Origin of the sequence: Stieleria tagensis, from assembly GCF_024129865.1 — a bacterium.
Lineage (GTDB): Bacteria > Planctomycetota > Planctomycetia > Pirellulales > Pirellulaceae > Stieleria > Stieleria tagensis.
On sequence record NZ_JAMYFE010000035.1, the window covers coordinates 276 to 40,730 of the forward strand.

The 40,455-nt window shown below is 55.2% G+C and carries 32 protein-coding genes; 15 read left to right on the forward strand and 17 right to left on the reverse strand.

The window, feature by feature from the left end; all coding sequences use genetic code 11:
• The first annotated feature begins 388 nt into the window (after positions 1–388).
• The 3 genes from NHH03_RS07500 to NHH03_RS07510 are packed head-to-tail and all read left to right on the forward strand — an operon-like array spanning position 389 to position 2,228.
• Entirely contained in the window at positions 389–1,318 is a 930-nt protein-coding gene (locus NHH03_RS07500) for a MotA/TolQ/ExbB proton channel family protein (RefSeq protein WP_390895533.1), read from the forward strand.
• Positions 1,315–1,752: an ExbD/TolR family protein gene (locus tag NHH03_RS07505; protein ID WP_253155147.1), complete on the forward strand. Its 438-nt coding sequence runs from the start codon at positions 1,315–1,317 to the stop codon at positions 1,750–1,752. Before NHH03_RS07500 ends, NHH03_RS07505 begins: the two co-directional genes overlap by 4 nt.
• A complete protein-coding gene (locus tag NHH03_RS07510) occupies positions 1,749–2,228 on the forward strand; it encodes an ExbD/TolR family protein (RefSeq protein ID WP_253155148.1) in 480 nt (159 codons plus the stop codon). The genes NHH03_RS07505 and NHH03_RS07510 overlap by 4 nt, the downstream gene beginning before the upstream one ends.
• A gap of 108 nt (positions 2,229–2,336) precedes the next feature.
• Here NHH03_RS07510 and NHH03_RS07515 read toward each other — a convergent pair whose 3' ends face one another.
• The 4 genes from NHH03_RS07515 to NHH03_RS07530 form a co-directional block, all read right to left on the reverse strand.
• Complete coding sequence (locus tag NHH03_RS07515) at positions 2,337–4,625, reverse strand: SulP family inorganic anion transporter (RefSeq protein WP_253155149.1); 2,289 nt, start codon at positions 4,623–4,625, stop codon at positions 2,337–2,339.
• A gap of 176 nt (positions 4,626–4,801) precedes the next feature.
• Entirely contained in the window at positions 4,802–5,092 is a 291-nt protein-coding gene (locus tag NHH03_RS07520) for a hypothetical protein (RefSeq protein ID WP_253155150.1), read from the reverse strand.
• 145 nt (positions 5,093–5,237) lie between these two features.
• A complete protein-coding gene (gene msrB / locus NHH03_RS28495) occupies positions 5,238–6,470 on the reverse strand; it encodes a peptide-methionine (R)-S-oxide reductase MsrB (protein WP_253155151.1) in 1,233 nt (410 codons plus the stop codon).
• 131 nt (positions 6,471–6,601) lie between these two features.
• Positions 6,602–6,820 (reverse strand): acetyltransferase, encoded by a 219-nt coding sequence (locus NHH03_RS07530; protein WP_253155152.1) that lies wholly within the window; start codon positions 6,818–6,820, stop codon positions 6,602–6,604.
• Positions 6,821–7,168: 348 nt separating this feature from the next.
• On the opposite strand from NHH03_RS07530, the gene NHH03_RS07535 reads away from it, so the two are divergent.
• The 4 genes from NHH03_RS07535 (at position 7,169) to NHH03_RS07550 (ending at position 13,142) form a co-directional block, all read left to right on the forward strand.
• A complete protein-coding gene (locus tag NHH03_RS07535; protein ID WP_253155153.1) occupies positions 7,169–9,736 on the forward strand; it encodes a right-handed parallel beta-helix repeat-containing protein in 2,568 nt (855 codons plus the stop codon).
• A 238-nt stretch (positions 9,737–9,974) separates the two neighbouring features.
• Positions 9,975–11,249, forward strand: a complete 1,275-nt coding sequence (locus tag NHH03_RS07540) for a polysaccharide pyruvyl transferase family protein (protein ID WP_253155154.1) — start codon at positions 9,975–9,977, stop codon at positions 11,247–11,249.
• 430 nt (positions 11,250–11,679) lie between these two features.
• On the forward strand, positions 11,680–12,348 hold the full coding sequence (locus tag NHH03_RS07545; RefSeq protein WP_253155155.1) for a DUF3179 domain-containing (seleno)protein: 669 nt from the start codon (positions 11,680–11,682) through the stop codon (positions 12,346–12,348).
• Between the two features lie 146 nt (positions 12,349–12,494).
• Positions 12,495–13,142 (forward strand): hypothetical protein, encoded by a 648-nt coding sequence (locus NHH03_RS07550; protein WP_253155156.1) that lies wholly within the window; start codon positions 12,495–12,497, stop codon positions 13,140–13,142.
• Here NHH03_RS07550 and NHH03_RS07555 read toward each other — a convergent pair.
• The 11 genes from NHH03_RS07555 to NHH03_RS07600 form a co-directional block, all read right to left on the reverse strand.
• The gene (locus NHH03_RS07555) at positions 13,114–13,851 is read right to left on the reverse strand and encodes a cysteine hydrolase family protein (RefSeq protein ID WP_253155157.1); all 738 of its coding nucleotides are present in this window, start codon (positions 13,849–13,851) and stop codon (positions 13,114–13,116) included. The genes NHH03_RS07550 and NHH03_RS07555 overlap by 29 nt on opposite strands.
• A 34-nt stretch (positions 13,852–13,885) precedes the next feature.
• Entirely contained in the window at positions 13,886–15,124 is a 1,239-nt protein-coding gene (locus tag NHH03_RS07560; protein ID WP_253155158.1) for a Zn-dependent hydrolase, read from the reverse strand.
• A gap of 8 nt (positions 15,125–15,132) precedes the next feature.
• On the reverse strand, positions 15,133–17,052 hold the full coding sequence (gene asnB, locus NHH03_RS07565; RefSeq protein WP_253155159.1) for an asparagine synthase (glutamine-hydrolyzing): 1,920 nt from the start codon (positions 17,050–17,052) through the stop codon (positions 15,133–15,135).
• Between the two features lie 20 nt (positions 17,053–17,072).
• Positions 17,073–18,149 (reverse strand): aspartate/ornithine carbamoyltransferase family protein, encoded by a 1,077-nt coding sequence (locus NHH03_RS07570; RefSeq protein ID WP_253155160.1) that lies wholly within the window; start codon positions 18,147–18,149, stop codon positions 17,073–17,075.
• Positions 18,150–18,160: 11 nt separating this feature from the next.
• The gene (locus tag NHH03_RS27870; RefSeq protein ID WP_261364140.1) at positions 18,161–18,286 is read right to left on the reverse strand and encodes a hypothetical protein; all 126 of its coding nucleotides are present in this window, start codon (positions 18,284–18,286) and stop codon (positions 18,161–18,163) included.
• Complete coding sequence (locus NHH03_RS07575) at positions 18,286–19,776, reverse strand: sodium:solute symporter family transporter (RefSeq protein WP_253155161.1); 1,491 nt, start codon at positions 19,774–19,776, stop codon at positions 18,286–18,288. Before NHH03_RS07575 ends, NHH03_RS27870 begins: the two co-directional genes overlap by 1 nt.
• Positions 19,773–20,183, reverse strand: a complete 411-nt coding sequence (locus NHH03_RS07580; RefSeq protein WP_253155162.1) for a hypothetical protein — start codon at positions 20,181–20,183, stop codon at positions 19,773–19,775. Before NHH03_RS07580 ends, NHH03_RS07575 begins: the two co-directional genes overlap by 4 nt.
• Before the next feature lie 113 nt (positions 20,184–20,296).
• Positions 20,297–20,524 (reverse strand): hypothetical protein, encoded by a 228-nt coding sequence (locus NHH03_RS07585; protein ID WP_253155163.1) that lies wholly within the window; start codon positions 20,522–20,524, stop codon positions 20,297–20,299.
• 26 nt (positions 20,525–20,550) lie between these two features.
• On the reverse strand, positions 20,551–22,323 hold the full coding sequence (locus NHH03_RS07590) for a BCCT family transporter (RefSeq protein ID WP_253155164.1): 1,773 nt from the start codon (positions 22,321–22,323) through the stop codon (positions 20,551–20,553).
• A gap of 17 nt (positions 22,324–22,340) precedes the next feature.
• Positions 22,341–23,243, reverse strand: coding sequence for a class I SAM-dependent methyltransferase (locus tag NHH03_RS07595; RefSeq protein ID WP_253155165.1), 903 nt, complete (start codon positions 23,241–23,243; stop codon positions 22,341–22,343).
• On the reverse strand, positions 23,240–24,109 hold the full coding sequence (locus NHH03_RS07600; RefSeq protein ID WP_253155166.1) for a glycine/sarcosine N-methyltransferase: 870 nt from the start codon (positions 24,107–24,109) through the stop codon (positions 23,240–23,242). The genes NHH03_RS07595 and NHH03_RS07600 overlap by 4 nt, the downstream gene beginning before the upstream one ends.
• Before the next feature lie 227 nt (positions 24,110–24,336).
• Here NHH03_RS07600 and NHH03_RS07605 point away from each other — a divergent pair, with 227 nt between their 5' ends.
• On the forward strand, positions 24,337–24,924 hold the full coding sequence (locus NHH03_RS07605; RefSeq protein ID WP_253155167.1) for a MarR family winged helix-turn-helix transcriptional regulator: 588 nt from the start codon (positions 24,337–24,339) through the stop codon (positions 24,922–24,924).
• A 37-nt stretch (positions 24,925–24,961) separates the two neighbouring features.
• Here NHH03_RS07605 and NHH03_RS07610 read toward each other — a convergent pair whose 3' ends face one another.
• On the reverse strand, positions 24,962–25,579 hold the full coding sequence (locus NHH03_RS07610; protein ID WP_253155168.1) for a TetR/AcrR family transcriptional regulator: 618 nt from the start codon (positions 25,577–25,579) through the stop codon (positions 24,962–24,964).
• Positions 25,580–25,687: 108 nt separating this feature from the next.
• Between NHH03_RS07610 and NHH03_RS07615 the strand changes: the two genes are divergently transcribed.
• A complete protein-coding gene (locus NHH03_RS07615; protein WP_253155169.1) occupies positions 25,688–27,358 on the forward strand; it encodes an efflux RND transporter periplasmic adaptor subunit in 1,671 nt (556 codons plus the stop codon).
• Positions 27,355–30,696 (forward strand): efflux RND transporter permease subunit, encoded by a 3,342-nt coding sequence (locus NHH03_RS07620; protein ID WP_253155170.1) that lies wholly within the window; start codon positions 27,355–27,357, stop codon positions 30,694–30,696. The genes NHH03_RS07615 and NHH03_RS07620 overlap by 4 nt, the downstream gene beginning before the upstream one ends.
• Positions 30,697–30,759: 63 nt before the next feature.
• Here NHH03_RS07620 and NHH03_RS07625 read toward each other — a convergent pair whose 3' ends face one another.
• Entirely contained in the window at positions 30,760–31,491 is a 732-nt protein-coding gene (locus NHH03_RS07625; RefSeq protein WP_253155171.1) for a hypothetical protein, read from the reverse strand.
• Between the two features lie 215 nt (positions 31,492–31,706).
• Between NHH03_RS07625 and NHH03_RS07630 the strand changes: the two genes are divergently transcribed.
• The 5 genes from NHH03_RS07630 to NHH03_RS07650 all read left to right on the forward strand — a co-directional run bounded on the left by NHH03_RS07630 (position 31,707) and on the right by NHH03_RS07650 (position 40,305).
• The gene (locus NHH03_RS07630; RefSeq protein WP_253155172.1) at positions 31,707–32,252 is read left to right on the forward strand and encodes a sigma-70 family RNA polymerase sigma factor; all 546 of its coding nucleotides are present in this window, start codon (positions 31,707–31,709) and stop codon (positions 32,250–32,252) included.
• Positions 32,249–33,985 carry a LamG-like jellyroll fold domain-containing protein gene (locus NHH03_RS07635; protein ID WP_253155173.1) on the forward strand — a complete coding sequence of 579 codons (1,737 nt, stop codon included), beginning with the start codon at positions 32,249–32,251 and terminating at the stop codon, positions 33,983–33,985. Before NHH03_RS07630 ends, NHH03_RS07635 begins: the two co-directional genes overlap by 4 nt.
• 302 nt (positions 33,986–34,287) lie before the next feature.
• A complete protein-coding gene (locus NHH03_RS07640; protein WP_253155174.1) occupies positions 34,288–35,922 on the forward strand; it encodes a sulfatase in 1,635 nt (544 codons plus the stop codon).
• Positions 35,923–35,977: 55 nt separating this feature from the next.
• Positions 35,978–38,785 (forward strand): PSD1 and planctomycete cytochrome C domain-containing protein, encoded by a 2,808-nt coding sequence (locus tag NHH03_RS07645; protein ID WP_253155175.1) that lies wholly within the window; start codon positions 35,978–35,980, stop codon positions 38,783–38,785.
• Positions 38,782–40,305 (forward strand): DUF1501 domain-containing protein, encoded by a 1,524-nt coding sequence (locus tag NHH03_RS07650; RefSeq protein WP_253155176.1) that lies wholly within the window; start codon positions 38,782–38,784, stop codon positions 40,303–40,305. The genes NHH03_RS07645 and NHH03_RS07650 overlap by 4 nt, the downstream gene beginning before the upstream one ends.
• Positions 40,306–40,455 lie beyond the last annotated feature (150 nt).

The window sequence follows — 40,455 nt, forward strand, 5'->3', positions numbered from 1 at the left end:
AAAACGTGAGGCGATTGTTCAGCCTCACCCTGTTGAGCCGTGAGCAAAGCTGCACAACCTCGGGGTGGGCGAGTGAATCGCAAAAGCGCTGGCTTCATAACGGACGCGTCGCGGTTGCGATCAAACGCAACTGCGAAACGCGCGCGTCGAGCTTGTATTTCCCAAAGTGCCTCTCGTATCTGTTTTGCCTGATCTGATGGTTAGGGCAATCGATCGGACCGGTTTCCCGGTCTTTCCGAGCAGTTGCTTTCAGCTTACTGAGCACGTCTGATAGACTATTCTGTTCTAATCAAACAGAGTCGCGATACGGGCTCGCTTTTCCGTCTCGTCGATGGCTCTCTCACTTAGACGTCCTGAGACTTCGTAAACCTTGATCTTCTCGTGGAGAATGTCGTTGATGACCAACGCGAATGGCCCACAGCAACTATTCGGGCTCCCCATCCGTTTCCAATTCATTCTCCAAGCCGTGCTCTTGGTGGCCGCCGCACTCTTCTGTCTGGCTGGCCCTGTTGGGTCGGTCGTGGCACAGAATGATGCCGCCGGAGAATTTGGCGATGTCGACGATCCGTTCGACGCCCCGGCCGATCCCCCCGCCGATGCGGGAGCCGAAGCACCGGCCGCCCCAGCCGGCGGCGCACCTGCCGCGGGTGGTGGTGGTGCTGAAAGCCCACCGGACTCGGATTCGCTGCTTAGCTGGGTCCTTAAATCGCTCGGCTACGGATACACGATTATCTTTCTGGTGCTTTCAGTGACTTTGGTGTCACTGTTTGTCATGAACATGTTGGCCGCCCGCCGCGATACCCTCTGCCCACAAGAATTGGTGGAGGGTTTTGAAGAAAAACTCAATGCCAAACAATTCCAGGAAGCCTATGACATGGCCCGGACCGACGAATCGGTGCTCGGCCAAGTCCTCTCCGCTGGCCTGGCAAAAATCTCACGAGGCTACAACAAAGCGCTCGAGGGCATGCAGGAAGTCGGCGAAGAGGAGAGCATGAAACTAGAGCATCGTCTTAGTTACATGGCGTTGATCGGTAACCTGAGTCCGATGATTGGTTTGTTTGGAACCGTTCAAGGGATGATCGCATCGTTCCGAGTGATCGCGACCAGTCCCAACACACCCAAGCCATCCGAGTTGGCCGAAGGGATTTCGACCGCGTTGTTCACGACCTTGGTCGGACTGGCCGTCGCTATTCCCGCCATCGCTGCCTACAACATTTTGCGCAACCGAGTCGCCCGCCTGCTGTTGGAAGTGGGCGTGCAGAGCGAGAATTTGATGAGCCGGTTTGAAGACATTCAGCCCGGAGGTGGCCCCCAGTGAGAGTCAAATCGAAGAAGCCGGATCTCGCCGAAGGCGACCTGACTCCGATGATCGATATGACATTCCAGTTGATCGCATTTTTTATGGTGCTGATCAACTTCTCGCAGACCGAAGCCAACGACCGAGTGGTTTTGCCCAGCAGCCAATTGGTCAAACCGCCCACTGCGCCGCTGGAATTCCCGATCATCCTGCATGTCGCCCAAGACGGTGAAATCATTTTGGGTGGCGATACCTACACGACCGAAACATTGACGACTGGTTTGCGTCGCGAGCTGGCGGTGTTGCGTGCCGAAAAGAAAAAGCCGGCGGATGCGAACATCATCATCCGTGGGCATCAGAACGTCGCGGCGGGTCAGATCCAGGAGATCATTCGAGTCGCTCAAGAGAATGAACTGGAGCGGTTTGCCTTGCGGGCGAAGGAGGATCTGTCGTGAAAATTCGACGCGAAGTGGAGCAAGAAAAGCACGAATTGAACATGACCAGCATGATCGACATCGTGTTTCTATTGCTGGTGTTCTTTGTCATGACCTTCAAAATCGTAGAGATGGAAGGCGACTTCAGCATCCGCATGCCGCTGGCTGGCAACGGCGGTCAGACGTCCGATGTCACCGATCTGCCATTGAAATTGCGGTTGCGATCCGACAACGACGGTAACCTGACGTCGATGTCGCTGAACGAAATCAATCTGGGCACCGATTTCACCAAACTGCGGGCCAACATCATTTCCTTGGTCGGCAGTGATGAACCGGCTGAAGGTGACGATGGCCCGGAAATCGAAATCGATACCGACTACAACGTTCGCTATGCCTACATTATCCAAGCGATCACGGCGGTAAGCGGTTACAAAGACGACACCAATCAAGTCGTCAAACTAATCGAACGAATTAAGTTCGCCAAACCACGCCGCTAACTTCCGGTCACCGCTGGCGCGGCGGATTGATCCGACCGGCCTGATAGCCGTACTGTGCTCGGTGTGTGGCCGGATGAATCCACCATACCCACGTTAGACGTCAAACGCCTACAACGTTTTTGTACCGTTTGGTTGAGCGTCCTGCTCCGTCTGCAAGAAATCGATTCGCCCCGATTTGACATCGTAGAGCGCTCCGACCACTTCGACACGGCCAGATTCAACCGCCTGGCGGATGATGTCGCTGCGAGAAATGATTTGCTGTGCCGTGTGAAGCACATTGTATTTGGCGACTTCATCGACCAGGTATTCGGCTTCCTCTGTGGGCAGCTGTTCAATGGACTGGACTCCCGTTCCCTCGATACTCGGCGCGATTTCATCAACGATCGCTTGCAGGTGCTGACATCCAGTCGCCGCCTGCGCATTTTGCCCGCCGGTCACCCACTTCACCGCCGCCGTCACTGCGCCACAGCGAGTGTGGCCGAGCACCACGACCAATTTTACACCAGCAACGCCGACCGCATATTCTAGCGAGCCCAGGGATTTTGTCCCGATCACGTTGCCGGCCACGCGAACACTAAAAATATCGCCGACTCCCAGGTCGAATACCAGTTCGGCCGGAACGCGCGAGTCAATGCAACTTAGGATTGCGGCCATGGGATTCTGGCCGGCCGCGGTCGCATTGACCTGGAGTGCGAGGTCGCGGTTCAGTCGATTGCCGCTGACAAATCGTTGATTTCCATCCTGAAGCATCTCGACGACTTCGCCGGCGGTGATTCGCTCCTGCAGTTCTCGCGTCGTGTAGCCAGCAAACTGAGTCGTGTCATCCACGTCGCAGGTCGATTCAAAACCGACCAGGTTCACTAAAACGTTTCGGGCGGGAGCCGTACTGGTCTTGAACTCTCGAATCAAACTCAACACATCCGGGTCAATGTAATCCGAATGAGACGCATCAATCACCAGTCTTGTCCCCGACGGGGCCTCGTCTAGAGTTCGTTCGATTGCGGCTCGATTCAAAAAGCTGACTTGATTGGCTAGCTCCACATGCGTGATGTCGCCCTCCACATGGCTTTCTACGATCTTGCGTATTGGGCGGCGCAGATTACTGTTCAAAATGAATAACACGGCGATTGCCAGACCAATCAAGATTCCGATCAACAGGTCCGTTACGACGATCGCGACCACTGTCACGATAAAAGGAATGAACTGATAGCGGCCCTCCTTCCACATTTGTCGGAACAGTTTTGGGCTTGCCAATTTGAACCCGGTCACCAACAGGATTGCCGCCAATGCCGAAAGCGGGATCATATTCATGTACTTTGGCAGAATCGCCACGCTTGTGAGCAACAACACGCCGTGGAAAATGGCAGACAGTTTTGTTTTGGCACCGGCGTTCACGTTGACGCTGCCGCGAACAATCACCGATGTCACCGGCAACCCACCAATCAATCCACAAACCACGTTTCCACAACCCTGTGCAATCAACTCGCGACTGGGAGGCGAATTGCGTTTGGAGGAGTCGATCTTGTCCACAGCTTCCAAGTTCAAAAGGGTTTCCAGCGACGCCACGACGGCAATCGTGATCGCGCCGATGTAGATCGCTGGACGTGTAAACTGAGTGAAATCGGGAAGTTTCAAAAATCCGATGAACTCCGATGCGCTGGCCGGGATCGGGATCTGAACCAAGTGCGTGGTGCCGATCGCCCATCCCTGGCCCCAGGTTTCAAACCAAACCGCCAAAGCAACACCCATCAAGACGACCAACAACGGGGCCGGAACGAGCGATTTTTTCAATCGAGGGATTCGATCCCACAGCACTAAGAACGCGACCGACAGCAATCCGATCACCATCGCCCCGACATGAATATCTCCCGTGATGATGGTCCACAATTCCGAAAACGTGTTCAGGTCGTCAGGCTGCTGAAACGACATTTCGCCTTCCGGATCGGTGTCATGTCCGAACACGTGGGGAATCTGTTTCAAAATCAGAATCACCCCGATCGCGACCAATAACCCTTTGATCACACTCGAGGGAAAGAACGCCGACAGCGCACCACCCTTGGCGATGCCAAATCCGATCTGAATCAGCCCCGCAATCAAGACGGCCAACAAGAACGCGTCGAACGATCCTAGCGTGGCGATTTGAGCGGCCACAATTGCCGTCAATCCCGCCGCCGGTCCACTGACACTGGTGTGCGAACCACTGACAACCCCGACGACAAGACCGCCCACAATGCCAGCCAAAAGTCCAGAAAAAAGATTCGCGCCAGACGCAAGTGCGATCCCCAGGCACAGCGGCACTGCGACTAGAAAGACAACCAATCCGGCGACTAAGTCATTGACAATAGAAGCGGGATTGAACAATGAAACCGGTGTTGGATTTGAGTTTTGATTCGACATCAGCGCTTATCCTGAACAATGCAGGTGGAGGATCGGGAACGAAGGGACCAAAGAAGCAGCCGAGACCTGCAAAACGTGACTTCCGCCAACCGTCAGCGCAGCAGCACTTTCGGAAGAAGTCCAATCAGCTTGTGAGTCCGGATTCTGGCCGGGGAGCCACAGAAAAGCGAAATTCGCTAACACCGAAGCGGAGCAAGATTTCCGTTGGCTAGACGATGCCCGACAATCACGCGCGGAGAGATTCTGATACGAATCGAGGATTTCACCGCGGCGAAGTGCGCTGCGAAATACGGCGACTCTTCCGGCGAGCGTCGTATGCGTTCGCGGCGTTGTGACGAGCAGGGGACCCGTTCTTCGAGCTCTTCCGCTTGGGACTGGTTTTCACTGCCCGGCGAGATGCGGGAGAGGGTTGTCGTGATGCCCAAGCTAGGCAGCGCGAACAACACCAGCATAAAAAAAGACATCATCCAATGCGGCTCGGAACGTCGATTTCGAGTTGGCATTGAAGTGAGATTCCAACATCAGATGTTGCGGTGGCTGGTAGACAAGAGTGCCAAAGGAAATTGTAGAGTCTCCCCACCCTGTGGCAAGATGGATTGCGTATACCGTTGTTCAATCGATCGACGGCAGGAAATCGGCATAGCCTCGACCTTCCATCTCGGCCCGGGGGATGAATTCGAGCGCCGCGGAATTCATGCAATAGCGTTTTCCACCTCGTGCCGGCGGGCCATCCTCAAAGACATGGCCTAGGTGTGAGTCAGCGAATTTTGATCGAACTTCGGTCCGTGTCGAAAACAGTCCTCGATCCAGTCGCAGTTCAAGAAACTGGTTGTCGATCGGTTTCACAAACGAGGGCCAGCCCGTGCCTGATTTGTATTTGTCGGCCGATAAAAACAGTGGCTCGCCTGACAGAATATCCACGTAGATCCCTGCGGATGTGTTGTCCCAATAACGGTTCTTGAACGCGGGCTCGGTACCGTCTTGCTGTGTCACTTGATATTGGATCTCGCTCAACTTGCGTTTCAATTCCGGTGTCGAGGGCTTGGAGAAATGCTGCCAGGGGTGCGAGCTTTCGATCGCGCGCGCGGCTCTGGAAGCAGTGGGTTTTTCGGCAGGTGTTGATTCCGGAACCGACCCCGGCAATTCCAGCGTTCCGGCCCTCTTGCCCCAGTGTTTTTTGATGAACGCGTCGCGTCCCGATTGATAGCGGTAGTAGTCATACTTCACCAGACTCTTGGTGTGATAATTCTGATGGTATTCCTCAGCCGGCCAGAATTTTTCCACCGGGAGAACTTTCAATGACAACGGGTCCGCAAACACCTGTTCCTCGTCAACCGCCGTGATCACACGCTGGGCGTCACGCTTCTGTTGATCATTTTCATAATAAACAACAGGCGCGTATTGTGGTCCGCGATCTTTGAACGAACCGTTGCCATCGGTTGGGTCACTGTGCTTGATCAACCATTCGACCAAACCCGCGTACGTGACTCGCGTCGGGTCATAGGTCACTTTGACAACTTCGACGTGCCCGCCGTCGGCGTAATTGTCGTAGTTCGGATCTTCAGTTGACCCGCCGCTGTAACCAGAAACAACGTTGGTGACGCCAGGCAATTTGTCAAAATCCGCTTCGACGCACCAAAAACACCCACCAGCCAAAATCGCGTGCTTCGGCCCAGGGGATGATTCGTCGGATGATTCGTCGCTAGCGGTTGAAACGACCGTTGTCGCGGGTAAATCAGCAGTCGGTCGATCTGGCTGCTGGCCGTTTGGAGAATCACATCCAGTCAATCCAATTGCCAAAGATGCGAGTACGACCACCACAGCGGCGTCGAGTGAATTCAACATGGGGACTCTCCCGTTAGGATTCTAGCGGCGTTTCAAAACTAAGTCCGCGACAATCGACCTTTCCTAAGGATGTCGATCCAGTTCCATGTTCCGCCGCCTTGCTGGCGATCCTTCGCCGGTACCGCTGCATTTCATCCTGTTTTCGTGACGGTCAATTGATAGGCCTTGTCTTTCCACGCCCGCGGCAACGCTTCACCAGACGGAAACGACAGATCTGATTTGCAATACGGTTCGCTCTCCTGTTCTTCCTCACCCGCTTGCCGTCGTCCGCTGACAGTCTCCGTCATTGGACTACAGAGTTGTTCAATGTCGTCGACTCGGATCAAGTCGCCGGTCGAGATTTCTTTCATAAACATCGTTTTGGTTCCGCAAGAGAGGGTTCGAGTGATTCAAGGCGTTCGGAAGCGCATTCAAAATTGATCGCTGCAATTGGTATTCCAAAGTTCAAAGTTGGCTGGGAGAGTGTGTCGAGTGTGGTCAATCCGCTGCCAACCTGATCGCAAATCTTTCTAAGCGATCCACCCAGTAAGACGTTTTGCATCGGCTAACAACACTGGCGCCGACTTGATTATGATTGCCGATCCCTCCGCTTTCCGATCCCGCCTCAAATTCTTCCCGCCGCTGCAATGTCGTTTGCCCAGCTTTCGCTGATCCCAGCATCTCGCCAAAATCGACTCCAAACCAACGGCATTCCAGTGATGCTGAAATCCCTGATTTGGCTGACCATGATCTGTGGGCTGGAATCGGTGGTGGCCGCGGAGTCAGCGGAAACCGTTTTGCATGTTTCACCACAGGGGCCTTTGCGATCGATCAGTGATGCTCGTGATGAAATTCGGCGTCTGAGATCCGATTCGCCCGAAACCCGGTTTCGTGTTCTGATTGCATCGGGCCGATACCCGATTGATCACCCAATTGAATTTGGACCGCAGGACGGACAGGTGATCTATCAAGCGGCCGAAGGGGCGGCGCCGGTCGTCAGCGCAGGCCAATTGATCACCGGGTCCTGGACAGTGGATGACGTGGGCATCTGGGGCACTCAAGTCGATCCCAGCTGGAAATTTGACTCGCTATGGATCGATGGGCGACGCGGCATCCGCGCCCGAGAGCCAGATCGATTTTTTCACTATATGTTGCGTGTAAAAGAGGTCTTGATCGACAACGCCACACGCGCACGGCAAACCATTTCCGTCCGTCCCGAAGACATCGCGCAGCTAGGCGAACTGGATGAAAGCCAGCTGAAACAAGTTCAGCTACTGGCGTTTCATAATTGGGACACGACGCGTCGATTTCTCGATCAGGCGGATGTTGAATCCGGGCAATTGATCACCACCGGCCAAGGCATGAAGACTTGGAATCCGTTGACGTTAAACAGCGGCTACCGGATAGAGAACTTTCGCGCGGCGATCGATGAACCGGGCGAATGGTATCTGGATCCGACAGGTCGATTGAGCTATCTGCCACGTCCAGGGCAGGTCATCAATCAAGTCCAGTTCGTTGCGCCTCGCAGCGAGAAGCTGTTGTTGATCCAAGGTGACTTCGATGGCAACAAGCCTGTGCAGAACTTGCAGTTTCAGGGATTGCGATTCGAGCATGCCGGAATCATTACACCGCCTCAGGGATTTGAGCCCTCTCAAGCGGCGTCGCCGATTGAAGCGGCTGTACAAATTGACGGCGGACATGAAGTCATTTTTTCAGATTGTGAAATCGGTCACGTCGATGGCTACGGGATCTGGTTTCGTGAAGGCTGTCGCGACGGTCGTGTGGAGCGCTGTTTAATCCATGATTTGGGAGCGGGCGGAGTTCGAATCGGCGAAACAAGAATCGCAGCGGAAGATTTTCGCCGCACGCACCGGATCGTTGTCGACAATAACATCGTCACCCGTGGTGGTCGTGTTTTTCCATGTGCCGTTGGTATTTGGATCGGTCACAGCGGACACAACCAAGTCACCCACAACGAAATCGCCGATCTGTTCTACACCGGGATTTCTGTTGGCTGGCGTTGGGGATATGGTCCCAGTTTGGCGGTTTCCAATCGCATCGAATACAACCACATTCATCACATCGGCCAAGGGCAGTTGAGTGATATGGGTGGGATTTACACGCTCGGTCCGTCCCCGGGAACGGTCGTCAATGGCAATCGAATTCATGACATTGAATCTTGGGGCTACGGCGGCTGGGGGCTGTACAACGACGAAGGAAGTTCGGACATCGTGATGGAGAATAACTTGGTGTACCGCACCAAGTCGGGCGGATATCACCAGCATTACGGGCGAAACAACCTGATTCAAAACAACCTGTTTGCCCTCGGACGCGAGTACCAGGTCCGTCGCAGTCGGATTGAGCCACACCTGTCGTTTACCTACCAACAAAACATCGTCTATTGGAATTCAACGCAGCTATTCAATGGGCACTGGGGTGACGATGGAGTGATCGTTCGCCGCAATTTGTATTGGCGTCCGGACGGGAACGTTGACCTTCAACAGGGGGACACAAGTAACCAGTCGATCATCGCCGATCCGCTATTCGTTGATCCCGAACAGGATGATTTTCGATTTCAAAATTTGAGCGCAGCCAAACAAATTGGGTTCCAAGCATTCGACACAACTGCGGCCGGTGTGTACGGGAACATCGATTGGATTGACAAAGCCCGTTCATTGCCGATGCCGATAATGGAAACCGCGCCGGAACCACCACCACTAGCATTTGCCGAGGATTTCGAGACGGGGCAGTTTCCCGTCGGCAGCTCGGTTGCGGTTGATCCAGAACGTGGTGGTATCGAAGTGGTCGAGAATCTAAATTCTCCCAGCGGCACAAAGGTGTTGAAGTTCACCGACACGCCCGGCCAAGCACAGCGGTACTATCCGATGCTGACACTTGCGCCGGTCCATCAGGAGGGCATCACAAGTTGCAGCTTTGCAATACGACTTGGACCTGACGCGGTTTTCCAACATGAATGGAGAGATGCAAACAATCCCTATCGCATCGGACCCAGTTTGTGGTTTGAACAGGGACAGCTAAGAACGCCAGGGAAATTCCTGATGCAGGTGCCGGTTGATCAATGGTTCAATGTTCAAATCACTGCCGGTCTCGGTGCAAAGGCTGGAAAATATGATGTCGCAGTCAAATTGGTTGGGCAAGACATCGTGTCGTTCAACGAATTGCCGATCGAGAATCCCGATTGGGAATCATTGGACTGGATCGGATTTGTCAGCCAAGCCGACGCCGATGCCGTGGTCTTGATTGACGACGTTCGACTGGAGCATTGAACACAGATCAAACCCTGGCTTTGAAGTTGCGTTTTTGTGCGAGGCATTGGTTTTTGGTAACCCGAAGCGTGAGCGAGGGATCCCGCTAAGACCCTAAATCCCTCGCTGACGCCCTGAGAGCCCGACCCTCCTTTGCAAGGAGGGTGAAATCTGTCAACCACTAGATCGACGTCCCCAAAGGTCAGCTACAGTGCTGGTCCGATTTTCGATTTCATAGCGCAAACCACAGAACTGAACCATGCCACTGAACCGACGTCAATGTCTTGCCCAAACAGGAATCGCCGCCCTGTCGGCTTCCCAGCTGCTGGCCAACCTGCCGCAGAACACGCGTCGAATTTTGCTGCGTTCATCGTGGCAAACTGTCAACATCGGTGACATCGCACACACGCCCGGGATCTTACGGATTTTGGAAACCTATCTGCCCGACGTCGAAATCTACCTGTATCCCAGCAATCTGGACAACGGAGTCGACTCGCTGTTGTTGTCCCGATTTCCGAAACTGAAGATTGCCAAGAAAGGATCCAAGCTGTTGGACGAGGCATTTGAGACCTGCGATTTTCTGTTGCACGGTTCTGGCGCTTCGTTGGTTGCCGAGCGACAGGTCGTCCAGTGGCGTGAGCAGACCGGGAAACCCTATGGGATCTATGGAATCACTCTGCCGGAAAAAAGATCGTCATCCACCACGGCCACGCCGGAGGATGTGATGGCGAAGACGGTGCAGGTGTTGAGTGGCGCCAAATTTGTATTCTTCCGTGATTCAAAGTCACTTGAGCTGGCGAAAAAGCTGGGCGTCGACAGTCCCGTGATGGAATTCGGACCGGACGCAGCGTTCGCCTGTGACCTGCGGGATGACGCCAAAGCGGACGCCTTTTTAAAGCAGCACCAACTCGAAACCGGCAAATTCTTGTGCTGTATCCCGCGACTGCGTTACACGCCTTATTGGACGATCAAAGAGAATGCGGCGTTTGATCCCGAAAAGAATCGTCGCAATGAACAGATGAAGGAACACGATCATGCGCCGCTGCGTCAGGCGATCATTGATGTGGTGAAACACACCGATTTAAAGGTACTGGTTTGTCCCGAAGATCGAACGCAAATGAAAGTCGGTAAAGAGATGATCTACGACAAACTGCCGAGCAACCTATTAGAACGGGTCGTTTGGAAGCCGAATTACTGGTTGACTGGTGAAGCGGTCAGCACGTTCGTCCGTAGTGCAGGTTTGTTCGGGAACGAAATGCACTCGCCGATCATGTGTATCGGTCATGGGATACCGGCCATTGTTTGTCGGTTCGCAGAACAGACCACTAAAGGTTTCATGTGGGACGATATCGGTCTCGGTGAGTGGCTGTTCGATTTAGACGACGAATCGAGTGTCCAGCGAATTGCGCCAACGGTTTTAGCCATGGCGACCGATCCGCAAGGTGCCAAAGCCAAAGCGGAACAGGCGCGTCGATTTGTCGTGCAACGTCAACGCGAAACCATGGATCAACTGAAATCGGATTTGGGTGATTGAGGGATTCATGACCAGCGCGTTTTGAAGCCAGCGTTTTTCATCATAACCCGACGCGTGAGTGAGGGATTTTGGGTGTTAACGGGGGCCCTCGCTGACGCTTCGGGTTACCAAAAACCAGTGCCCCACGCAAAGGCGCTGGCTTCAAATCTCACGCGTCGGATTGCCATGAAAACGCAACTTTCAACTTTTCACTCTGCTGCTGGGAGAATGGCTCGCAGATTCGAAATTTTAATACGAGCGAACGGGGCATGAAATTTCCTGTTTTTCCGTAGAGCGTTCGGAAATTCTCGCTCCTCCCCCCCAATTCACCAAGCCTGTACCAATTTGTAGTCAGCGCACTTTTTTACGTCACCAACGGCGCTGCGGTGGGGTTAAGAACACAGTGCAGGCATGTTCAAGTAACGAGATGATTCCCAAAAAACTTTTATCTATGGATTCTGACCGAGCTAGCAGTCAATTTTTGCGGTCGATTGTGATTGCCGGTGGTGCCGCGATTGTGGCTTGTGGATCGTTTTCCGTTTGGAATGCCGGTTGGATTGATTGGACACCGCAATCCGTGCAATTGCGTGTCAAACCGTCGACAGCGGCAGAGATCGCTGCCGAGAGAGCGGACATTGCGCGGATCAAGCAGTTGAAGGTTGCCAATGCAAATCACAAAGCATTGCAAATGGTCGCGGAATTTTCTGGCGTCCAGAATCCGCAACTGATTGATGCAAACAAAGCTGATTTGGACGATGCCACTGCTGTCATCGGGATTAGCAGCGGGGAATTGGATTGTGCCTTTGTTTTGAAAGACATGACCAGTCCCAAGACACACATTTTAAATCTGGTGATGGGCGGTCAGCCCGTCTCAGTGACGTATTGCAATTTGGTCGATTGTGTGCGAGTCGTGACCGAGGACTCCGATGACGCAATCCCTTTGAACGTAGGCGGGCTGGATGTCGATGATCAACTGGTTTTTGAGCTTCGCGGGACACACTATGGCCAATCTTCTGAAACCCTGCCGTTAGACGATCTGCCGTTCACGCGCACGCGTTGGGGCGCGTGGAAACGGGAGCATCCAAGCACCAAAGTTTGGATGCAACCCACGAAAACATAATGCACCCTTTCCCTGAGTGCAGTCTCGACGCGTCGAATCTCGATTGAGGCGCAGTGTCGATTGGGACGCAGTGTCGATTGAGGCGCAGTGTCAATCAGATGCAGTGTCGATGGGGCATAGTAGCGACCGATAAAGGAGTGGAACGTATGAAATTGTCTGTTGCTGCCAATCTATTGTTCGTTGTGCTCTGCAGCTTTCGGCTCGCTCAGGCCACCGAACCCTTTGCCGGCGAGGAATTGAAACAGATCGATTTCCAAGGCCACTCATGGGTCGGACGTGATGTGGCTGCTTTGGAGAAAACAAGTTATTTAGGTGATGACGCCCTGCGGATGACGTCAGCCTCGATGACCTCGTTTGCATACGTCGACGAGTTGGATTTTCGATCTGGAAGCGTCGAAATGGACCTGGCATCCGTGGGACGTTCTGTCGCGTCAATTGGCTTTTTTGGCAGTGCCGACGGGAAACAGTTTGATCGATTGATCATCAACCGATTGAGACGTTTCGATGAAAACGGATCCCACCGGCTGCGTCAGGCGGTGGTGACAATGAACAAAGAAATCTCCATCGTTTTGAATGTCTATGCAACACGCAATCAAGATGGCGATGAAGGCGATCTACAGAACTGGATTCATGTGCGATTGGAACTGAATCAGAACCGATTGAAGGTGTTTATCGACGATGATGACACGCCCGCGTTCGAAACCGGAGGCGTATTTGACCAGGCGCGCAGCGGTCGAATTGGTATTTGTGGGTCACCGTGCCTGATCAAGAACTTTCGTGCGATGCCACATTGATCAGCGGAGCAACCAAGCGCGCAACATCTTCGAACTTCAGAATGCGTGCGTAACGATCTCGCAGCGTGGACAATGACGCTTCGTGTAATTCGGGCGTCACCGTTGCGCAGCAATCCTCGATGACGGTCACCAGGTATCCCAGGTCACAGGCGTCGCGGACGGTGGTTTCGACGCATTCATTCGTGTAGACACCGACCACAAACAACGACTCAATCCCCATGTTCTTCAGAACGTAGTGAATGTTGGTCGATGAAAATACGCCGCTCGCGGTTTTGTTGATCACGATTTCGTCGCGCCCTTTGTCCGGCGCAATGATTTCCAGGAAATCGGCTTCGCGGGAACCCGGTGCAGCCAACAATCCCAGTCGCCGGTGACCTTTGCTGCGGTCGCGTCCGTCTCGGGTCAACGCTTGAATGCGTGTGTGAATGACTTCGATTTGATGGGTCCGAAAGATGTCTTGCAATGCACGAACGTTGGGCAACACCAATCGCTCCAAGCGATCGAAATAGTATTCCTGGGCCTCCAATGGAACGCCGCTGTTCTCTGCGTCTTTGAAGACGCCATGGCCGCGTGATGCGTCCAAGTACTGCAAGTCGATGCACAATAGGGCCGCGTGGCCTTCGAGTAGGAACTCGCGATGTGCCGGATTTTCGACGAACGATTCGTGATAGACTTCCTTTAACGGATCAACATGCTCGGAAGGTGTCATGCGCTGCTGCTAAGTGGTGTGTTGGCGGTTGGCGTTATTCAGATGCCATCTCAATCAATGTCTGTAACATTAGGTTAGCACCGGCACCGATGTCCGACCATGCGGTCCATTCGGCGGGGGAGTGGCTTTGCCCATTCTTACTGGGGACAAAAATCATTCCAACCGGAACCATGCCGCCCATGATCTGGGCGTCATGCGCTGCACCGCTGGGCATGCGTAGGTGATCCAGTCCCAGGCGACCCGCTTGGCGTAGCAATCGATCGACGATCTCCTGATGGCATGCCACCGGTGTCAGATGACTCTTTTGTTCGAACTCGAACATTAAATTGCGGCGTCGGGCGATTGCCGACAATGCCTTGCGCATCGCCACGCCCAATTCATCTAAAATTGTGTCACTGGTGTCTCGAACATCGAGCGAAAATTCCACCAAACCAGGAACGGTGTTGGTCGCACCGGGAGTGATCTGCGCCTTGCCGATGGTCGCTCGACTGCGGTCGCTGCCATTTTCTTCCAGGATGCGCGGCAACTCGTGAGCAAAATCGGCCAATCCCATGAAGGCATCGTAGCGCATGTCCATCGGGGTCGTACCGGCATGGTTTGCTTCGCCGCGCAACGTGATCGCCCACGTGAACAAACCGGTGATCTCATCAACAATGCCGACCGTCTTTTTGGTCCGTTCCAAAACGGGGCCTTGTTCAATGTGTAGCTCTAGATAGCTGGCAATGGAGTCGGGATCGCGAGCCGCATCCAGAGCAGCCATCGGTTCACAACCGTGTCGTAGCAATTCATCGTGCAGTGTCACGCCGCTCAGATCACTCATCGTTGCCAACATCTGCGGATTGATCTGACCGCACAGTGACTGGGAACCGAACATTCCGCCAAAGCGTCCTTCTTCATCGCTGAATGCGATCAGTTCCACCGTCCGCAGTGGCTGGACGCCGCTGGCTTTCATACAGCGTAAGCATTCCAAGGCGACCACCACGCCCAATGTTCCGTCCAATGCACCGGCGCAGGGAACGGTGTCGATGTGTGAACCGACCAAAACGCGAGGCAGATCGGTTGTACCATGCAAGATTCCGGAAACGTTTAACGCACCGTCGCGATTTGATTCCAGGCCGGCCGCTTCGATTTGCTCGGTCAACCAACGCTTTCCCTGCATGTCGGCATCGGTAAATGCCATTCGGTAGATCCCGCGATCATCGGAATTTCGTCCGATCTCCGCCAGCGCAAGGATGTTGGCTTTGATTCGTTCTAAGTCGACCTGTAATTCCATGTTGATCCCTAATCCACAGCCGGCAGTGGTAAACCCTCGACGTATTGTCCGTGCAGCATATGGATCTGCAGCGCATGATTCATGACGATGTCGTTTCGACGTGAAATCGTACCATCGGTCTCCTGCCAAGCCTGGTCGATGAAACTGCCAAACTTCGTTGAATCAAGGATGCCGACCGTCGACATTCGGTCGGCGGTCAACCAGTGATCCATCATTTCCTGAATCGCGTTGCGTTTAACCGGATCGGTGTGGGCCGGAGGCGCCATAAAGGCAAACTTTTTGCGCTCATACAGTTCTTTTGGCAACACGTTGACCATCGCCTCACGCAGCACCCACTTTTCAACGCCGTCGCGAATGCGAACTTCTGGTGGAATGGTCACGGCGTACTCAGCAACATGGTGATCCAAAAACGCCGGGCGGGCTTCCATGCTGTTGGCCATGTCCATGCGGTCGCCGCCCCAGGTCAGGATCTGTCCCTCCAGCATGGTCTTGCACCAGCTGTACTGGGAAATATCCAACCGATGTCTGCCGCGGACTTGGGCGGGATCAATTGCACGCGCGACTTCGCCGACCGGATCATAGTCGTTCAACAGATCTCGCATCTGATCGGTCAACAAGGGTTTGACGCGCTGGAGCGTCATCATCCAGGGCTGGATCCATGAGGGCGTGAACCCACACAAATCCTGCCAATCCGGGTGCTGGAGATCTTTTTCCGCCAATAGGGCGCCGGCAAAGATGCTTTCCTCGTCATCGCGCCCTAGCCAGTCCTGTTTGAAAAACGGATAGCCGCCGAACAATTCATCGGACCCTTCACCGGTGATCACCGCTTTGTAGTTACATGCCCGTACCCGGCGACTCATGTGCCATTTGGCAACCGCCAGCGTGTTGTAGAACGTCCGCTCGGCGTGCCAGGTGGCGCGTTCGAATGCCGGACCATACAATTCTTTTTCGGTCAGCAACAGCAATTCCTGTTCGGCTCCGGTACGCTCGGCCATCAGTTTGGCGATATGCGATTCGTCATAGGCTGCGTTGTCAAACGCGATCGTGAATGCTTTGATCGGCGATTGTTGCAGCGTGGTTGCCAGTCCCAGAATCGAACAGCTGTCGATGCCGCCGGAAAGATAACAACCCACTGGAACGTCGGCTTCCAACCGCATTGCGACGGCATCGATCAATCGGTCCTGAACGCCTTGAACGTATTCAGCCGGATCCGGGTTGGGGTCATGCGACTGTGGGAATTCTAAATCCCACCAGCGCTGTGTGGTTGTTTCCAAGCGGCCGTCGCGCTGCTGGACGATCAACATATGACCGGGCATCAAAGCGTTGACGCCTTCAAACGCTGTCGTACCCGGTACCATGACTTGCATCATTTGGTGGATTGCAGCTTTCGGGCACAACTTTGGGGTGACGTCGGGGTGTTGCAGGATCGATTTGACCTCTGACCCCCAGACGATTCCTCCGGAGTTCACGCTGTAGTACAGCGGTTTGACGCCGAAGCGGTCGCGGATCAGGATCAATCGCTTCTCGCGATGGTCGTACAAGACAATGGCAAACTCGCCTCGCAATTGATCGACGAACTGCAGCCCGTGTTTCAAGTACAACGGCAATGTGATCGCGCTATCGCTTTTGCCGTTGCACAGCAGTGACTCACATGCCAATTGCGTTCGGACGCGTTTGTAACCGTACAGTTCGCCGTTCACCGTGACCGCATAATCTCCGTCATCTGTCTCGATCGGCTGATGACCGTGGCTGAGTCCGATGATCGAAAGACGTGTGTGACCGAGCGCCAGGCCTTGATCGACGAACAACCGACTGCCGCGATCATCGGGACCGCGGTGGTCCAGAACATCGAGCATTTGGTCCAGGGTGAACCGCAGTTCTCGTTCGTTGGTTCGTGATGGATTCCAGAATCCAGTGATTCCGCACATGGGTGTTTCGCAATTGGAGTTTAAAGATCTTTGATTCGGTCTAACCGCTGAAGCACGGATACCAAGACGGCTTGTCGGATGAAGACAGCACCGGCGGCTTGAGCGAAATACAGGTTGTGCTGGGTTTCGTCCAAGTCTTCCGAGAGTTCATCGTTACGCGCAAGCGGATGTAACACGACCGCCTCGGGTTTCATCCCGCTGGCCATTTCCAATTTGTAACGGCCATCCAAATTGCGATAGCTGTCGCCCAAGAACGCGATCGAGTTGACGTACACGACATCTAGTTGTGAAATCACATCTTGAACATCATTGGTGATCTCAATCGGAATCGGCGACTCCTCCATCGGCCCGGTCAGGTCCAATCCGACCGGATCGGCCATCTCAGAAACCAACGTGATTTTGGAAACCGCCCCGGTGAACATCAGCGACAAGCGAAAGAAACTTTTGACCGCCCGCATCGATCCCGGTGTTCCGATGATGCCCAAGTGGATGCGACGATCCGGTGGGCAATCGGGGCTACACAGTTCCGGGCGCCATTTCAATAACGCATACCAATCGATCAACGCCTGGGTCGGATGATGTCCGCTGCCGTTACCGGCGTTGATCAATGGGCGTTGCAGATTCTTTTGAATCTCGTCTAAACAATTGGTGTCAGGATGCCGCATGATCACGACATCCCCATAGGTGTTGAACATCTCGCCGATGTCGGCCAGCGTTTCGCCCTTGGCAATCCCCGTGACCTGGCCGTCCGGCACCGAAAGGACTTTTCCATCCAATCGCATCATCGCGCTTTCGAATGACAGTCGCGTTCGTGTACTGGCTTCGAAAAAGGCCGTGATGGCGATCTTTCCGTCCAAGGGTTTGTCGAATTCGACCACACGTGTCTCAAGCCGCGCCGCAAACTGGGCGATGGCGACCACCGTTCGCCGATCAAACTGGCGGGGGTGCAGGATCGATTGACCGGCCAAAGCCTCCAATGCTTCGCGATCAAGTTTTCCATCGGTGAAATCGATTAACCGTTGCGGGTCGAGCCGCCGGCCTTTCGAATTCGTCGCGTTTTCGGTCAGTGCGACGGCGACCTGTTGTGCATTTTTCATTGAAAAAAGGATTACCAGACTTGCTTTGACCGTTTGTCGACGATCAAAAACACGATCAGCGCCACCGCTCCCGCACCACAAAGCGCGAGACCACCGATCACCAGGAACTGAACCAGCCAGACAGGAAAGATTAACATCAAGACATTCCTGTGTTGGATTCGTCGAGTGATCCGATTCGGTCACTCGGCTCGGATAGCAGGCTAAAATCAAATTGATTGGGCGACGCCAATGTCACCACCGCAAATACAATGCCGGAAACTGCGGCTCCCACCAGCGATGCTACAAACCAGCCGATGGCAAAATAGGCAACCAATCCCAGCGCACTGCCGATGATCATTGCCGATCCGGCGGCAACCGGGCCGGGTGTTTTTAGATACAAGCCACCCACAATCGGCCAAATACAACTGCCCACCAGCGGCCCTGCAAAAAATAGCACCGTGGCCAACGTACCGATGTTGGGCCAAGCCACCGCCCACGCCACGCCGCCCAGTGCGATGATGCAGTACATCGATAGCTTGCGTTTGTCTTGATCCGACAGCGGACGCCGTACTGATCGCTCGACCACATCGTTGACCAATAAGTCCGACGTCGCAGCAAGCAGGCTGTCGATGCTGGACGCTAGCGAACAAAACACCACGACAAAGACCAGCAGCGCGCCGCCGGTGCCCAGTAAAGTTGCTGCGACCAGTGGCCCGGCGGTGTCCGGTTGGCTGATGCCGATGCCCAGTGCGGGTGCAGCCAAGCCTAAAAAACCAGCCACAATCGGAACCGGCAACCAGAGCAATCCGCCCAGGGCGTACGCTTTGGGCCCGACCCCCTCGCGCATCGCAAACGCGCGACTCCACCACACATTACTGTGAAAAATCTCGCCAAATCCGAACAGCATGTTATTGAACAATGCCATCAATGCCGCGGGGAACAAGACCGACAGCAACATCGGGCGTTCGGTTTCCAATCGGTGGTGCACCTCGGCGATGTCCACGTGCAACAACACCGCGATCGCAACCACCACCAATCCGATCAAGATGATGATGCTTTGGATGAAGTCGGTTCCAATCACGGCATACATGCCACCGAACAGCGTGTAGAGAACGCAGACGCCAACGACCACCGACATGCCGACTTCGTAGGGAATTCCAGACAACACGTTCAGCAGTTTACCGCCGGCCATCGCCATCGAGATCAACCAGGTCATCGCGTAGAACAGCGAAATCAATAGAAACGGGATCGATCCGATCCGGCCGTAGCGGCGGCGAACAAATTCCACCGCGGTGTACCCCTTGGGCATCAACTGGCGGATCCGTCCGCTCATCGGCGCAAACGCAAACAATCCGAAACTGGCAGTTGAATAGGCCAGCGCACCCCAGATCCCTAGCTGCAAGGCAAACTGCGGGGCCAGCATGGTGGTGTTGGATGTGATCCAAGTTGCGACCGCAGTCGCGGTTGCCAGTGCCAGTCCGACGTTGCGACCGGCAACAGCGAATCCGTCATAGGATTGCGCGCGACGGCCCCACCAAATTCCCAGTGCGATCCAGAGCACGCTGAAAATAGCCAGCATCAGGTAGCCCGCGGTGGGGCTAAGGATGGTGCCTTGTGCCAACAGGGGCGACACTTCACACGTGTTCATGCGTCGTTTTCTCCACGGGCCATGACAGCACCTTTGGCGATCAACGCCATGATGGCCAAGAAAACGACCAGGCCGCACCCGGCCAGCGCCAAAGCGAATCGCAACGACCAGTGTTTGACATGCACGGTCGCGGGATTCAAGGTGGACGCGATCACCTGGCCAGCGTCATCGATGGCATCGACGGAGAAAAGATACGTGCCATCGGCCAGTCCCGAAACAAAGGCTTCCGGTAGCGGGCCACGGTACTGCGTCACACCCCGGTCACTGTGTATCTGGTCACTGTATATCTGGTCACTGTGTAACCGATACTCAACGGCGGTTGGCACGTCATTCCAGCGAAGCGTTAAATAGCCTTCCTGGATGTTGTCGAATTCGGATTGCTCGAATTGGACCCCAGACTGATTCACAGACTGCAAGTCAGTCTGTGAATCGGCAGCGGACGGACCTTCAGCGTCAACAGACGACGCCTGAAACGCAAGAATAACGAGAAAGAGAACAGCCAAGCGCAAACAATCTTTTCCTATCGTCGGCGGACTCGTTTGAGCCAGTAATCAACGCCCATTTCATTCATCACATTGCCGTCCAAACAAACCTTGATGCTTTCGGCGCCATCGGCAACTTGTTGCAACTGCTTCGCTGCTGATTCTCCACTTTCGGCGTCGACTTGAACAGACGACACCATGTCACCATGGCTATCGATTTGCTTAATTTCATAAGTCTTCAGTCCACCTTCTTGATCTGATCCCATATTCCAATCCATTTTGTATCTCCCTTCTACGAGTTAACACGAATCTTTGCGGCCGCATTGCCGGCCGCATCATTTTTGACCGAGATCTCCTCGGCCATCACTTTGCCGGTCGTCTTGATCGCCGCGGCTTCATTGGCCAGGGCAACGACCAGCCCACAGCAGGCCATGATCAACACAATCACAAACGGCAACGCCGCCGTGATCGCGGCAGCCTGCAGTGCCTCCAATCCGCCAGCATACAGCAATGCCGCTGCCACCAATCCTTCGGCAATCGCCCAAAACAGGCGCGTGCCCATCGGTGGATCCGGATTGCCACCCGAGGCAATCATATCGATCACCATCGATGCGGAATCGGAGGATGTCACAAAGAACAACACGATGCACAGCGTGGCAATCCCGACCCCAAGCTTGACCAACCACTGCGATTGGAAAAGCTCGTCCAACAGAACAAACAGAACCGTTGGTAAAGTATCTATCCTGGTCTGACCGCCCGGTGTCACGACGGCTGCCTGCAAGTACTCTACCGCTGTCAGCGATTTTTCTTTGCGTGCATAACTTCCGTCGTCGTTACGAACTAGTTTACCATCTCTGTCAAATTGACCAACCCAAAAGCTCGGCAATGACTCGGTGGAGCCGTTGCCAGTCACTTCCTGGCGAATTGCCGTGTGTTGACGCAAAGTGGCCGTCCCGAACGCCGTTAACCACAACACAGCGACGACGGTGGGCACCAAGACCACGCCGCCAATGAATTCTCGAATGGTACGCCCGCGCGACACTCGTGCAATGAACATACCAACAAAGGGCGACCAGCTGATCCACCACGCCCAGTAGAACACCGTCCAACTGCTGACCCAGTCTCGACTTTCGCTGCTAAACGCTCCCGTGCGAAACGAATTGAACGGCAAGACTTGCAAATAGGCGCCAAAGTTTTCGACCGAGGCCGATAAAAACGCGACGACGCCACCGCCGAGCACCACCAGTAACATCAACGCCGCTGCCAGTGCAATGTTCAATTCACTCAATCGGCGAATTCCGGCGTCCAATCCGAGCACCACGGACACCGTCGCCATCGCCGTGATTGCCGCAATCAGCATCACCTGGGTCCCCTGACCGCTGGGGATCCCAAATAAGAATGATAACCCCGCATTGACCTGTTGGGCGCCGATCCCAAGTGATGTCGCCACCCCCATCAAGGTCGCAAGAATCGACAGCACGTCGATCACGTCACCAGTTCGCCCCCAAACACGGTCACCCAGAATCGGATGCAGCAAGGAGCGAAAACTGAGTGGCATCTGGCGGCGAAAACCGAAATACGCCAGGCCCAGGCCGACGACGGCGTAGAGCGCCCACGGATGCAGGCCCCAATGGAAAATCGTCGCCGCCATCGATAGCCGCGACGCGTCCAATCCATCGGCGAACCCCGGCGGCGGTGATTGGAAATGATAGATCGGTTCGGCCACACTGAAAAACAGCAATCCGATTCCCATGCCTGCACTAAACAGCATCGCGAACCATGACAGGCTGCTGAATTCCGGTTGCTCGTCGTCGCGTCCCAAACGAACGCGGCCATAGCGCCCCAGTGCCAGCCAAACTGAGAACAGTAAAAAACCAGACATCGACGCCACATACAGCCAACCGAATCGATCGCCGATCCAATCACGAACGCCGAGCAGGGTTGATTGCAGGGTTTCACCGGGCACCACAAAACACATCGCGACCAGTCCAGCAACAATCACTGCCGCGGCTGGAAACACGACCGGGTGCATCTCAAAATGACGCCCCAGTCGGTAACAAGGCATCCTGTCAACCGATTCACTCATAGGCACTCGCGCGTCGGTTTTGCGAATAGAAAGACGCCCCACGACAAATAGCCACGGTTGCCCCCGTCGATCCAGCGGCGCAGACCCTGCTTCATCTGTTGCAAGTAGTCGTCAGAAATCGTTTTCAATAATTCCGACTCCTGTTGCTCTGTGGTCTGCAAGACACGCGTGTAATGGTTGACCAATTGATGGGTGTGGTCTTCGAATTCCATGTCTTTCCACCCCAGTTCAGCGGCAGCGGAGCGATAGAAATCTGGCGATCCAAAATCGGGCAGATGAATCCGAGCCAGGATGGGATCCAGCACACCGTCGGGACAGCTGTCGCTTTGCATCGGATCGGTGAATACGAAACGCCCGCCCGGACGCAGCACTCGATCGACCTCCGCTAGCACCTGTCGCCGATCTCCGGAATGCAAAATGGCGTCTTGTGACCAGACGAAATCGACGGACTCATCGTCGACCGGCAAGGCTTCGAAACTGCCATCGATCACTTCGATCCGATCGCCCGTGCCGGCCTGTTGGTTGAGTTCCCGGTTCCGCTTGTTCTCGGCTTCTGCCAGGTTCACGCAAATCACCCGACAACCAAATCGTTCCACCAATCGTCGCGCTGCGCCCCCGTACCCCGAACCGATATCCAATACGACCGAATCGGTGTTGATGCCACTTAAGTCACAGCTCAAATCTTCGCTCAGATGACTGCGGCTGAAATCACCGGCTGCCAAGCGATCACCCAGGTGGTCGACTGTGCGGCGGCTCGCTTGCTTGATCGGTTCCTCGAGCGATTGGTACATGCCGACATGGATGTCTTCGCCGCCCCATACTTGAGCGTAAAACCGGTCCGCATCGTCACTGTTGTAATAGTCGCGCGCGGTCTGAGTCGCGGGGGTCATCGCGCTCATGCTTGGCCTCCGCTGCTATCGCTGTCTGCTGCATCGCCCTCGCCGTCCTTCTCGTACAGCTTGGACGCAACGTGCACGAAAAAGTCCGGATGGTCGTCGTGATAGGTCTCCATGAAATCGCCATAGGTTTCGATCGACTGGAAACCGACTTCGCGCATCAGCCCTCGCGTGTACTCCTTGCGCAGCGGGAACATGTTCAGGTGGTACACCGACCCATCGGCAAACGCGTATTGAAACCGGGCCAGCCCCTCGTCCATATGCTCCGGTTCGGCAGAAACCTTTTCGCCGCAGTAGTAGTATTTGTGCTTTGAGCTGAAACCATTATCCAAGATCGAATCGTAATTTCTCTGGTCCAGAATGAGCACGCCGTCGTGTACCAGGGCCGAATAAAACTCGGCAAGTGTTTTCCGCCGATCACGCTCGCTGAACAGGTGCGTGAAGGAGTTCCCCAGACAGATCACAGCATCAAACCGTCCGTAGACGTCTCGGTTTAACCACCGCCAATCGGCCTGCACCGTCCGCAGCACATGACCGCGACGACGACCATTTTCAAACGCCCTGGCCAGCATGTAGGGGCTGCCGTCTGCACTGACCACGTCAAATCCGGCTTCGATTAAGCGGGCCGAGTGGAATCCGGTGCCGGTCGCAACGTCCAGTACCCGTTTCACACCACGCGAGCGAAGTTGTTCGATGAAAAAATCGCCCTCTGCCTCCCAACGCTGATCCCAGTCGATCAATTCGTCCCATTTTTCGACAAATCCACGTACGTATTCGTCCGTGTATTTGTCCGTGTGTCGCACTTCGGTGGGGTCATGCCCGTAGTCCTGTGGTTTATAGTCGAGCAGCGAATCGTTGGGAGCAGTCACTCTGTGGATTCCTCATTTGGGGGGCATTGGGCGGGTGGACGACGCTGCTACAGGGTAACAGAAAGTGCTTTGTGTCGAAAGTAAACCTCGCTGCAGAGTTCCCCTGACCAGCGATCTCGGTCAGAATGGCGACCGCAAGCACCACCTGGTCTTTTGCTCAGGTAGCCCAATCACTGTGCCCTATGGGTGACGTGTTCTCCCTTCGATTTTGTCAGGAATGTGTTTCATTGCTTTCTCATGAAGATCAGATTGTCGCCGCAATACGCCAGATCATACGCGCGGTCGATCTACATTCTCGGCAGTTGTTCGATGTCCATGGCATGACCGGGCCGCAACTGGCAGTGCTACAGGAAGCCAAGCGGTTGGGGCCGACGTCGCCGACCTCGCTGGCTCGAGCGGTGCATCTCAGTCAAGCCACGGTGACGGGGATCCTGAAACGCTTGGAGCGGCGACTGCTGATCGATCGCCAGCCCAGTCCGGATGATCGTCGATCGGTGCTTGTCAGTATCACTGACAAGGGACAAGCGATCTTGGAAGCGTCGCCATCACTGCTGCAAGACCGCTTTCGCAATTCTCTTTCGTCGTTGGAAGAATGGGAGCGTCTGCAGATCCTGGCCACCATGCAGCGCGTCGCCATGCTGATGGACGCTGACAATTTGGACGCCAGCCCACACCTGACGCCCGGTGACATCCGCGCTGTACTCGACCCTGCTGTGCTCGACCCGGCAGTGCCGGACTCTGTCTCGTCAGATGCTGCGGCGCCTGGTGACTTGGCCAGCAACGACACCGACAATAACAGCGAAGCATCTGCCTAGCAGTTGACGGGCCGATCGCTCGATCGGGATCTTTCGATCAACGGCAATGCGCTTTCAAAAACATCGTCACGCACTCTTTGATGTATTTTTTTGGCGGTGTGCGGTGGATCTGTTTGGTGACGCCGATCAGTCGCGGCCAAAAGGCGTACGACAATAGCAAGCCCACCAGTTGCTCCGCCGCCACCTCGGCCTGTGGCACTCGCAACTGTTTGTCGCGATGCGCCGCCGTCAACCAATCCGCCAGGTGGCGGTCAATCTTGCCGGTTTGCTGCGTCAAAACCTCGCCCAATTCTGGCGCCGTCATCATTCGCGACATCACCACCCGCGCCAAATTCTGGAAATGATCGTCGCCGACCGTGTCGACGATTTGCGTTGCAATCGCCGTCAGCTGATGCTCGAGTGAAACGCCGGTTTGGTACTCAAATTCCACAATCACGTCTGCGCAGCAAACCAGCTGCTGCATGATCGCGGAAAACAAATCTTCTTTGCTGGGAAAATGGTTGTAGACCGTCCGTTTGGACACGTTGGCGGTCTCGGCGATCTGATCCATGCTGGTGTTGTCGAATCCGCGAGAGCGAAATTCGCTGACCGCCGCCTGCAAGATTGCACGCCGCTTGCGGTCGCTGATTCGCTCTTTTTTTCCGGAAGTTGCCACGTTGCTCTTGCTCAAATTTACACCGCACGGTTTACTTTCTTGCTGCAGTGGTACACTGTACGGTGTAGTTTAGTTGCAAGCAAGGTCAGCCAACTGCGGGACGAATGGATGAAACAATTGAGTTGCCTGTTGATGGCACTAGCCATGATCGGATGCGGCAATCGCGATCCAGTGTATCCGCCCAAACCGCCTCGCGCGGTGACCACCATGACGTTGCAGCAGAGCGAGCCGGATTCTTCCTATCTGGTTTCGGGCAGCGTCAAATCGTGGAAAACCGAAGCGATCGGCTTCGAAATCCCTGGCCGAATCCAATGGGTTTTGGAACCCGGGGAAAATGTGTTCGGGCGTGTCGAAGACGCCGAGGGACGCTTGATCTCGCAGGGCACGCCGCTGGCAAAGATTGATCCCGAACGCTACGAGGTGGCAGTCGAATCGGCCAAGGCGGCGTTGGATGTCGCTACACTCGAGGTCGAAGTCGCATCGATCCGAATGACCGAATCCATTCCGGCTGATCTCGAATCCGCCAAGTCGGACTTGGAACTGGCAAAGATTGATTTTGAGCGCGCCGAAAAACTGAAGCTGAAAAACGCGATTTCCGCGTCGCAATACGACGCGGCCGCCAACCGCATGACGACTCGGTCGGCGCGGATCAGTTCACTCGAATCGACATTGAAACAATCGGCAGCAGAACTGAAATCTGCCCAGGCACGCGTCGAAAGCGCCCGGCAAACGTTGCGTGATGCGCAGCGCGACCTTGCCAACACCACGCTCTACGCAGCCTACCGCGGTCAAATCTCCAGCGTCGATGTGGTTCCGGGCAGCGTTGTCACCGCGGGTGCCCCTGTCCTCACGCTGCAGATGATGGATCCGATCAAAGTCCAGATCGAAGTCTCGGCGGAACAATCACGGCGATTGCAGCGCCGCCAACAGGTCCCGGTCACGTTTGTCGGCCACAACCAACAGCCCGTTAACGACTCGGCACTGGTCTATGTGGTCGACCCGAGCGCCGACCCAGCGACGCGCACCTTTAGCGTGACGTTGCTGATCTTGAACCAGCAGGCGCGTCCACCGTTGCCCGATGATTTAGCCGGTTGTCATGTCGCCCGGACGCAAGATGTCTGGCCGCTGCAGATCAATTCAATCATTGGTGTTGCCGACGACACGCAGCTGGTCGAAGAAGATGCGATCGAAACAACCACCGATGGATCGTACGTTTGGCTGATGAGCAATGCATCCAAAGGAGAACCGATACCGGACTTGGTCAAACTTGAGAAACGCAAAGTCGAATTGCTCGATTTACGGATACCGTATTTGGGAAATTGGGTCTTTCGCCAGGTCAAGTTCGTTGGCGACGCGCCATCGCCACGGTGTCTGTTGGCCGGCCAGTTAGAATTTCCAGACGACGATCGCCAGCTTTGGGATCAGACGTCGTTGGTGTTTGATTCGGGACCACAGTGGATGCTTCGTCCTGGCGATCTGGTCCAGGTCAATCTGTCCAGCCAGTCGCTTGATCAGGGCTATTTCGTACCGGTCGATGCGGTCTATCAAGATGCCGGTTCGGCGTTTGTGTTTGTCGTCGATGCACAAGGCGATCAAACAATTGCATCCAAAACTCCCGTTCGTGTGGTCATCGGCGATGACTTGGACACCGGGTCGGTGATTCAAATCCTGCCGATGGACAGCGAGCAGTTTTCTAGCGACACACAGATCGTGGTCGAAGGGGTGCATTTTCTAGACGACGGCGAGCCGATTTCGATTCAGCGGGGTGACCGATCATGAATTTGGCTGCCTGGGCGGTGAAATACAAACCGATCGTCATCTCACTGGTCGTGCTGATGATGGTCTGGGGAACGATCGCATTTTTTTCGATGCCTCGTCGCGAGGACCCTGAGTTTACGATTCGTGTCTGCGTCGTTTCGACCCGCTGGCCGGGAGCGCCGGCGATGAAGGTCGAAGAATTGGTCACGGATAAGATCGAACAACAATTGATCAGCCTTGAGGAAGTCGAAACCGTTCGCTCGACCACGCGAACCGGCCAGTCGACCGTCTTTGTCGAACTCAATGATGAAATCGCCCCGGCGGAGATCCAGAACGTCTGGGATAAAGTTCGCGCCCGAGTCTCGTTGGCGAAAATGCCGGAGGACACGATCAAACCGATCGTCAACGACGAATTTGGTGACACTGCGGTGCTCCTGCTTGCGACACATCAGACGCCGGTGCATGGGCGCAGTGTGGTGCGCGAGGAAGATCGCTACTCGCCGCGCGAGCTGGAGGTGTTTGCGGAAACCATCGAGGACGCACTGCGACTGCTTCCCGGGGTTGCGAAAGTTGAAAAATTTGGAGTTCAGGACGAAGCGGTTTACATCGAAACTGACCTCGCCAACTGGTCTCAACAATCGTTGACCACCAACGAACTGGAACGATTGGCTTCACAGCGAAATATCATTCAGCCGGGTGGCCAGATTTCGACCGATGCCGGTCACTACAGTGTCAAACCGGGCGGCGAATTTGACGCCATCGACCAAATCAAACAGATCGCCAGTGTGGTTCGTGGCCGCGGCGACAGCGATGACGGCAACAATGTCTATCTGTCGGATCTTGGGTTGACGGTCACCCGTGGTTACGAAGACCCACCGCAGTATCTGTGTCGATATGGCGACATCAACTCGTCGTCACCGGCGGTGATGGTGGCTGTCACGATGCGATCCGGTTCCAACATCATCCAGATTTGTGAAGCGGCAAAACAGCGCGTCAACGAACTGTCGATGATCGAACAACAATTGCCACCGGACATCACCGTGACAGCGGTCTCGGATCAATCGGAGAACGTTCAGGCGAAAATCAGCGATGTAATCATCAACGTCATCGAAGCCATTTTGATCGTCGTCGTCGTCGTCTACTTGGTCGTCGGCTTTCGCACTTCGTTTGTGATGGCGGCCAATATTCCCGTCGTCGTGATCTCCTCGGTCGGCTTGATCGCGATGCTGGGTGTCCAACTGGAACAGATTTCGCTGGCAGCCATCATCATTTCGCTGGGATTATTGGTCGACAATGCCGTCCAGGTTTGTGATCAAGCCAGGACCAATCAGATCGCCGGCATGAAACCCTTTCCGGCGGCGATCGAGGGCGCCAACACGTTGGCGGTTCCGATGTTGGTTGGGACGCTGACAACCGTCGCCGCTTTTTTGCCGATGATGTTCATGCTCAAAGGTGGCGGCAAAGAATACGTCTACAGTTTGCCGGTGACCGTGTCGACGACGCTGGCGCTGAGCTGGTTGTTGGCGATGACGTTGTGCGTGATTCTAGCCGGTATGTTCATCCGCGCACCCCAGTCCGACGCGCCGGCGTCGCCGGTGGTGCGTGGGTTGACTCCGCTGGCGAGTTGGCTGGGAAAACGATTGCGGCGAAACGGCCGAACGCATGATCACAGCCATGCCATCGGCACTGTCACTTCTTCGGACAATCTGCTGCAACGCTGGTACGCTGTCACCGCAGGCATTGCGGTGCGCTGGAAGTGGTTGACGCTGCTGCTGACCCTTGTGTTCTGTGTGGCGTTGATGTCGCTCCCGGTGAGTTCGGAATTCTTTCCCGAAGCGTCGCGAGATCAGTTTGCCGTCAAAATTCAGTTGCCCGAAACGGCGACGATTGCCCAAACCGATGCGATCGCGAAGCAGGTCGAAGATGTGATTCGCAAACTCAGCCCGGTTGCCGACGGCCAGCCGCAATACAATCAAAAACCGCAGCGTTTACGCGCGATGCGGACGATGGTCGGCGGCGGTGGATCGCGTTGGGCGTTGGCCTGGGATCCCGAGCCGCCATCGCGAAATTATGCCGAAATCCTGGTCCGCACCACCGATGGCCGTTACACCGCTGACTATGTGAACCAACTGCGCTCGGTTTGCCAGCGCGGGGATCGCGATTTGCAGATTGATCCGATCGTGGGTGCCCGTGTCGTCCCGCTGAAACTGGCACTCGGCCCGCCGGCGGATCCATTGGTGTTTCGCATTTTGGGCAGCGGCTTTGCCGACACCGCGCGATTGCGAGAGATCAGCAATCGCGTCAAACGACTCGTCAAAACACAACCCGAAACATGGAACGTGAATGATTCATGGGGTGTCGATGGGTACCAGATCCAAGTCGACGTGGACAAGGACCGTGCGACGCTGGCCGGAATCACCAACAACCAGATTGCCAAGACACTCAACTCCTATTATTCCGGGTTGCAGTTGACCACCTTTCGCGAAGGCGACCACCAAGTCCCGATCTTTTTCCGCTTGCGTCCCGAGGGGCGAACATCGATCCGAGGCCTGCAGGAATCATTCGTCGAAGGTGACAAGGGGAAGGTGCCGCTGTCGACGTTGGCTGATTTCCGTTTTTCATGGGAGCCTGAAAAAATCCAACGTCGCGACATGAATCGCGTCATCGAAGTCTCGTCGCGAATGTACCCCGGGGCGACAGGAAACGACGTTGTGAAACGCGTTTTAAACTCGCCGGAAATGACAGATTTGAAGGCTTCGTTGCCGAGCGGATACTGGATCGAAACCGGAGGTGCGTTTGAAGAAAGTCAGGAATCGGGCGGCCAAATGATGCTTTCGTTTCTCGCCTCGTTCGTGTTGATCGTGATCTGTTTGATCGTTCAGTACAACGGATGGTCGAAACCGATGATGATTCTGTGCACGCTACCGATGGCTTTGGTGGGCGCTTGGGTGGGACTTTCATTGACCAACAACTCACTCGGTTTCATGCCCCAGTTAGGGATTCTGGCGCTGTTCGGCATCGTGCTGAACACCGCGATCATCTTTGTCGAATTTGCTGACATCTTGATCGCTCAGCGCTCTCATCGCGCCGCTGCTGATGAAACCGCGGTCGGGCTTAGCCGCGAGGAATTTCATCAATGCCTGATCGATGCCGGCAAACAACGCATGCTGCCGATCTTTTTGACCACCGCGACAACGGTCGGTGGTTTGATCCCATTGGCAATCAGCGGTGGTCCGCTGTGGACCGGATTGGCCTGGTGCATGATTTCCGGATTGCTCTTGACCACCATCCTGACGCTGTACGTTCTGCCGGCCCTGTACGCGGCAATGGTCGAAACATTGCGTGTCAAAGTGATTTGATTCGCCGTGAAACCAGCGGATATCAACAGCGGACACCGGCCTCCCGGAGGCCGGTTACAGTATTCATTGGTGGGTTGATTCGGAGCGTTCTCGTTTGGCCAACAGGTCCTGTGGTATGGCCAGCAGGTCCACTGCGATTTCTGCAATGATCGTTCGGCCTTTGGTCAACCAGGCCGATGCAAACGCCCAGACGGCGATCCATTCCATCCAGAATAGAAAGTTGTATCGATTCAACGTTCGTTTCCAATCCGCCGGCAGCAAGAACAGATACGCACCCATCGCCGCCATGCTCAACAGGATCACCAGTCCGCTGCTGCGATAAACAAAATTACGTTGAGTTTCCCGCGGTTCCGGCCGATGATCAGGCCCCTTGGATTTGGGAAAGTGATACAGCGAGTAAAACGCGAATGTCAAAAAGAAGACCCCGCCGCTGAACGAATGCAAATAGCCAACCAGCGATCGCTGAAACAGTGGATCACTGTTGGCATCGAGCGGAAACAGAGCGATCCCAAACGCCGACAGACTGCCCAGATTGGCCGTCCAGTTCTCGATCCAGTCGTAGCCGCGGTAGCAGTACAGGAACGTCCCGATTGCACAGAGCCCCGCGACGAACACATCACGCATTGGGGTGTGATAGTAGCTGCTGATGTTGTCTTGAAATGGAATTCCGAACAACAACCAACCACCCGGCCCTAATACGATCGGCAGCAAAAATCCACTCATCCCGATCGCACGACGAATTCCGATGTACGAGACCACCAACGCATTGGTTTTCTCGGATAATTCAGGAATCATGAAGGGCTTTTCATCCGGTTGCAGCAACGAAGCGGGGAAACATCTGATGAAATCAGAGTGCTATTTGTAGCACACCGGGGCGTGCATTCCGTCCCCCTGGATGCTGGGCGTTCAAATGCACAGCCCGACAAATGCACAGCCCGACGCCCGAAAGCAAACACAGAAATTTTAATTTTTTCCGTTAGGTTGACGCCACTCGGACTATCAACGTGAACATGACGACGCAATCCAATCCTGACCGATTTGACGGCCCCGAGAATTTGGCGATGGAAATCACAGCCATCCAGCCTCGGTTGTACGGATTTATCCTGAAACGATTGGCCGATCGGGAGCAGACGCTGGAAGTGTTGCAGCGGACCAATTTGATTTTGTGTCGCAAGGCCGATGAATTCCAACAGGGATCCAGTTTTACAGCCTGGGCTTTCACGATCGCCAAATTCCAAGTCATGGCGTATCGCAAGTCAGCGAGCAGCGGACGATTGGTGTTTTCCGACAAAGTCCAGGAGTTGCTCGATCGCCATCCCGATCACGAGATCGATTCGGTCGATGATCGAATTTCAGTGCTCCGCGGCTGTTTGCAACGTCTTCGCAGCGACGATCGAGAATTGATCCAGCAACGCTATCGGGACGGCGAGCCGATCGCGGCGATTGCCAACGGCCTGGCAAAGTCCGTCGATGCGATTTCAATGCGTCTCTCTCGGGTTCGAAAACAACTCGCGATCTGTGTTCGATCCGGGCTTGGCAGCGAGGTGTCCGCATGAGCAATCTGTTTCACAAAGAACTGCTGCAGTTGGTCAATCTGTTGATCGATGGCCAATTGACGACTCAGCAGGCCGCACAGTTGGACGACTTGCTGGCCAGTTCGCCGGAAGCGTTGGCAGAGTACAACGAATTGCTGGACAACCACGAAGCGTTGTGTGCGATCTATCCCGGTGATGTGTACGGCGCGTCGTTGGAGACGGGCGAATTGCCCGTTCAAGTTCAAACACCAGCACCGGCCGACAGCAATCGCAGTCACGCCTGGTCCGGGCGTTCTGCAACGGGGCGTGCACTGACCGGTTGGGCATTGGCCGGGTGGGCACTGGCAACCGCGGTCTTGGTTGCCGTTGGTGTCACCGGCTACTTGCTGGGCAATGAGCGTCGGGTCGCGCATCAGGATTCCCCGTTGGCTGGTGCGGAAACCTTGGGAACCGAGCAAAAGCTTGCCGGGCATGCGACCTTGCGGCAATCGATTGATTTGAAATGGTCCGACGGATCAGCTCTCTATCGGGACGGCGATGTGTTGCCCCAGGGGCTGTTGCAGTTTGATGCTGGTGTGGCGGAAATTGATTTTTTTTGTGGGGCGACGCTGATCGTCGAAGGCCCGGCCACACTCGATTTGGAATCCGATTGGTCGCTACGGGTGATCCATGGGCGATTGCGAGCGAATGTGCCACCGGCGGCACGTGGGTTTGTCGTCAAAGCTGCGGACTCCGAAATCATTGACTTGGGGACCGAGTTTGCGCTGGAGGTGGGGGCCGACAACGCTCGGGTCGAAGTCATCGACGGCGAAGTCAAATTGCGTGGCGGTCAACACGACGGCAATCATCTAGTAACCGGTCAGCGACGTTGGCTAAGTGGCATCGAGTCCGACCCCGATTCGCTGCAAGATTTGAGCACCATCAACGATCTGAAGAAGCGAAGTGAAAACGCCACCGCAGAGCGATTTGAGCAATGGAAAAGCAGCTCGTCCGCGCTCCGCAACGATCCGCGATTGATTGCCTACTATCCAATTTCCGAGTCCCAGACCGGGCGAGTGGTTCACAACGTGGCGGTTAGTGGAAAATCAAGAGATGGCAAATTGGTTGGACCGGTGGAACGGACCAATGGCCGTTTTGGTCCGATTTCGGCTGGATTGGAATTTGATCGCCCGGCGGCCCGAGTACGAACACGGATTGATGGCGAATTCCAAGCCTTCACATTCACCTGTTGGGCTCGGATCGATAGCCTGGACCACGTCTACAACGCGCTGTTTATGGCTGATGGCTACGAAAACGGTGAACCACACTGGCAAATTCGCGATGACGGGCGACTGATGTTTTCGGTGATGGTCGATGACACTCAAGACATCCGTGTCTCCAGTCGTTTTGACGAGGGTGTGGTCCGCGATGCCGGTCTGCACCGCGTCTATTTTACCGAACCGATCTGGGACGTCTCCAAAAGCGGTCAGTGGTTTCATATCGCTGCGGTCTACGACCCCGCCAATCAACGGGTGACGCAGTATGTCAATGGAGAGCAAGTTGCCAACCAAGCGATCGTCGAACGATTTCATATCGACACACTTCGCATCGGCCCCGCTGAAATCGGCAACTGGGGGCAACCGTTTCGTCAAACACCTTGGTTCGCCGTTCGCAATCTGAACGGGACCATCGACGAACTCGCCATTTTCAACGCCGCATTACCAGCCACAGAAATCCACTCATTGTACGAACAAGGAAAACCAATCGGATATTGATTTAGTCGTGCCCCGTAAGCCGGCGTTTTTATGGTAACCCGACGCGTCAGAGAGGGATTTAGGGTGTTAACGGGATCCCTCGCTGACGCGTCGGGTTAACAAGAAACAATGCCCCACGCAAAAGCGTTGGCTTCAAAACGGACGCGTCGGGTTACTAACTCAACAGCCCGTAACGGGACAGGTTTCGATTAACGCCCAATTCCAATTTTCACGCGTCTAGCCAACCCGTCCCGACAAATCCACTCACTCACGCATCGTGCTGTACGACCGACAATCATCGTTCCTTCCACCCCTGATCATTGATGAACTTGAAACACTTTTTGATTGCCGCTGTGGTTCCGCTTGTGGGCGCGTGCGGCAGGTACGCAGCAGAGACAGATGCCGCCGAAAAACCGAATGTGTTGTTCATCGCGATCGACGACTTGCGTCCAGAGCTCGGCTGTTACGGTTCAAACCTGGCCATTTCTCCGAACCTGGACAAACTGGCAGGCGAAGGGTTGCTGTTTGAACGAGCCTACTGTCAACAAGCCATTTGCCGACCCTCGCGCGCCAGTCTGATGACAGGTGCTCGTCCTGACACGACTGGAATCACGCACAACTACATCGGGCTGCGGGATCTGAAACCGAATATCGTCACGTTGCCGGAACATTTCATCAAACACGGGTACGAGACGGTTTACTGTGGCAAAGTCTTTCACCACGGCGATACCGATGAAGCCCATTCATGGAGCCGCAATCCGGTCAAGAAGTTGGACGGCATCAAGAAGCCAACGGGCGGCTATGCACTTGACGAAAACAATCGCATCAGGTCGCAGAACATGCGTGAGATGCTGGCCAAATATGGCGAAGCGGCTCGACGTGGCCTGGGCAACGGACCCGCCTACGAATCTGCGGACGTTGCCGACCATGCCTACATCGATGGCTACAACACCCAGCTTGCGATCGCGACGTTAAACGAGATGGCAGAGTCCGGGGATAAGCCGTTTTTTTTGGCGTTGGGCTTTCAGAAACCGCATCTGAATTGGAATTCACCGAAACGCTACTGGGACCTGTACGACCGAGGCAAAATTGAATTGGCGACGCAAACCGAAGCCCCGCGTCACGGCGCTGCGATCGGCCTGCACCCTTCGTTCGAGCTTCGTGTTCGCCAGGGAATCCCCAAATTGGGTCCGATCGATACCGAGCTGGCCATCACTCTAAAGCATGCTTATTTGGCATGCGTCAGTTACGTCGACGCGCAGATCGGTCAAATGATTGCCGCTGTTGAACAGGCCGGTTTGCGTGACAACACGATCATCATCGTGTGGAGCGACCATGGCTGGCACCTGGGCGACATGGGGGTGTGGGGAAAAGCCACCAACTATGAAATCGCGACCCGGGTGCCACTGATTATCTGGACGCCCAAAATGAAGACGCACGGGCAAACCACCGATGCCTTGGTGGAATTGGTTGACATGTATCCGACGTTATGCGATTTGGCCGGTCTGCCGATCCCAGAACATGTCGAAGGCCACAGTTTTGCGGCCTTGCTCGATCACCCCAACCAGCCCTGGAAGTCAGCAGCGTTTAGTCAATTCCCCAGTCCCGCACTTCGTGAATGGGCAGCCAATCCATTGTCACAGGGAATGCGTGAGACATTCTTTGGTCCCCTGATCGAACAGGTCGAACAACGGATCATCGATCAGCAGGGCGACCGCTGGGACCGAGAATTGTTTGAACAACATTTGATGGGATATGCATTGCGCACCGATCGCTATCGATTGGTCGTGTGGCGCGACCAGCGAGATGCCCAATCCGATCCGCTATTCGTTGAACTCTACGATCACCAGACCGATCCAAAAGAAACCAACAACATTGCCGAAAACCATCCCGACCTTGTGCGTTCACTGGTCGAACAGCTCGATGCCGGATGGCAGCAAGCACTTCCCAAATCCTGAACACAGCCCGCGATCCAATCGCCAGCGATCACTACACCTGAGGATGACATCTAGCATGGTTCGTTTGCTTCTGCCGAACGCCGCGACTGTCGCGGTGCTGTTGGCCATCACCACCGTTTCTGCTGCCGAGACGGTTGATTTTGAACGCGACATCGCACCGATTTTTGAAGAGCGCTGCTCGTATTGTCATGGGGAAGATGAACAGGAGTCGGGTCTACGTTTGGACCAACGGGCAAGCCTCTTGCGCGGTGGGGATTCCGGGTTTGCAGCGGTGGTGCCTGGCAAGCCGTCCAAGAGCTACCTGCTGGACTTGGTCAATCATGCCGAATCCGGGATGGAGATGCCGCCGGACGATGACAAGCTACCCGAATCAGAAATCGAGTTGCTGACGCGATGGATCCAGCAGGGCGCGGTCTGGCCGGGACAGATGCAGGAGATTGCCAAAGTCACCTCCGATCATTGGTCGTTTCAAAGTGTTCAACGACCGTCGGTCCCGCAAGCCGGCGTGGATTTTCCGATCACCGATTCCTACGGCAACTCGCTGGCCGTGCCGCGAAATGAGATCGATGCGTTCCTGCTGCGGAAGCTTAACCAGAAACAGCTTTCTTTTTCTAAGCCTGCCGAGCCACGTGATTTGATCCGGCGCGTCTCGATCGTACTGACGGGACTCGCCCCGACCCCGCAGCAGACGCAAACGTTCATCGACGCGTTTGCGCAGGCCCCCGACGAAACCTACCAGTCGCTTGTGGATCGGCTGTTGCAATCGCCTCACTTCGGCGAACGCTGGGCCCAACATTGGCTGGATGTGATTCGCTGGGCCGAAACGAACGGCTCCGAAGCCAACCTGTATCGCAAGAACGCCTGGATCTATCGCGACTATGTGGTCCGTGCGTTCAACAATGACATGCCTTATGACCAGTTTGTTCGTGAACAAATCGCGGGTGATTCAATGGGGGCCGGCGAAGCAACCGGCTTCTTGGTCGCCGGTCCGCACGTTCCAGCGGCCACCGTCGGCCGCGAACCCACGGCCATTCGACAAGCCCGCGCCGACCGGCTAGACGAAATCATGCAAACGGTTGGCGCTTCGATGATGGGAATCACGGTCGGCTGTGCCCGATGTCACAATCACAAATTTGATCCGATCACGATCAAAGATTACTACTCGATGACGGCGGTATTCGAAGACATCGAATTCGGCAGTCGATTTCCGGAATTTGGATCCGATCATCCGCGCCGCATACGCGGGGAGGCATTGCGGAAACAAATTGCCGAGCAACGCCAATTGCTGCGTGAAACCGGTGGCTGGGAAGAAGATTGGGGAGCGTTCCGGGAATTACACTTCCCGCCCGTGACCACGCGTTCGATTCGACTTCGATTCAAAATGACCAACGTCGGCTTGGACGAACTGCAAGTCTTTGGTCCCGACGAACGCAACGTCAACTTGGCGCATCAACAACAGGGCACTCTTGTCAGTGGACAGCCCGAGAAAGGTCTTGATGGTCGTTTTCCGATTGAACGTTTGATCGATGGCGAATTTGGCACGATGACCTGGCGTGCACAGTCAGCGAAAGATTCCGAAGATCGTCCATGGGTGCGTTTAGATTTTGAACAACCCCGACAAATCGACCGGCTGCGGTTGAGCAGTAACCGCGAGTACTTTTACGACACCGATTATCTGACCAAGAAACCTTACCTGCCACGTTACGAGTACGATGTCGATGTGCTTCAGAGCGACGGCAGTTGGCAACCGTGGGTCGGCACCTGGTCGGTCAATAAAGATCTGAACCAAAAGCACCCCGAACGTCGTGCTGCTTTGGCGGAGATTCAGCAGTCGATCGAACTACTGGCCGAACAAGGACCACGCCCCAGTTTTGTTGGCCGTTTGATTCGACCGGCCGTCACCCATGTCCTCCTACGTGGCAGTCCTGAATCGCCGCGTGACGAAGTCATGCCCGCCGGTCCAGAGATCTTGGACGGGGACTTGGAACTGAGTTCTGAGACGCCCGGATCGCAGCGCCGGGCCGAATTTGCACAGTGGATTAGCAGTTCTGAAAACCCATTGACCGCTCGCGTGATGGTCAATCGAATTTGGCACCACATCTTTGGCAATGGGATCGTGACCACGACCAGTGATTTCGGGGCGGCCGGTTCGCCTCCGTCGCACCCTGAACTACTCGATTGGATGGCCGCAGAATTTGCTCAGCCAGTCGGGGCTGATGCGAAACCGTGGTCGATCAAAGCGATGATCCGAAAGCTGGTCTTATCATCGGCGTTCCGGCAATCCAGCCATCCCAACCCCCACGGTTTGGCGACAGACGCCGGATCGACGCTGCTATGGCGTTTCCCACCACGGCGGATGGAAGCCGAAGTCATTCGTGACAATATCTTGCAAGCTTCCCAGTCGCTCGACCAGTCACTGGGCGGACGCAGTTTTCGCATTCACAACGAGAAAAAGACGTACGCCCAATGGGAGGTCGTCAACAACCATGGACCGGATACTTGGAGACGCATGCTGTATCAAGAACGGATGCGACGCGTCGACGACGAACTGTTTACCGCATTCGATTTTCCCGATTGTGGCCAGGTCCGCGCGAAACGTCCCGTTTCAACCACGCCGCTGCAGGCATTGAATTTGATGAACAGCGACTTTGTCATCGAACAGTCCCAATTGATCGCGGATCATGCCAGCCAAGCGACTGCGGGGGATTTGCCGAAGTCGATCCGCCGCTGTTTCGAACTGCTGCTGGACCGAGCCCCCGACCCGGATGAACTGGATGCCTGTCTGCAACTGGCCAATGAGAATGATTTGTCACTGGTTTGCCGTGCCCTGATTAACTCTAACGAATTTGCATTTCTACCATGAACGAAGCTGAACGCCTTTCTCCACAGGGCCGTCGCCTTCTGGATCGCCGCAACTTCCTGGGCACTGCCGGTCTGTCCACCGCCGGATTGGCGCTGACCAGCCTGCTGAGTGCCGACGGATTGTTGGGTAATGAACCGGGGAATGCCTCGCCCGAGCACCTGACCGCGGGCGGGCAGGCACCGATTCGTCCAGACATCGACCCCGGCAACCCTTATGCCGAGCGACCCTCGCACTTCGACATGCCGGCCAAACAGGTGCTGATGATTTATTTGCCGGGCGCGGTCAGTCACATCGATACGTTCGACTACAAACCCGAACTGACAAAGCTGCATGGCCAAAAACCACCGGGGATGCCAGAAGTCACTTTCGAAGGCCCCACCGGAAACATTGCCAAACCGTTTTGGGATTTCAAACCGCGCGGCCAGACCGGAAAAATGGTGTCCGACTTGTTGCCACATCTGGCCGAGCAGGTCGATGATTTCTGTTTCTTTCACTCGCTTTCAACCGACACCAGCGCGCACCCGCAGGGCGAAAACTTTATGAACACCGGGTTCACGATGGAAGGATTTCCATCGTTCGGATCCTGGGTGACCTACGCACTGGGGACAGAGAACCAAGAACTGCCAGCGTTCGTTGCGATCAATGATCCGCGCGGTCTGGCGCGCAGTGGCAAAAATAATTTTGGCAACGGGTTTTTGCCAGCGGCATTCCAAGGCACCGATTTCACCGCCAAAAATCCGCCCAATAATCTTTACCGTCCCGATCGTTTGACAGCGCAAGCAGACCGCGCCACCACGCATCTGCTAGAGAAATTGAACGCCAAGCACTTGGAACAATACCCCGGTGATGCCAACTTGGCCGGACGAATCGCAAGTTATGAATTGGCCGGACGGATGCAAACCTCCGTGCCGAACGTGATGGATCTGTCTGGTGAAACCGAGGCAACGTTGAAGTCCTACGGGGTCGAAGGTGGCAGCGAACTGCGCGGTCACTATGCCCGAAACTGTCTGCTGGCCCGACGGCTGTTGGAAAAAGGTGTGCGGGTCGTGCAACTGTTCAACGGTAGCGATCCGGCCGGCGGCAACGGAATCACCAACTGGGACTCACACGCCAACATCGCCGAGACCCACGCCATGCAAGCCGAGATCATGGATCAACCGACGGCGGCATTGATCGCCGATTTGAAACAGCGCGGCATGTTGGAGCACACGTTGGTGGTCTGGGCAACCGAATTTGGGCGGATGCCGTTCTTACAGGCCAATGGGACCGGCCGCGACCACAACCCCGATGCCTTCACCTGCTTCCTGGCCGGTGCCGGAGTCAAACCGGGGTTCAGCTACGGCGAAAGCGATGAGTTCGGATTCAAAGCGACGGTGAATAAAACCACCGTTTACGATTTCAACGCCACGCTGCTGCATTTGATGGGGCTGAACCACGAGCGGCTGACGTTCTATCACAACGGCCTGGAACGCCGCCTGACCAACGTTCACGGCCATGTTGTCAAAGACGTGCTGGCATAACAGCAGCAGCGACGGATGGCAGTTGTTTTCTCGCCAGGCCTTGGTTTTTCCTAACCCGACGCGTCAGTTTTGAAGCCCGCGCTGTTGCGATTCACTCGCCCGCTTGGAGGTCGTGCAGCTTCGCTCACGGATTCAGGTTGCGGTCTCTTT

Bases quoted from the DNA above. Each gene is read 5' to 3' on its own strand.
- NHH03_RS07500 (WP_390895533.1), top strand. From the start codon at position 389: ATGTCGTTGATGACCAACGCGAATGGCCCACAGCAACTATTCGGGCTC.
- NHH03_RS07515 (WP_253155149.1), bottom strand. From the start codon at position 4,625: ATGTCGAATCAAAACTCAAATCCAACACCGGTTTCATTGTTCAATCCC.
- NHH03_RS07520 (WP_253155150.1), bottom strand. From the start codon at position 5,092: ATGATGTCTTTTTTTATGCTGGTGTTGTTCGCGCTGCCTAGCTTGGGC.
- msrB (WP_253155151.1), bottom strand. From the start codon at position 6,470: ATGTTGAATTCACTCGACGCCGCTGTGGTGGTCGTACTCGCATCTTTG.
- NHH03_RS07530 (WP_253155152.1), bottom strand. From the start codon at position 6,820: ATGAAAGAAATCTCGACCGGCGACTTGATCCGAGTCGACGACATTGAA.
- NHH03_RS07535 (WP_253155153.1), top strand. From the start codon at position 7,169: ATGCTGAAATCCCTGATTTGGCTGACCATGATCTGTGGGCTGGAATCG.
- NHH03_RS07540 (WP_253155154.1), top strand. From the start codon at position 9,975: ATGCCACTGAACCGACGTCAATGTCTTGCCCAAACAGGAATCGCCGCC.
- NHH03_RS07545 (WP_253155155.1), top strand. From the start codon at position 11,680: ATGGATTCTGACCGAGCTAGCAGTCAATTTTTGCGGTCGATTGTGATT.
- NHH03_RS07550 (WP_253155156.1), top strand. From the start codon at position 12,495: ATGAAATTGTCTGTTGCTGCCAATCTATTGTTCGTTGTGCTCTGCAGC.
- NHH03_RS07555 (WP_253155157.1), bottom strand. From the start codon at position 13,851: ATGACACCTTCCGAGCATGTTGATCCGTTAAAGGAAGTCTATCACGAA.
- NHH03_RS07560 (WP_253155158.1), bottom strand. From the start codon at position 15,124: ATGGAATTACAGGTCGACTTAGAACGAATCAAAGCCAACATCCTTGCG.
- asnB (WP_253155159.1), bottom strand. From the start codon at position 17,052: ATGTGCGGAATCACTGGATTCTGGAATCCATCACGAACCAACGAACGA.
- NHH03_RS07570 (WP_253155160.1), bottom strand. From the start codon at position 18,149: ATGAAAAATGCACAACAGGTCGCCGTCGCACTGACCGAAAACGCGACG.
- NHH03_RS27870 (WP_261364140.1), bottom strand. From the start codon at position 18,286: ATGTTAATCTTTCCTGTCTGGCTGGTTCAGTTCCTGGTGATCGGTGGT.
- NHH03_RS07575 (WP_253155161.1), bottom strand. From the start codon at position 19,776: ATGAACACGTGTGAAGTGTCGCCCCTGTTGGCACAAGGCACCATCCTT.
- NHH03_RS07585 (WP_253155163.1), bottom strand. From the start codon at position 20,524: ATGGGATCAGATCAAGAAGGTGGACTGAAGACTTATGAAATTAAGCAA.
- NHH03_RS07590 (WP_253155164.1), bottom strand. From the start codon at position 22,323: ATGCCTTGTTACCGACTGGGGCGTCATTTTGAGATGCACCCGGTCGTG.
- NHH03_RS07595 (WP_253155165.1), bottom strand. From the start codon at position 23,243: ATGAGCGCGATGACCCCCGCGACTCAGACCGCGCGCGACTATTACAAC.
- NHH03_RS07615 (WP_253155169.1), top strand. From the start codon at position 25,688: ATGAAACAATTGAGTTGCCTGTTGATGGCACTAGCCATGATCGGATGC.
- NHH03_RS07620 (WP_253155170.1), top strand. From the start codon at position 27,355: ATGAATTTGGCTGCCTGGGCGGTGAAATACAAACCGATCGTCATCTCA.
- NHH03_RS07625 (WP_253155171.1), bottom strand. From the start codon at position 31,491: ATGATTCCTGAATTATCCGAGAAAACCAATGCGTTGGTGGTCTCGTAC.
- NHH03_RS07630 (WP_253155172.1), top strand. From the start codon at position 31,707: ATGACGACGCAATCCAATCCTGACCGATTTGACGGCCCCGAGAATTTG.
- NHH03_RS07635 (WP_253155173.1), top strand. From the start codon at position 32,249: ATGAGCAATCTGTTTCACAAAGAACTGCTGCAGTTGGTCAATCTGTTG.
- NHH03_RS07640 (WP_253155174.1), top strand. From the start codon at position 34,288: ATGAACTTGAAACACTTTTTGATTGCCGCTGTGGTTCCGCTTGTGGGC.
- NHH03_RS07645 (WP_253155175.1), top strand. From the start codon at position 35,978: ATGGTTCGTTTGCTTCTGCCGAACGCCGCGACTGTCGCGGTGCTGTTG.
- NHH03_RS07650 (WP_253155176.1), top strand. From the start codon at position 38,782: ATGAACGAAGCTGAACGCCTTTCTCCACAGGGCCGTCGCCTTCTGGAT.